Raw genomic sequence first — 56,196 nt, 5'->3', positions numbered from 1 at the left:
CCCGGTGTACAGGTTCGGGTTCGCCTCGAAGTCGATGTGCGGGCGGCTCCCGGCGACGCTCGGATAGATGTTGACCGACAGGTCCTCCACCGGACCGGTGGTCAGCACCCGCATCCGCCCGATCGCGGACCCGAGCCGGATCTCGCTGTGGAACATCATGATGTTGATCGCGGGACCGAAGAACCCCCGGCTGCCCGCCCCGGACCCCAGTCCGCGACGGATGTCCTCGTGCCGGAAGCGCTGGTGGCGCAGGGCACCGGTCAGCTCCACCTGCACCCGGGAGACGAGCTCCGCGACCGTCGTCTCGTTGCCGACCTGGACCCGCAGCGGGATCACGTTGGACACCATGCCGCCGGACCGGCGCATCTGCGCGGTGGTCCGCGCCGACACGGGCAGGCTCAACGCGACGTCGCTCTCGCCGGTGAGCCGGGACAGGAATGCGGCCACCGCCGCGATGGCGATCGGCGTGAACGCGGACTCGTGCACCTCGATGGCGGCCTCGGTCGCCGCCGGCATCGGTCCGCCTGCCACCAGGGAGAACGCACCGACCGCCGCCGTGCTCGCGGCGAGGCTGATCGGCTCGGGCAGGTTCTGGGTCCGTTCCGCCCAGTACTCGCGGTCCTTGGCGAACCGGGTGGACTCGCGGTAGCGCGCTTCGTCCTCGCAGATCTCCCGCACGGGACTGGCCTTGTGCTCGGCTGCCTGCCTGCCCTCGACGGCGGCCGTGTACAGCTCGGCGACGCGGTTCATGTAGGTCATCGCGCCGAACCCGTCGAGCGCGATGTGATGGATCCGGGCGTACCAGTACTGGTGGTCCTCGCCGATCCGCAACACCGCCGACTCGATCAACCGGTCCGTCAGCAGGTCGATCGGGGCGCTGTACTCGGCCCGCATCCAGTTCTCGGCCGCCTGCGCCGGATCGGCCTCCGACCGCAGGTCGACGAGCTTCATCTGGTCGTCGAGGGTCTCGTCGACGACCTGGGCGGGCTCACCGTCGTGTTCGACGATTCGCAGCATCCCGGTGCCCAGTTCCCGTGAGGCCACCGCCCCCGCGGTCCGCAGCGCCTCGAGGTCGAGGTCGCCGACCACCTCCACACACTGCGCAATCGTGATCGGCACGTCCGGGAGGAGATGTTGCGCGAACCAGATACCGCGCTGCGCGGCCGAGAGCGGGAAGGCCTCGGCGCCGTTTTCCGCACTCGCCTGGGGGTGTGCGGGAAGGTGGGCGGACTCACGGACAGAGTCACGTGCAGGAACCACGGGTAGAACCTCTCGAGATTAGTGCTGAGCCCCCAGGAGACTCTGCAGTTGCGCAAGCGTCCAGCTTACGGGGGCAATGTGTGGTTATTCGCAGGCGAACAGTCATGGCCAACGGCGAAGACGGGGCACGCGGATCGGCACGTATCCGTGCGCGACAGTACGAGACCTGACGGCGTTCCGGGCGAAAATCGATCAATTGTCCAGTTCTGGATCATCGGCTCAGGGTTCCCGGATAGTCCCTGGTCACGGTGCCGACATCCGCCGGCCGGGAAACGGTTACCCGATGCCGGCGGGGACGGACGCGAGCGGCACGCTCGGCACCGTCCGCATAGAATCGGAGTCGACCTCGCCCGCCGTCCGTCAGGAGTCAGCCTGTGCCCGTAGCGCCCGATCCCAACCCGTCTTTCGCGGCGTACGCCCATCCGGAACGGCTGGTGACTTCGGACTGGCTCGGTGGCCACCTCGGCTCCCCCAACATCAAGATCGTCGAATCGGACGAGGACGTCCTCCTCTACGACGTCGGGCACATCCCCGGGGCCGTGAAGATCGACTGGCACCTGGACCTCAACGATCCCGTCACCCGTGACTACATCGACGGCGAGGCATTCGCGGCGCTGATGAGCCGCAAGGGCATCCGCCGCGACGACACCGTGGTGATCTACGGCGACAAGAGCAACTGGTGGGCCGCCTACGCACTGTGGGTGTTCACCCTGTTCGGCCACGAGGACGTCCGACTCCTCGACGGCGGTCGGGACGCATGGATCGCGGAGAACCGCGAGACCACTCTCGACGTGCCGGAGAACAAGCCTACCGACTACCCGGTCGTGCAGCGGGTCGACGCCCCGATCCGAGCGTTCAAGGACGAGGTGCTCGGCCACCTCGGCACCGGCCCCCTGATCGACGTGCGTTCCCCGCAGGAATACACGGGTGAGCGCACCCACATGCCGGACTACCCGGAGGAGGGTGCGCTGCGCGGCGGCCACATCCCCAGCGCGGTCTCCATTCCGTGGGCCAAGGCCGCGGCACCGGACAGCAGGTTCCGCTCCCGGGCGGAGCTCGAGGAGATCTACGGCGCCTTCGCCCCGACCGACGACGTCATCGCCTACTGCCGGATCGGCGAGCGGTCGAGTCACACCTGGTTCGTCCTGACCCACCTGCTCGGCTTCGAGAAGGTCCGCAACTACGACGGTTCGTGGACCGAGTGGGGCAATGCGGTGCGAGTGCCGATCGTGCGGGGCGAGGAGCCCGGAGAGGTGCCGGCCACCGTATGAGCCTGCCCGAATCGCTCGCCGAGATCGTCGACGACTTCGCCGCCGTCGGGGCACAGGAGAAGTTGCAGCTGCTGCTCGAGTTCAGCCGGGAGCTGCCCGACCTCCCACCCGAACTCGAGCAGGCCGCGATGGAGCCGGTACCGGAATGCCAGTCGCCGCTGTTCCTCGCGGTCGACGCCGGCGATCGGGAGCACGTGCGGCTGCACTTCAGCGCGCCCCCGGAGGCGCCGACCACCCGGGGCTTCGCGTCGATCCTCCATCAGGGCCTCGACGGGCACAGCGCCGCGACGATCCTGGACGTGCCCGGCGACTTCTATTCCGCGCTCGGCCTGGCGGACGCGGTCAGCCCGCTGCGCCTGCGCGGGATGTCGGCGATGCTCGCCCGCATCAAGCGCCACCTCACCGCACCCTGATCGAGTGAACGGAACCGTTCACTCGATCAGATCGAACGAACGGCACGTTCACTCGGTCGTGCGGGGCCACCGATTCGCTACCGATCGGTAGCCTTCGCGCCTCGTGATCGGACGCGAGGGTGAAACAGCTATCCGATTACATCGGCACGTGAGACGGTGCATACACTCCGAAGCAATGCCCGAACACAACGAGCCGGGTCAGACCCCCGGCAGGGGATCCACCAGCGGCTACCCCTTGCGACCAACAGGAGGCTCAGTGCCCAGTCATGCCAGCGCGCACATCACCAAGGTGCTCGTCGCCAACCGCGGCGAGATCGCTGTGCGGGTCATCCGAGCCGCGAAGGATGCCGGATACGGCAGCGTCGCCGTCTACGCCGAGCCTGATGCGGACGCACAGTTCGTGAAGCTCGCCGACGAGGCCTTCGCCCTCGGTGGCCAGACCTCGGCCGAGTCGTACCTGGTCTTCGACAAGATCCTCGACGCAGCGAAGCGCTCCGGCGCCGACGCCATCCACCCCGGTTACGGCTTCCTGTCGGAGAACGCCGACTTCGCGCAGGCCGTCATCGACGCCGGGCTGATCTGGATCGGCCCCTCCCCGCAGTCGATCCGCGACCTCGGTGACAAGGTGACCGCGCGGCACATCGCCGAGCGCGCCAGCGCGCCGATGGCCGCGGGCACCAAGGATCCGGTCAAGAACGCCGACGAGGTCGTGGCGTTCGCCAAGGAGTACGGCGTCCCGGTCGCGATCAAGGCCGCCTTCGGTGGCGGTGGCCGCGGCATGAAGGTCGCGCACAGCATCGAGGAGATCCCGGAGCTGTTCGAGTCCGCGACCCGTGAGGCCATCGCCGCCTTCGGTCGCGGCGAGTGCTTCGTCGAGCAGTACCTCGACAAGGCCCGCCACGTCGAGGCCCAGGTCATCGCCGACATGCACGGCAACGTCGTCGTCGCGGGCACCCGCGACTGCTCGCTGCAGCGCCGCTTCCAGAAGCTCGTCGAGGAGGCCCCCGCTCCGTTCCTGACCGACGACCAGCGTTCGCGGATCCACAACTCCGCCAAGGCGATCTGCCGCGAGGCCGGCTACTACGGTGCGGGCACCGTCGAGTACCTCGTCCAGGGCGACACCGTCTCCTTCCTCGAGGTCAACACCCGCCTCCAGGTCGAGCACCCCGTCACCGAGGAGACCGCCGGCATCGACCTCGTGCGCCAGCAGTTCCGGATCGCCAACGGCGAGGCGCTCGAGTTCACCGAGGACCCGACCCCGCGCGGCCATTCGTTCGAGTTCCGCATCAACGGCGAGGACGCCGGCCGCGGCTTCCTGCCCGCCCCCGGCCCGATCAGCACCTACCGCGAGCCCACGGGCCCGGGTGTGCGCGTCGACTCCGGCGTCATCCAGGGCGACGTCATCGGCGGCCAGTTCGACTCGATGCTCGCCAAGCTGATCGTCACCGGCGAGAACCGCGAGCAGGCCCTGCAGCGCGCCGCGCGCGCCCTGGCCGAGTTCGAGGTCGACGGCCTGGCGACGGTCATCCCGTTCCACCGCCACATCGTCGAGAACCCAGCCTTCGTGGGCAACGGCGAGTCGTTCGACGTCTACACCAAGTGGATCGAGAACGAGTGGGACAACACCATCGAGCCGTACGCGGGTGTGGGTGCCGCGGCCGACGAGGACGAGGCGCTGCCGCGTCAGTCGGTGGTCGTCGAGGTCGGCGGCCGTCGCGTCGAGGTCTCGCTGCCCGGCCAGTTCTCGCTCGGCAGCGGCGGCGCCGCCAACGGTGCCGCCCGCAAGAAGCCGAAGGCGCGCAAGCGCGGCGGTGCCGGCGGCGGCGCCGCGTCCGGTGACGCCGTCACCGCGCCCATGCAGGGCACCGTCGTCAAGGTCGCCGTCGAGGAGGGTCAGGAGGTCGCCGAAGGCGATCTGATCGCCGTGCTCGAGGCTATGAAGATGGAGAACCCGGTCAACGCGCACAAGGCCGGCATCGTGACCGGTCTGGCCGTCGAGCCCGGCGCCGCCATCACCCAGGGCACGGTGCTCGCCGAGCTCAAGTAGCACAGGCACTTTCGCTGCGCCCCCGGTTGCCCAGGCAGCCGGGGGCGCAGTGCTGTGCGCACACTAGGCTGTGGCCATGGCAGACCTTCCCGAGATCCGGATCGGCACAGCCGAACGCGAGCAGGCGCTCGCGCAGCTGAGCGGCCACTTCAGCGACGGGCGGTTGACGGTGACCGAGTTCGACGAGCGCAGCGGACTGATCGCGTCCGCGACCACGCGCGGCGAACTCGTCCAGGTCTTCGCGGACCTGCCCGCTCAGCCCGGGACCACCGCTCCCACCCCCGAGCTGCCCGCGCCCGAAGAAGGGGACTCCCGACCGGACTGGGCCGGGCGCGTCATGGCCGTCGTCCCACTGATCGCACTGGTGCTGTTCTTCGTCACCCATTCCTGGCTGTGGTTCCTCGCGGTGCCGATCGCCGGTGCGCTGCTGTACGGCGGTGACCGCGAACGACGCAAGCGCGCCCGCAAGCGCGATCGCCGAGGCCGCGACTGATGGAACCGATCGAGGTCAACGCCGGCGCCTGGTACCTGCGAGCCCTGCGCGCCGACGACCGGGTGGACGACCGGCCCGCGCTCGCCGACGGCGGGATCGACGACCCGGACTACGTCGCCACCCGCACCGCGCAGTGGGCGGCCGACGAGCACTACTCGTGGGCGGTGTGCCAGCCGAACACCGGCGAACTGCTCGCCGAGGTCGTCCTGACCCCGGCCGGCTCCGACGCCGCCCTGACCGGTTGGGCACGGACCGGACACGAGGACGCCCTCGACACCGCGCTCGAGGTGGTCACGCGGTTCGCCGAGGGCGCCCTGGGGTTGACCGTCAGTCGCGGGTGAGCAGCCGCTCGCGCAGCGAGGCGAGGGCGGTGTCGGGCAGGCCCAGCCCGGTCGCGAAGTAGTTCTCGATGTCACCGAAATCGGTGTGCACCTGGTCGAGCGCGGCCTCGAGGTACGCCCGCCGCACACCGAGGATCGGCAGCAGGATGTCCGGGTTGCCGCCGGCGGCGCGGAACGAGTCGAAGACCGGCTCGAACGACGGGAGCAACTGTTCGTTGGTGAGCAGGTACTCGGTGAAGACGTCGACCTCGTCGACGCCGAGCAGCAACAGCAGGGACGCCGAGGCCCAGCCGGTCCGGTCCTTGCCGGTGGTGCAGTGGATCAGGGCCGGGGTGGTCGGGCCGTGCGCGAGCTCGGTGAACAGCGCCCGGTAGGACGCGACGGCGCTGGGCATCGTGATGAAGTCGCGGTAGCTGCCGAGCAGGTACTCGTTGGTGTCGCCGGTGCCGAGCAGCCTCTCCGCGAGGGCGGGATCGGTGAGGATCCCCTGCATCATCGCGGGGGCCGCACTGGGGTCGGCGTCGGCGAGCACGTCGAGCGCGATCTCCTTGGCGCCGAGCGGAATCCGGTCGGGTCGCAGCTCACGCTCGGCCGCCGTGCGCAGGTCGAACACGGCGGTGATGCCGAGCGCGTCCAGGGCCGCGACGTCACCGTCCGCGACCCGCCCGAGGTCGGTGGACCGGTACACCACGCCGGAGCGCACCCGGGCGCCGTCGGCGGCAGCGTAGCCGCCGAGGTCGCGCAGGTTCGGGACCGACGAGATGGGGATGGGGGCGCCGACGGGCGTGGTACTCATACCTGCACGGTAAACCACGATCGCGGCCCCCTCTCAGGCCCGCCCACGATTTCGTTCGATACTTGAACGAATCTGCTGGATACCGGCCTTCTCGTCGAGCAGTCGCGCGATCGCCGCGTCCAACTGGCGACTCCGCTCGTCGAGCTTGACCAGTGCAGCCTCGAGTTCGGCCGCCGGCGTGTCCGGCTCGTCACCGCACACGACGTGCAGCATCGAGGAGGCCTCGGCCAGCGACAGCCCCGACGCCAGCAGGCAGCGGATGTCGTCGACGGTTTTGGCGTCCTCGGCTCGGTAGCGCCGGTAGCCGTTGGCGTCGCGGCCGGGCGAGAGGACGCCGGCGTTCTCGTAGTGGCGGAGCATTCGTGCGGTCGCACCGGTGACCGCACTGAGTTCGCTGATCCGCATTCGGGCCTCCACCTTGACATTGACGTTAATGTCATACTTTACCTTGGCCGCATGACGAACGAAGCGAGTCGACCGAACGTAGTTCTCGTGGTGGCGCACCCGGATCCGGAGTCCGCGACCTGGGCCATCGGCCGCGCGATCGAGCAGGGGATCCGAACCGACGGAACCGCGACCGTGACGACACACGACCTGTCGAGATCGGGATTCGATCCCGTGTTCGGCGAGCAGGATCTCGCGCACTACCGCGGTCGCGCGACCGTTCCCGCCGACGTACTGCGCGAGCAGCAACTCCTCGATACCGCGGAGGTGGTCGTCCTCCTCTTCCCGGTGCACTGGTGGGCCATGCCCGCCCTCGCCAAGGGCTGGGTCGACCGGGTCTTCACGCGGGGCTGGGCCTACGACGACGGCCCGGGCGGTGGTCCGAGCGCGATCCGGGCACTGCACTTCGTCGGGGTCGCCGCCGTCGACGAGGCTTCCTACGATCGACGCGGATACAAGGAGTCGATGACGACCCAGATGCAGCACGGCATCGCCGGATACTCGCGAATCGAGGACGCGTCCGTTCAGCTGCTCTACGGCGCGGAGACCGCGGACCCGCTCGTGCACGAGCAGCTGGCCGCCCAGGGACACAAGATCGGCGCGGACATGGCCCGGCGCGCGCAACTCGTGTTCGATCGCGACACCGACGCCTGAGAAGAGCGCGGCCGGTCACTCCCCTGCCACCTGCCGGGTGGCGGCGTTGAGGGGATTCCACGGGTTCACCGTCGCGATCGACAGGATCAACGACGCCAGTTCCTGCTCGTCGTAGTGGCCTGCGGCCTCGTCCCGGGCCTCGCCCGGCACCGCGTCCGCACGGTCGCTGAGCCGGGTGACCGCCCCGCGCCAGCGCGAGGGCCGCACGCTCGGCGTCGGTGAAGTACGGCGTCTCCCGCCAGTCTGCGACGGCGAACATACGCTCGTCCGACTCGCCCGCCTTCTTCAGGTCGCGGGCGTGCATGTCGACGCAGACGCTGCAGCCGTTGATCCGGCCGGCCCGCAGATGAACCAGTGTGTGCGTCGTCGGCGCGACGCTCCCCTTCGCGCTCACCTCGTCGTTGCCGACCGCGCCCGGCCGGTACGGATCGACGCGGCGCTCGCGCGGGACCGAACCCGCCGCGCGGCGGTGGCTACCCTGTCAGCACCCGATCCAGCGCGTCGACGGCGGTGTCGAGTTCCGCGGAGGTCACCGTCAGCGGGGGACGGAATCGCAGCCCCCGCTCCCCGGTCCCGAGCATGAGCACGTGCTCACGCTCGCGAAGCTCCGTGAGCACCGCGTCGCGATGTCCGGCGGCGTCGAGCGTCACCGCACACATCAGTCCGCGGCCGCGCGGATCGGTGACGCACGCGTGCCGTGCCGCGAGGGCCGTCAGTCCGGCGAGCAGTTGCGAGCCGAGCAGCCGCGCGCGATCGATCAGCCGGTCCCGCTCGATCACCTCGAGGATCCGCCGGGCCCGCACCATGTCCGCGAGGTTGCCGCCCCAGGTGGAGTTGATCCGCGAGCTCACCCGAAAGACGTTCTCGGGCACCTCGTCCACCCGGCCGCCGGCCATGATGCCGCACACCTGCGTCTTCTTGCCGAACGCGACCACGTCCGGCTCGAGGCCGAGTTGCCGGTACGCCCAGGCCGATCCGGTCATGCCGACCCCGGTCTGTACCTCGTCGAGCACGAACAGGGCGTCCCGCTCGCGACACAAAGCCGCCATCGCCTGCAGGAATTCCGGCCGGAAGTGGTGGTCGCCGCCCTCACCCTGGATCGGCTCGGCGATGAAGCAGGCGATGTCGTCCGGGTTCTCGTCGAACGCCGCCCGCGCCTGGGCCAGGGCCCGCTCCTCGTCGGCGGCCACGTCTCGCCCGGACTCGAGGAACGGCGCGTCGATCCGCGGCCAGTCGAACTTCGGGAACCGGGCGACCTTGATCGGCTCGGTGTTGGTCAGCGACATGGTGTAGCCGCTGCGGCCGTGGAACGCGTGCGTCAGGTGCAGGACCTTGGTTCCCAGCGCCGGATCGCGGCCGCGCGCCTGGTTGTGCCTGCTCTTCCAGTCGAACGCGACCTTGAGTGCGTTCTCGACGGCCAGCGCGCCGCCGTCGACGAGGAACAGGTGCGGCAGCCGCGGGTCGCCGAGCACTCGGGCGAACGTCTGCACGAACCGCGCCATCGGCACGGTGTAGACGTCGGAGTTGCTCGGCTTGTTCACGGCGGCCTCCGCCAGTTCCGCGATGAACCGAGGGTCTCCGGCCAGGTCCGGGTGGTTCATGCCGAGGGCCGACGAGGCGAAGAAACCGAACATGTCCAGGTACTCGGTGCCGTCCCGCAGGTCCACCAGACACCGGCCGCGCGAGTTCTCGAGGTCGAGGACCAGGTCGAATCCGTCGACGAGCATGCTCGTCGACAACACGTCGAGCACCTGCTCCGGATCCAGGTTCGCGCCGCCGAAGCGGCGTCCGATCGCACCACTCATACGTTCAGGTTATGTCAAACATCCTGAATTAGGCATCTCAAACAGTAACTTTGCCTCTACTGGACTTCCCTGTCGTAAAATGTCTGCAAAACGATGGTGCTGCGAGTCCGGACGTTCGCGGTCGTGCGAATCTCCTGCAGCAACTGCTCGAGTTCGCGCGGCGACGCCACCCGCACCACCAGCACGTAGCTCTCCTCCCCCGCGACCGAGTGGCACGATCGAATCGCCGGGATGTGCGCGAGCCGGGCCGGCGCGTCGTCCGGGCTCGACGGATCGAACGGGGTGATCGCAACAAATGCCGACAACTCCTCCCCCAGTGCCGCCGGGTCGACGCGCGCGGAGTACCCGCGGATCACCCCGCGCGTCTCGAGCCTGCGGACGCGCGTCTGGACCGCGGAGACCGACAGCCCGGCCTTCTGCGCCAGCGTCGCCAGCGTCGCGCGGCCGTCGTCGACCAGTTCACGCACGAGCAGCGTGTCGATCTCGTCCAATGGCTCCGGCATCTGGGCAGGCTAACCCAGCACGCCCCGCCCACGTACCCACGAGGAGTGTTCGATGACCCGTACCGACAGCGCATCATTGCGTACCCGCGCCGACCGCGCGCTGCGCGCCTGCGGCGCCGCCGTCGAGGACTCCGGCGGCGACCTGCCCGCGCCCACCCCGATCGACGGCTCCGTCCTGTACCGGCTCGCGTCGAGTGACACCGCCGAGGTGGCGCAGGCGATCGACGATGCACACCAAGCCTTCTCGCGTTGGCGCGCCGTCCCCGCGCCGCAACGCGGCGCACTGGTCCGCCGGCTCGGGGAACTGCTGACCGAGCACAAGGCCGACCTCGCCGAGCTGGTCACCCTCGAGGCGGGAAAGGTCACCTCCGAGGCGCTCGGCGAGGTGCAGGAGATGATCGACATCTGCGAGTTCGCGGTCGGGTTGTCCCGACAGCTGTACGGGCGGACGATGGCCTCCGAGCGCCCCGGCCACCGGCTGATGGAGACCTGGCATCCGCTCGGCGTGGTCGGGGTGATCTCGGCCTTCAACTTCCCCGTCGCGGTGTGGTCCTGGAACACCGCACTCGCCCTGGTATGCGGAGACACCGTGGTGTGGAAACCGTCCGAGCTGACCCCGTTGACCGCGATCGCGTGTGATGCGTTGCTGCGCAGGGCCGCACGGGAGGTGGGCGCGCCGGACGGCGTGCACCGGCTGGTACTGGGTGCCGGGCAGGTCGGCGAGCAGCTGGTAGACGACCCGCGCGTGGCGCTGGTCAGCGCGACCGGCTCAGTGCGGATGGGCCGGGCGGTCGGGCCTCGGGTGGCGTCCCGATTCGGCCGATGCCTGCTGGAGCTGGGCGGCAACAACGCCGCCGTGGTCGCTCCGTCCGCGGACCTCGACCTCGCCGTGCGTGGAATCGTGTTCTCCGCGGCCGGAACCGCGGGCCAACGATGCACGAGCCTGCGCAGGCTGATCGTGCACGCCTCGATCGTCGACGCCGTCGTCGATCGCATCGCGGACGCGTACCGGCAGCTGCCGGTCGGGGACCCCGGACAGGACGGCGTGCTGGTCGGCCCGCTGATCCGCGAACAGTCCTGGGCCGCCATGGCATCCGCGCTGGACCGAGCGGGCGCCGACGGCGGGACGCTCGTCTGCGGTGGCGAACGACTCCCCCGCGACGGGGTGTACGTCACGCCCGCTCTGGTCCGGATGCCGGCGCAGACCGAGGTCGTGCGGGAGGAGACGTTCGCACCCATCCTGTACGTGCTCAGCTACGACACCCTCGACGAGGCGATCGCCCTGCACAACGACGTGCCGCAGGGGCTGTCCTCGGCCATCTTCACCCTCGACCAGCGCGAGGCCGAGCGGTTCCTGGCCGCCGACGGCTCCGACTGCGGGATCGCGAACGTGAACATCGGCACCTCCGGCGCGGAGATCGGCGGCGCGTTCGGTGGCGAGAAGGAGACCGGCGGGGGACGCGAATCCGGTTCCGACGCGTGGAAGGCGTACATGCGCCGGGCCACGAACACCGTCAACTACTCCGACCAACTGCCGCTCGCGCAGGGCGTCAGGTTCGAGTGATGCGGCTCCGCCGCAGTGGTGCGTTTTCGGAGTCCGGGCCCTCCGTATCCGCACCACTGCGCGTCAGCGCCTGAACCCGATCGTCGTAGTCCGCGCGACCTGCCGGGTCGACGGAGGTGACCGCCCGGTTCCCGCCGACCGCCCGGCGCACCAGGGCGATCAGGGGCTCGGGGGCCAGCGCCAGACCGAGGTCGAGAGCGGCCAGGTAGCCGGGCACCGGGGTCTGCGCCCGGCGAGTGCGGCAGGTGCGTACGACCGCGGCGGCGATGTCCTCCGGGTCCACGGTCGGCAGCCCCTTGCCGAGCGGCAGTCCCGAGGTGAGCGTGGTGCGCACCGCGCTCGGCAGGACGGTGGACACGCTCACCCCGTGCTCGGCGAACTCCAGTCGCGCGGTCGACGAGAGCCCGACGGCGGCGAACTTGCTCGCGTTGTACACGGCCAGGCCCGGGATGGCGATCTTCCCGGCGAGCGAGGCGACGTTGACGACGTGTCCGCGACCGCGCTCGATCATCGCCGGCACGACCGCCCGCATGCCGTGGATCAGGCCCCACACGTTGACGTCGATCGTCGCCTCGCCGATCTCGTCGGACTCGTCGAGGAACGGCGCGACCGGCATCACCCCGGCGTTGCCGACGAGCACGTCGATCGGCCCGAGATCCCCGACCACCGCCGCCACACAGGCGTCCCAGGAGGCTCGGGTGCGTACGTCCAGGGTGTACGCCCGTGCCGCCGAACCGATCTCGGCGGCGACCTCGTCGGCAGCGGTGCGATCGAGGTCGGCGACCGCCACCCGCGCGCCGCGAGCGACCATCGCGAGCGTGGTGGCCCGGCCGATGCCGCGGCCGCCGCCGGTGACGAGGACGACTGCTCCGCGCAGGTCGATCTCCGGGTACTTCATCACACCGTCACCTCGTATGCTCGTTCGTCGAATTCGTTCAGGCGCCGCACCATCCGGTCCGTCGACCAGGGCCAGTTGAAGCTGTTGCGGCCGTTCACATCCAGGAAGTAGCTCTGGCACCCGCCGGCGTTGTAGACGGTGGTGGCCAGCGCCTGCTGCACGTCGGCGTTGAACGCCGCCTGCACCTCGGGCCGGGTCTCCATCCGCGTCCAGCCGCCCGCGCGGGCCGCCGCGATCGCCTGCGCCATGTACTCGAGCTGGGCCTCGAGGATCATGAACGCAGAGGTGTGCCCGGTGCCGAGCGCTGGCCCGAGCAGCACGTAGGCGTTGGGGAACCCGGCGACGGTGGTGCCGAGGTACGCCTGGGGGCTGCCCTTCCAGTGGTCGTCGAGGCTGCTGCCGCCGCCGTCGAAGACCTTGCTGCCGATGGGCATGTCCAGGATGTGGAACCCGGTGCCGAAGATGATGGCGTCGACCTCCCGCTCCGCGCCGTCGGCGCCGATGACGGTGTTCCCGCGTACGGCCGCGACCGCGTTCGCGTGCACCTCGACGTTCGGTCTCGTCAGCGCCGGGTAGTAGGTGTTCGACATCAGCAGGCGTTTGCAGCCCAGGGTGTAGTCGGGGGTGAGTGCCTTGCGCAGTTCGGGGTCGCGGACCTGGGCACGCAACTGCGCCTTGCCGATCTGCTGCACGATCCGCAGGATCCACGGGTGCCGGAACCCGACGCCGAGGGCCTCCATGATCGTGTACTCGGCGGTTCGCAGCGCCCTGTGTGCGCCCGGGATGCGGCGCATCGCCCAGCGCTCGATCCGGGGAACGTAGTGGTCGGGCTTGGGCAGCACCCACTGCGCGGTGCGCTGGTACAGGTGCAGCCGCGCCACCTCGGGCTGGATCGCGGGCACGAATTGCACTGCGGAGGCACCGGTCCCGACCACCGCGACCCGTTTGCCGGTCAGGTCGTAGGCGTGGTTCCACCGGGACGAGTGGAAGACCTCCCCGGTGAACGTGTCCAGGCCGGGAATGTCGGGCGTCAGCGGTTCGTTCCACGGACCCGCGGCGGCGACGACGGAGTTCGCGGTGAACGTGCCCGCCGAGGTCTCCAGGATCCACCGCCTGGTCGGTTCGTCCCATTGGGCGCGGGTCATCTCGGTGCCGAACCGCACGTGCGCGTCGATCCCGTGCTCGGCGGCGGTCCGGTCGATGTACCGGCGGATCTCCTCCTGCCCGGCGAAGAGCCGGGTCCACTCGGGGTTCGGCGCGAACGAGTAGGAGTAGAGGCCGGACGGGACGTCGCACGCGCAGCCGGGATAGCTGTTGTCGCGCCAGGTCCCGCCGAGCGAGTCGCTCTTCTCGAGGATCGCGAAATCGGTGATCCCCATCCTGCGCAGGGTGATCGCCGCGCCGATGCCGGAGATCCCGGCGCCGACGACGAGGAACTCGTGATGCTGTGCTTGCGTCATCGCACGTCTCCCGTTGCGAGTTGGTGGGCCACGGCGGCCCTGGTGGTCCGCAGCGAGGACTCGAGGGTGGCCAGTCGTCTGCGGTCGTCCATGAAATTCGGGCCCATCACGGCCAGGTCCTCGGCGGTGGCGTCGAGCCGGATCACCCGCGTGCCCGCCGCCTCGACGGCGGCGACCTCGGCGTCCAGGCCGGCACTCATCCAGCCGCGCAGGACCAGACGCTCGGCGCGAGCCGCGCCGCGGCCGGGGACCCGTCCACTGGAAGCCATCGGCGCCAACACCACCAGTTCGTCGAGTTCGAGCTGCGCGACCAGGTCCGCCGAGGCGGTCGAGGCCGCGCCGCCGTCGACGAACCGGCGGTCGCCGACCCGCACGGGCGGGAACCAGCCCGGGATCGCCCAGGAGGCACGAAGAGCCTGCGAGAGCGTCGCCTCCGGGGCACCCGGCGAGCCGAAGGCGACGCGCTCCCCGCTGTCGTAGTCCATCGCGACGAGCCAGGTCGCGGGGTGCGACACCCACCCGCCGCCCGGGGCCATGCCGAGCGCGAGCCGGTGCAGCCAGCCGGCGTCGCCACCGCCGGCCGGGAGCAGGCCGCTGAGCGCGGTGACGGGCGCGACCTCGCGGCGCAGGCCGGAACGCGCCAGCCGCGGCGAGCCGAGCCCCAACCGCGGACGCGGCGGGAACCGGCCCGGCGCGTCGGCGAGGTGAGTGCGCAGCACCGGATCGGTGACCTGCTCCCCGAGTTGCATGGCGAGCATTTCGTCGACGCCGACGCCGCCGCCGAGCATGGTGACCAGTTCCGCGCCCGCCGAGGTGCCGACCAGCACCTCGGCCTCGCGCGGGTCCCAGTCCAGCGCGTCGCGGACCGCCGCCAGCGCCGCGACGGTCCACGCCGCACCGAGCGTGCCGCCGCAGCCGACCACCAGGCCCCGACGGAGTTGTCTGTCACTCGAAGTCATATTCAGAAACTAGCAGTATTCGAATACGATGGGTATGCCAAATTCGAAGTTTTCTCGGAACGGAGTTGCGATGGCGCGAATGACCAGGTCGGAGAGTCAGGCCCAGACCAGGGCACACCTGATCTCGACCGCCCGCGACCTGTTCCTCACCGACGGATACGCCGTCACCTCGCTCGAGAAGGTCGCCGAGGAGGCCGGCTACTCCAAGGGCGCGGTGTACTCGAACTTCGGTAGCAAGAAGGAGCTCTGCCTGGAGGTGTTGCAGCTGATCCACGCCACCAAGGGCGCGGAGGTCGCAGCGGTACTGGCGCGGCAGGCGCCGCTGGAGGAGCGGCTCGCCGCGTTCGAGGAGTGGGCGGAGCGGACCCTCGGCGACGTCGGGTGGACGATGCTCGAGTTCGAGGTCATCGTGCTGGCCCGTCACGACCCGGAACTGCGGGCCGCGCTCGGCGCCGGCCTCGGCACGGTGCACGGCATGGTCGCCGCCCTGCTCACCTCGCTCGCGGCGTCCGGTGAGGTCACTCTGCCGATGTCGGTCGAGGACGCGGCGACAAGCATGCTGAGCATGGGCGTGGGCCTGGGCATCCAACGCGCCGTCGACCCGTCGATCTCCATCGGCGTCGTCACCCGGAACCTCCGCGCGCTTCTCACCACTGCACGCCCGACGGATCTACCCTCACAGGCGTGACGAACTGGCCGAAACTCGCGCACGACATCGCGGAGGACGTTCTGTTCCCGGCCGCGGGCAGCGTCGACGCCGACGGTGAGATCCCGGTGAGCCACTTCGAGGCACTGGCCGAGGCCGGCTTCTACGCCCTCGCGGCGCCGCCCGAGTCCGGCGGCCCCACACTCGAACTCGAAGACCTGGTCGCCGTGGTGGAGACGCTGTGCGGCGGATGCCTGGCCACCAGCTTCACCTGGATGCAGCACCACGGCGTGGTCACCGGACTCGCAGGCAGCCCCAATCTGGCACTGCGCGAACGGTACTGGGACGGCCTGCTGGACGGAACGGTCCGCGCCGGGGTCGCCTTCGCCGGGGCGATCCCACAACCACCGCTGCTGTACGCGCGCCGGGTCGACGGCGGCTACGTCCTGGACGGGGTGGCGCCCTTCGTCACCGGCTGGGGCATCGTCGACGTCCTGCAACTGAGCGCGCGTGACGAGTTCGACGACTCGATCGTGCACGCGCTCGTCGACGCCGGCCCGGCCGACGGGATCGCGGTCGAGGACCTGCCGCTGATCGCGGCCCGCGGCAGCAACACCGTGCGCATGCGCTTCGACGGATACGAGGTGTCCGACGACCGAGTCGCGAACGTGGCCTCCCCCGAGCAGTTCCGGGCCGGGCAGACCTTCGGATCGTGGCTCAACGCCTGCATGGCGACTGGCGTGACGCGCCGCTGCCTCGTCGAACTCGCCGAGACGGGTTGTGACACAACCCGACTGGCGGACGAGGTGTCGGGCGTGCGCGCGAACCTCGACGCCGCGCAATCCGGTCGCGGAGACCTCTTCGCCGCGCGCGCTCAGGCCTCCGAGCTAGCGTTGCGCGCCGCCGCCGCGCTAGTGGCGGCCACCGGTAGTGCCGCGGCGCTCAGTGGCAGCACCGCCGAACGGCTCGTGCGGGAGGCGACCCTGACGATGGTCGCCGCGTCCCGGCCACAGATCAGGTCGGCGCTGCTGGACCGGTTCGGCGCGAACGCGGAACACTGACCGAACGACGAGTCGCAGGGGTGTGGGTAGCCCCACCCTCGGCCCTCCAGCCAGCCCCCTCGAACCGACAACACTCTTCGGGAAACATCGCAGTCATGACATTCACCGACTTCCTCCGCGCGCCCGTGGCCGCGAAGACCTGGCGCGAGGCGGGCTATCTGGCGGCCTCGTCGGCGGTCGCCTTCATCGGCTTCACCTACCTGTTCGTGGGCACAATTTTCGGCACCGTGCTCGTCGTCACGCTGATCGGGATCCCACTGCTCGCGGCGATGATCGTGGGCGCGAGGGGATTCGGCCTGCTCCACCGCCGACTCGGTGCGGCGCTGCTGCGCCTCCACGTCGAGGAACCGCCCGCGTTCGCGCCGCGGCCCGGGGTTCTCGGCTTCGTCCGTTCCTGCCTGACCGACCGGACGGGCTGGCGCGCAGTGCTGTTCGTGCTGATCAAGTCCGTCCTGTCGGTGGTGTCGGTGTTCGGCGCACTGCTGTTCACGGCGACGGCCGCGTTCCTGACCGCGTCACCGCTGCTGTGGTGGCTGGTCGACCCCGTCAACGTCGACGGCTCCGGCACGCCCCGGCACTCGATCGCCCAGTTCGGCGACGTCTACTTCGACACCTGGCCGGAGGTGCTGGCGTTGTCGGCCGTCGGCATCGTCGGACTGTTCCTGGCGCCGTGGCCGATCCGCTGGCTGGCCTCGCTCGACCGCACCCTGATCCAGCTCCTGCTCGGCCCGTCCCCGCGCGATCGCCGGGTCGAGGAACTCGAACGCAGCCGCTCCGCGGCGGTCGAGGACTCCGCGACCAGGCTGCGGCGCGTCGAACGCGACCTGCACGACGGCACCCAGGCCCGGCTGGTGGCCATGGCCATGACCCTCGGCCGCGCCGAGGAACGCATCGCGACCGGTCAGGATCCGTCCGACCTGGTGCACGACGCGCACTCGGCGGCAAAGGATGCGCTCGTCGAGCTGCGGGAGATGGTCCGCGGCATCCATCCGCCCGCCCTGGACCTGGGGCTCGGTCCGGCACTCGAGACGCTGTCCGCCCGCAGCGCCGTCCCGGTGGAACTGTCCGTCGCGATCGATCCGCGGCCCTCGCGCGGAACCGAGACCATCGCCTACTTCACCGTCGCGGAACTGTTGACCAACACCGCCCGCCACTCGAGTGCGACGCGGGCCTGGGTGTCCGCCAGGTCGCACGGCGATTCGCTGTCGGTCGTGGTGCGCGACAACGGTGTCGGCGGGGCCGTCGTGGGTGCGGGCAGCGGGCTCGCCGGCCTGGCGGCACGGGCCGGCACCGTGGACGGATCACTGCTCGTGGACAGCCCGGTCGGCGGCCCGACGGTGGTCACCCTCCGCCTGCCGGTCGACGGGAAGCACTGATGCGCATCGTGATCGCCGAGGACAACGCGATCCTCCGGGACGGTCTCGCCCAGTTGCTGATCGAGCGCGGCCACGAGGTGCCCGCCATCGTCGGCGACGCGACCTCGCTCGGCGACGCGGTCGAGGCGCACCGACCGGACGTCGCGGTGGTCGACATCCGGATGCCCCCGACGTTCACCGACGAGGGTCTCGTCGAGGCGGTGGCGCTGCGCCGCAGGTTCCCGGAGGTCGGGGTGCTGGTGTTCTCGCAGTGGGTCGAGACCCGCTACGCCACCGAACTTCTCGGGGGCCGAGCGGCTGGGGTCGGGTACCTGCTCAAGGACCGGGTGGCCGACGTCGCCGAGTTCGTCGGCGCGCTGGAACGGGTCGCGGCGGGCGGCACCGCACTCGACCCGGAGGTGGTGACGCAGTTGATGGGCTCGAGCAGGAGAACCGAGGCGCTGGACCGGCTGACGCCACGCGAACGCGAGGTCCTCGGCCTCATGGCGCAGGGACTGTCGAATTCGGCGCTCGCCGCGTCGCTGCGGGTCACCGAGCGAGCCGTGGAGAAGCACATCGGGAACATCTTCACCAAGCTGGACCTGCCGCCGTCGGACGGGCACCACCGCCGGGTCCTGGCGGTACTGCGCTATCTGGACTGATCGAGCGCCCGACCCGCGCACACCCGCTCGACGTGCCCACGAATGACGTCCGCCACCAACACCGGGTCCTCCAGCATCGGCACGTGTCCGACCCCGGGCAGCACCGTGACGGAGGCCGCGGACGGCAATTCGTCGAGGAACCTGCGCGCGTACCGCTCGACGGGCAACAGCACGTCGTGGTCGCACAGCACCAGTCGGGTGGGCGCCTGCACCGCACCCAGTCCTCGAATCCCGCCGTCCCGCAGCCCCATCCACTCGGTCGGCAGGTAGGCGCTGCAGTGCGTGGCGGCCCGCACGACGGTCCGGAAATCCCGCTCGGTCACCGCGTCCACGTCACGACTGAGCAGCCGCAACGACTGCCTGCGCACCAGCGGGATCCGGGCCGCCGCGTCGCCGAGCGCCCTGCCGAGGCCGATCAGCGGAGCCAGTCCCAAGAAGATCGCGCCCAACCGCAGCTCGTCGCACGACGGGTTCACCCAACCGCCCGCCGGCGCGATCGCGGTCACCGATCTGGCGCGTCCGCGTCGTTCGAGTTCGAAGGCGAGCCATCCGCCGAGCGAGTTCCCGACCAGGTGGCAGGTGTCCCACCCGAGGCCGTCGAGCACCCGTTCCAGTCCGTCGGCGAACGAGCCGATGCTCACGTCCCGGGCCCGTATCGGCTCGCCGCACCAGTGGCCGGGCAACGACGCCGCCAGCACGTCGTACTCGGCCGCGAGCAGGTCGGCGGTCGTGTGCCAGACGTGGTGAGAGAGCGCGAACGGGTGGATCAGCAGCACTGGGTCACCGCTGCCCACCCTGCGATACGGAGTCCCACTCGAGTCCATTTCTCCACGGTAGGACGGCGAACACCCCGATTCTGTGGTTTCCGTCCAACCGCCCTGTCGGAGCGGCTGCTACTCGCCCGCGTCGATGACGGTCCTGAGGGTGGCGAGCTTCTCGGCGGTGAGACCCGGGGGTCGCAGGACTGCATTCCATCCGTCGACGTACTCGCTGGTGTACGTGTGGCCGTGACCACCCGGAACGCCGGTGGAGAACGGTAGGTCGGCGGTGATCTGCCAGAACGTCACGAACGGTATCCAGACCATGTCCTCGAGCACGTCCCGCCCGGGCGCCTGACCGATCCAGTCCGGCTCGGTCAGGATCAGGTTCGGACTCCACCAGACGATGGGGTCGGAGGGATGCATCAGGTACAGCACGCGGCTGCCGTCCCACGGGCTACCGGTGGGAGGAATTCCGCCCTCGGGGTCGTTGCTGAAGCGCACTGTCCGCCCGTCCTTGTAGACCGGCTCGACCTCCGGGCTCCCCGCATCCCGCCGATCGCTGAACTCACGGAACAGGGTGTTGAAATTGGGAGGACCGGCGAACAACGTTCCCGAGGTTCGGTTGCGCAGGTCGTACTCACCGCTGAAGGCGGTCTCGCCGCCGAACGAGCCCAGGCTCTCGCCTGCGACGAACAGTCGGGGCCGGTGGTCCTGCGGCAATTTGGACCACACGTCGTACACCGCGTCGAACAGGTCGCGCCCGGCTTCCCGGGCTTTCGACTGGTCGACCAGGTACGAAATCCACGACGGCAGATACGAGTACTGGATCGCCACGGTCGCCGCGTCGCCGCCGGTGAGGTACTCGAAGGTGTCCACCAGGGCCGGGTCCACCCATCCGCTCCCGGTCGTCGTCACCACGAGCAGGTTGCCGCGCTGGAAACCCCCGGTCCGGGTGAGGTCCTCGACCGCCAACGCCGCGCGGGACTCGGAGTCCGCCGACGACGCCAGACCGGCATAGATGCGAATCGGTTCCACGGCCGGGTGGTCGACGAACTGGCCGATCTGATCGGTCGACGGGCCCGCGCCGATGAAGCTGCGCCCCTGCCACCCGAGCGAATCCCACGGCACCACCGATCCGGGGCCGCCCGAGCGCAGGCCGGTCACCGGCTGCTGCACTCCTTCGGGGGTCTTCGTGTCCCGCAACGAGAAGGCCTCGTTGGCGACACCGACGAGGCCGCCGAGCAGCAGCCCCGACACCACCGCGTAGACGAGTCCGGCAACCAGAAACCAACCGACGACCCTCGCCGCCCGCCGCCCGATCCACCGGTCGAGCAGCCCCGCGCTCCAGCGGTACAGGCCGCGGATGCCGCGCCCGAGCGCCAGGATGAGGCAGAACACCGCCGCCGCGATGACGGGTGCGAGAACCACGAGCGGGATGCTGTGCTCGGTCACACCCATCAGGGCGCGGATCTGGTGCTGCCAGTACTGCCCGATGCCGAACGCGGCGGCGAACAGCACCACCGCGACGACGAGGAAAACGCGCCAGGCGCCGCGTCGTGGACGCCGAGTCCCTCGGTCGGCGAACGCGCGCCAGACGAATGCCGCGAACACCCCCAGCCCGTACCCGATCGCCGCGGTGATCCCACAGACCGCCCCCTGCAGGAGGCCGCCGCGCGGCAGCAGCGACGGCGTGAACGAGAGGCACGCGAACACGAGTGCGCCCCAACACCCCGGAAGGGTGACGTACAGCAGCTTCCGGTGCTCGCCGGACTCGGGCGGTACACCGTCGTCGACTCCGGCGCCCGGCGGACCGCCGGACGAGTCCAGGACCTTCGGCGCCATGGCCACCTCCACTTACCGCTCCGGCTACTCCCAGCCGGAGCTCGGAATCCAGGTCCAGATCGCCCAGATGACCACGACGTCGAGCGCGATGATCAGGCCCGCCCACGCGGGGTCGTACGGCAGCCACAGGAAGTTGACGACGATCGACAGTCCCGCGATGACGATCGCCAACGTCCGCGCCCAGATCCCGGCTCCGAACAGCGCGAGGCCCACCAGCGCGACGACCACACCGAGCACGATGTGGATCCAACCCCAGACGGTCAGATCGAGCTCGTACGTGTAGTCGACGCCGACCGTGAAGACCTCGTCGTTGCCGACCGCGGCGATCCCCTGAAGAACCTGGAGCACACCGACGGTGACGAGGAGGATTGCGGCCCCGATCGACGTGCCGGCCGCGACTTGCTGTTTGTGGCTCAACTGATCGGACACGACGGTTCACCTCTCCGGAGTCGGATGTGCTGCGCCACCCTCAGTGTGCGCCCCGTGTCGGTGGGCCGGGGCACTATGGACTCCATGGACACGGTGCTCGGCAGGTTCTCCGCCCCCACCCGGGAGTGGTTCGCCGGCGCCTTCCCCGGCCCCACCGCCGCCCAGCTGGGCGCGTGGGAGGCGATCGCCGACGGCTCGCACGCGCTGGTCGTCGCACCGACCGGATCCGGCAAGACGCTCTCCGCCTTCCTCTGGGCACTCGATCAGCTCGCCACCCGCCCGCACGACGAGGAACGTCCGCCGGGCACCACGGTCCTGTACATCTCGCCGCTCAAGGCGCTCGCGGTCGACGTCGAGCGGAACCTGCGCGCCCCGCTGGTCGGCATCACCCAGACCGCGAAGCGGCTCGGCCTCACACCGCCGGAGATCACCGTGGGGGTCCGCTCCGGCGACACCACGCCCGCGGACCGGCGGCTGCTGGTGCGGAGGCCGCCGGACATCCTGATCACCACCCCCGAATCGCTGTTCCTCATGCTCACCTCGGCGGCCCGCGAATCGCTCGCGACCGTGCGAACGGTGATCGTCGACGAGGTGCACGCGGTGGCGGCGACCAAGCGCGGTGCGCACCTGGCCCTGTCCCTCGAGCGGCTCGACATGCTCCTGCCGCGGCCGGCCCAGCGGATCGGGCTCTCGGCGACGGTCCGACCGCACGAGGAGGTCGCGCGCTTCCTGGCCGGCGCGTCACCGGTGCACATCGTCTCCCCGCCCTCGCCGAAGACCTTCGACCTGACCGTGCGGGTGCCGGTCGAGGACATGACGGAACTCGGCGTCACCGACCCGGATCCGACGTCGGAATCGCCGGCACCGCAGCAGGGGTCGATCTGGCCGCACGTCGAGGAGCAGATCGTCGACCTGGTGCTCGAGCACTCCTCGTCGATCGTGTTCGCCAACTCGCGCCGGCTCGCCGAACGGCTCACCGCGCGCCTGAACGAGGTGTACGCGGCGCGACTCGGCGATCCGGTCGCGACCGTACACGCACCGGCCTCGCAGATCGGGGCGCCGACGGAGGTTAACCACGGCGCCGACCCGCTGCTGGCGCGGGCCCACCACGGCTCCGTCAGCAAGGACCAGCGCGCCCTCATCGAGGACGATCTGAAGTCCGGTCGGCTGCGGTGCGTGGTCGCCACGTCCAGCCTCGAACTCGGCATCGACATGGGGGCGGTGGACCTGGTCGTCCAGGTGGAGGCACCGCCGTCGGTGGCCAGCGGCCTGCAGCGCGTCGGCCGGGCCGGGCACCAGGTCGGCGAGATCTCCCGAGGCGTGCTGTTCCCCAAGCACCGGACCGACCTGATCCACTGCGCGGTCACCGTCGAGAGGATGACGACCGGGAAGATCGAAGCCCTTGCGGTACCGGCCAATCCGCTCGACATCCTGGCCCAGCACACGGTCGCGGTGTGCGCGCTCGACCCGATCGACGCCGGCGTGTGGTTCGACGCGGTCCGCCGCACCGGGAGCTTCGCGACCCTGCCCCGGTCCGCCTACGACGCGACCCTCGACCTGCTCGCCGGCCGCTATCCGTCCGACGAGTTCGCCGAACTGCGGCCGCGCCTGGTGTGGGACCGCGACGCCGACGTGCTGACCGGCCGGCCGGGGTCGCAGCGCCTCGCCGTCACCTCGGGCGGCGCGATCCCCGACCGCGGGCTGTTCACCGTCTACATGGTGGGTGAACGCAATGCCCGAGTCGGTGAGCTCGACGAGGAGATGGTCTACGAGTCCCGGGTCGGGGACGTGTTCGCGCTCGGCGCCACCAGCTGGCGGATCGAGGAGATCACCCACGACCGGGTGCTGGTCTCCCCCGCATACGGGATGCCGGGCCGGTTGCCGTTCTGGCACGGCGACGGACTCGGCCGCCCCGCCGAACTCGGCGCCGCGCTCGGCGGGTTCCTGCGGGAAACCGCGCTCGGCGACCCGGCGGACCTGCGGCAACGATTGACCGCGCAGGGCCTCGACGAGAACGCGACGAACAACCTGCTGGCCCTGGTCGAGGAGCAGCGGGCCGCGACCGGGCACGTGCCCAGCGACCGCACCCTCGTGCTCGAGCGGTTCCGGGACGAGCTCGGCGACTGGCGGTTGGTGCTGCACTCGCCGTACGGGTTGCCGGTGCACGCGCCGTGGGCGCTGGCGATCGGCGCGCGGCTGCAGGAGCGGTACGGGATCGACTCCGCTCCAACGGCATCCGACGACGGCATCATCGTCCGGCTGCCCGACACCGAGGACGCGGCTCCGGGGGCAGACCTGTTCGTCTTCGACCGCGACGAGATCGAGGACATCGTCACAGAGCAGGTCGGTCACTCGGCGCTGTTCGCGTCCCGGTTCCGCGAGTGCGCGGCCCGCGCCCTGCTGCTGCCGCGCCGCAACCCGGGCCGACGCGCCCCGCTGTGGCAGCAGCGGCAGCGGTCCGCGCAACTGCTGGACGTGGCCCGCAAGTTCCCGACGTTCCCGATCCTGCTCGAGACCGTCCGGGAGTGCCTGCAGGACGTGTACGACCTGCCGTCGCTGACCCGGCTGCTCACGGATGTCGGCCGCCGGCGGATCCGGATCGTCGAGGTGGAGACGCCGTCGCCCTCGCCGTTCGCGACGTCGCTGCTGTTCGACTACGTCGGCGCCTTCATGTACGAGGGCGACAGCCCGCTCGCCGAACGTCGCGCGGCCGCCCTGTCGTTGGACTCGACGCTGCTCGCCGAGCTGCTCGGGCGGGTGGAACTGCGGGAACTACTGGACGAGGCGGTGATCGAGCAGACCGAGCGCGAGCTGCAGCGCCTCGCCGACGACCGCCGCGCGAAGGACGCCGAAGGCGTCGCCGACCTGCTGCGGCTGCTCGGGCCGCTCACCGAAGCCGAGGTCGCCGCCCGCTGTGTCGCCGATCCACGGGAGTGGCTGGGGCAGCTCGAATCCCGCAAGCGGGCCATGCGGGTCGGGTTCGCAGGCGAGACGTGGTGGGTGGCGATCGAGGACGCGGCGCGGATGCGCGACGCGCTCGGGGTGCCGCTGCCGATCGGGACCCCGGCGGCGTTCATCGAGCCCGTCGACGACCCGCTCGGCGACCTGATCGGGCGTTACGCCCGCACCCACGGGCCGTTCACTCTCGCCGACGCCGCGGCCCGGTTCGGCCTTGGCACCTCGGTGGTCCGCGACGTCCTGCACCGGCTCGCCCTGGACAAGCGGGTCGTCGAGGGCGAGTTCCGGCCCGCGGCAACGGGTTCGGAATGGTGCGACACGGAGGTGCTGCGCCGGCTGCGGCGCCGGTCCCTGGCCGCCGCCCGCAAGGAGGTCGAGCCGGTCGACCCCAAGGTGCTGGGCCGGTTCCTGCCGGACTGGCAGCACGTCGGCGGCGGGCTGCGCGGAGTCGACGGCGTCGCCGCCGTGATCGACCAGCTGGCCGGCGTCCCGATCCCGGCCTCGGCGTGGGAGTCGATGGTGCTGCCGTCCCGCGTGCGCGACTACCGGCCCGCGATGCTCGACGAACTCACCACCACCGGCGAGGTGCTGTGGTCGGGGGCCGGGCAGATCTCCGGCAGCGACGGCTGGGTGCGGCTGCACCTCGCCGACACCGCGCCGTTGACGCTGCCGCCAGCGCAGGACGTCGAGCTGTCCGAGGTGCACCGAGCGATCCTCGACGCCCTGGCACCGGGCGGCGCGTTCTTCTTCCGCACCCTGTCCGACCAGATCGGGTCCACCGACGACGCGGCACTGGTCGAGGCGTTGTGGCAGCTGGTGTGGGCCGGGCAGGTGAGCAACGACTCGTTCGCGCCGCTGCGTGCCCTGCTGTCGGGCACCACCCGCGCCACGCCCAGTCACCGGGCGCCGCGCCGGGCACCGCGGACCCGGGCGTACCGGGCCCTGCCACGGCCGGCGCTGCCGACACGGACCGGGCCGCCGTCGGTCGGCGGCCGATGGTCGCTGCTGCCGGAACCGGAACCGGATCCCACCGTCCGCGCGCACGCCCGGGCCGACCTGTTGCTCGACCGCTACGGGGTGCTCACCCGCGGCGCCGTCGTCGCCGAGGACGTGCCCGGCGGATTCGCGTTGATGTACAAGGTGTTACGCGGCTTCGAGGACAGCGGCCGGTGCCGGCGCGGCTACTTCGTGGCCGGGCTCGGCGCCGCGCAGTTCTCGACGTCGGAGGTGGTCGACCGGCTGCGCGGTTGTGCGGAGACGATCGGCGACGGCGCCACCGTTCGCGCCGACCCGACGGGCAGCGCCGTCGTGTTGGCTGCCACCGACCCGGCGAATCCGTACGGCGCAGCGCTGCCGTGGCCGTCGACGGAGGGTGGGCATCGGCCCGGACGCAAGGCAGGCGCGATGGTCGTCCTGGTCGACGGCGAGCTGGTGCTGTACGTCGAACGCGGCGGCAAGACCCTGCTCACCTTCGCCGAGGACGGGGCGGCGCTGCGACTCGCCGCGGGCGCTCTCGTGGGCGTCGTCGACGGCGGCGCGATCGACAAGATCGTGGTCGAGAAGGTGAACGGCGAGTCGGTGCACGGCAGCGCGCTCTCCCCGCTGCTGGTGGAGGCGGGCTTCGCCGCGACACCGCGCGGACTCCGGAAGCGGGCCTCGTATGCCCGGAGTTGACCGTGCCCGAGGGTGACACCGTCTGGCGGACCGCCGGTCGGTTGCGCGACGCACTGGTGGGTGCACCGCTGACGGTGTGCGACATCCGCGTTCCGCGGTTCGCGACGGTGGACCTGACCCCGGCACCCGTCGACGAGGTGCTCAGCCGCGGTAAGCATCTGCTGATCCGGGTGGGCGACCGCACGGTGCACACCCATCTGAAGATGGAGGGCGCCTGGCATGTCTACCCGGCGGGTGCGCGGTGGCGTCGGCCCGCCTGGCAGGCCCGCATCCTGCTCGGCAACGAGCGGCACCTGGCCGTCGGATTCGAACTCGGAACGGTGGAGGTGCTCACTCGCGAGCAGGAAGGTGCGGCGGTCGGCCACCTCGGGCCAGACCTTCTCGGCCCCGACTGGGATCCCGCGCTCGCGACCACGAACCTGTCCGCCGACCTCGACCGTCCGATCGGCGTCGCCCTGCTCGACCAGCGAGTGTTGGCCGGCATCGGCAACGAGTACCGCAGCGAACTGTGCTTCCTGCGCGGGGTGCACCCGGCGACGCCCGTGGGCTCAGTGGGCGAGCTGAGCGGCTGGGTGGACCTGGCCCGTCGCCTGCTGGTCGCGAACCGGGACCGCCCGGTCCGGGTGACCACCGGCGACCGCCGCCGCGGCCGCACCGCCTGGGTGTACGGCCGCGCCGGCCAACCCTGTCTGCGCTGCGGCGCCCTCGTCGAGTCGGGCGCCCTCGGCGACGGCCCCGACATCGAGCGACGGGTCTTCTGGTGTCCGAACTGCCAACCGCCCGCCTGACGCACCCCGAGGAGCACGCACATGGAGATACTGTCCCTGGCCGATACCGAGGATCGTCTGCCCGAACTGATCGACGCGGCATCGGCCCGTCGACAGCGGTTCGAGATAGCCGCGGACGGCACGGATTCCGCTGTCCTGCTGGGTACGAGCGACTTCGAGACGTTGCGCGAGACGATCGCTCTGCTGTCCGACCGAGAGTTGCTCGCGGCGCACGGGTCCGGTGCCGCGGAGATCGCCGACGGAGACGGACTCGATGCCGCAACTCTGGTGAGGGCGATGAGCGATGCGGGTAGGGCAGTCGGCGGTGGACCCGGCCCGAACGTCCCCTCTGCCAGGCGACTGATCGTCGCGCGGACCGCTGCGTCCTTCCTGATCGGCACCGCCCGAATACCCGACGCGGTCGCACTGGTCAGCATTCTCACCGGATCGCTGGTCGCGCACCCTGATGCTGTCGGCACACCCGTCAGGGCGCTGATCCCGTTGCCCGGGTACACCTTCTCGCGCGGCGCGTACCGCGTCGTGTTCGACATCGACGAGGTGCGGAACATCGTCGCGGTGACGGCAATCGGGCAGCGGGTGGACGCTTGTGCGGACTACCTGCAGATCTGACAGTGCCGACTCCAGCCTCTGGACACTCCCTGCCCACTTTGTTACTACTGGGTGATCAGGGGCGAGAGGGGGACTCGGTGCAATCTGTGAACCGAGCTGGATCTGGTGAGCCCGTGCTCCTGCTGCACGGATTCACCCTGTCACATCATGTGTGGCACCGCGTGGTGGACCGACTCTCGAGCGACTACGAGGTCCTGGCGATGACGATGCCCGGGCACTGGGGTGGCCCTCGGCTGCGCCTGCGCGATCTGGGGGTCCGCGGAATCGCCGACGGAATCGAACGCGAACTCGACGCGGTCGGCTGGGACACCTGCCACATCGCGGGAAACTCGCTGGGCGGCCAGGTCGGGTTCGAACTCGAGCGCCGAGGTCGCGCGAGATCCCTCGCTGCGATCAATCCCGGCGGGGGCTGGAAGCGATTCTCCTACACGGAGTTTCGTCTAGGATTTGGGTTCACTGCACAATTCCCCCTCGCTGCCGCTGCCCGCGTGTTCGGTGATCGAGTCGCAACCCGGGAGAGGTTTCAACGCCCGATCATCCGAAACTGCAGCAGGGACACGACTGCCGTCACCCCCGACGACGCGGCGAACGTGCTCCGCGCGGTTTCTCGTTGCCCCGTCTACCTGCCGATCCAGCTGGCATTCCTCCGCGACGGACCGCTCACGCAGCTGCACCGGGTCGTAGCTCCGACATCGTTGATCCTGTCCGAGTTCGACACCTTCCTGACCCGGAACGAATGCATGCAGCGGCTGATCGACGAACTGCCCGACCACGTCGAGGAAGTCGTCCTCCCCGGCGTCGGACACATTCCGATGCTCGAGAACCCCGGAATCGTCTCCGATGCCCTGCGAGCCCACCTGGCCAGGGTCACAGGTCGACAATCCGAGCACACGTCCTGATTCACATGTCCGCCAGGCGCGGCAGCTGCGCTCACGCCCTGCTCGCGCGGTCGAGCAGGCCGAGGCAGTGCCGGATCAGCGTTTCCCGGGGCACTGCGACGGTGCCGTCGAGGACGCCGATGAACAGGCTCGTCAGGGCGCCGACCAGACCGAGTGCCCGCAGGGCTCGTTCGTCGGGATCGGCGACCTCTTGCAGTTGATCCTGTACCAGCACAACGAAACTCGGGGCCAACGCGAGGCCACGGCCACCCAGTGCGGGTTCACGCAACGGCGCCAGCAGCAGGACCCGGCCGGCCTCGGGGTGGTCGAGAACGAGCGCGACGAACGCGCGCACCGCGAGTTCCGCGATCTCCGTCGGGGTCTCGGCGCCGGCGACCGCGGCCACCAGCGCCGTTCGGGCCCGCTCGCCGACCTCCGCGTAGACCTCACGGATGTACGCGTCGCGGTCGGCGAAGCTCTCGTAGAAGTACCGCTCGGTGACCCCGGCCGCGCGGCACGCCGCGCGCACGCTCACCGCCGGCCCGGCGGCACCGCCGAGCAGTTCCACCCCGACCTCGACCAAGCGCGTCCGTCGCTGCAGACGGCGCTGGTCGAGGCCGGGGCGGTCGGTGGTGCTCATCGGCCCCAGTGTATTCGGGCCGAGTCGGTCACATGTGGGTGCCGCCGTCGATCCGAATCTCGGTGCCGGTGACGAACTTTCCGTCGTCGGACGCGAGCATCGCGATGACGCCGGCGACGTCCTCCGGCGGCGCGAAGCCGTTGCCGATCCACGGGTACAGCTTGCCGATCAGCGTCGGGTCCAGGCCCTCCTCCGGGAAGCCCGGGTTGCTGGTCATGCCGGACGCGATGGAGCCGGGCTCGACGGCCACGGCACGCAGGCCCTGCTTCGCGTACTCGAGCGCGATCGCGTGGGTGAAGGACCGGATGCCACCCTTGGTCGCCGCGTAGGCCGCCATGTACGGGTGCGCGAAGTGCGCGGAGGTGGAGCTGAAGTTCACGACCACGCCCTGGCCGTTCTCGAGCAGCGCCGGCAGCGCCTGCCGCGTCACCAGGAAGGTGCCGGTCAGGTTGATGCCGACGACGGTGTTCCAGAACTCGAGCGAGGTCTCGGCCGTGTGCGAGGACCGCAGGATGCCGGCGGCGTTGACCAGCACCTGCAGCCCGCCGAGCTTCTCGATGGCCCCACCGATGTTCTCCCGGACCGAGTCCTCGTTGGAGATGTCGACGGTGGTGATGCTCAGGCGGTCGGCGGTGCCGGCCTCCTCGGCCCGCTGCCGGGTGACCTCGAGCCCGTCGGCGTTGATGTCGGCGGCGACGACGACGCCACCCTCGTCGAGGATCCGGGCCACCGTGGCCTGGCCGATGCCGGATCCCGCGCCGGTGACGATCACCTTGCGTCCGTCGAAGCGATTCATGTTCGGCACTCCTTCTAGTTCACGATGTCGATAATCAAGTTGCACGCTACGCCGGAGTGGCACAACGTGCCATGATGGTGTCCATGGCGGACCCGATTGCGCAAGCCCCCCTCTCGCTGACCGAGCGGCGCAAGGCGCAGACCGAGCTCGAGATCGCGCGACGCGCGGCCGAGCTGTTCTCCGAGCGGGGCGCGAACGCGGTGACCGCGGACGACATCGCGTCCGCCGCGGGCGTCAGCCTGCGCACGTTCTACCGCTACTTCCGAACCAAGGAAGAGTCGATCACCCCACTGCTCTCCGGCGGTGTCGAGGACTGGATCGCGGACCTCGCCGACACCGCCCCCGGGATCCCCGTACCCGTCGCACTCGAGGACTCTGCCCGCCGGGCACTGTCCCGCGAGGACGACTTCGCCATCGCATCCCTGCGGCTCAGCCGTGGGTTGCTGCGCGCCGTGCCCGGCGACCCCGACCTCGAGGCGGTCTGGCTGCGCGTGGTCCAGGACACCGAGGAGGCCCTGGTGGTCGTCCTCGGGAACCTGATGGGCCCGGACGCCGACCCGGTCGACGTCCGACTGATGGCGGTGGCCGGGAACACCGCGATGCGGCTGGCGATCCAGACGTGGGCAGGCACGAGCGGCGACACGACCGGCACACCGGCACCGAGCCCTGCCGACATCGCGGTCCGCTGCATCCGGACCCTCACCGCCGGCCTCGGTTCGACTCCGGGTCCTCCCGCGGGATGACAGCGGGTCCGACTTCCGGACCACTCGACTCTCAGCGAGTTCACACTTCACACCGATGTGCGTCACGGCTTGGCCCGCGAGGATCGAGGGCATGATCATCGCACCGCTCGCCCTCGTCAGCCTCCTCGTCATGGCGTTCTCCGGGATCGCCGCCCGGTCGGTCCCGCGCTCCGTCGCGCGCCTTCACTGACCGATCCACCCGCGGCGCGCCGTGCGAAGCTGTTACGCATGACGCGCGAGCCCCTGTCCCCCGAGGACTACGCAAGCCGAATCAGCGCCTACGTCTACGGCAACATCCTGGTGCTGACGGCCCTCGTCCCGCTGAACAACACCAGCGTCGCGCACGCCGGATACGTCGTCATCGGCACCGGGCTCTCGACGTTCATCGCACACGCCTTCGCCGAATCCGTCGGGCGCAGCACCCGGTCCGGTCGGTCCCTGACCCGGATCGAGAAGCTCGAGGAACTGCGCGACTCGGTGCCCGTGCTCACCTCCGCGCTGATCCCCGCGCTGGTCGTGGGGATGGGCGGGCTCGGCTGGATCGAACTCTCGACCGCCCTCCTGCTCGCCGAGATCTGGGTGATCACCCGCATCGCCGGCATCACCTACGTGATCACGCGACTACGCGGCGAGCGCCCCAACCGGGGCACGCTCGCCGCGTCCATCACGCTGAGTCTCGTCGCGATCGCGATCGTCGCGGTCAAGCTGTTCCTCACGCACTGACCGCCCGGAGACCGGTCGTCAGCGCGAGATCGGCACCGGCTCCAGGATTTCCGCCCGAGCCTCGGGAGCGGCCGCCCGCAACGCGTCCGCGGACGCGTCGTCGGGTTGAGCCTGCGACTCGACCTCCGCCACCACCCGCGCGCGATAGGTCTCGACCTCCCGGTCCACGGTGGCCTGGTCCCAGCCGAGGACCGGTGCCACCAGCTGGGCGACCTGCTCGGCGCAGTTCACGCCGCGGTGCGGGTACTCGATGGCGATCCGGGTGCGGCGCGCGAGGATGTCCTCGAGGTGCAGCGCACCCTCGGCCGCCGCCGCGTACACGGCTTCGACCTGCAGGTAGTCGGGGGCATCGGTGATCGGCTGCAGCAACTCCGGCGACGCCGCACCGAGGTCGAGCACCTCGTGGATCAGCGAGCCGTACCGGTCCAGCAGGTGCTTGACCCGGTACGGGTGCAGGCCGTAGCTCTGGCCCACCTGCACGGCCTGGTTGACGAGCGCGAAGTACCCGTCCGCGCCGACCAGCGGAACCTTCTCGGTGATCGACGGCGCCACCCGGGCCGGAATGTCCTCGGACGCGGCATCGACGGCGTCCTCCGCCATCACCCGGTAGGTGGTGTACTTGCCGCCGGCGATCGCGACCAACCCCGGCGCCACCCGGGCCACCGCGTGTTCGCGCGAGAGTTTCGAGGTCTCGTCGCTCTCCCCCGCCAGCAACGGGCGCAGTCCCGCGTAGACCCCGTCGATGTCGGCGTGGGTGAGCGGGGTGACCAGCACCTTGTTCACCTGGCCGAGGATGTAGTCGATGTCGGCCTTGGTCGCGGCCGGGTGGGCGAGATCGAGATTCCAGTCGGTGTCGGTGGTCCCGATGATCCAGTGACCGCCCCACGGAATGACGAACAGCACCGACTTCTCGGTCCGCAGGATGATGGCGGCCTCGCTGACCACCCGGTCGCGAGGGACCACGATGTGCACGCCCTTGCTGGCGCGGACCCGGAACCGGCCGCGCTGGTGCGAGAGCGCCTGGATCTCGTCGGTCCACACGCCGGTCGCGTTGATCACGACGTGGCCGCGCACCTCCGCGGTGCTGCCGTCCTCCGAATCACGTACGCGCACACCGGAAACACGATCCGCCTCGCGCAGGAACCCCACGACCTGAGTCGACGTGCGCACCACCGCGCCGTAGTGCGCGGCGGTGCGGGCGACCGTCATGGTGTGGCGGGCGTCGTCGACGACGGTGTCGTAGTAGCGGATACCGCCGATCAGCGCACTTCGCTTGAGCCCCGGCGACATTCGCAGCGCACCCGAGCGGGTCAGGTGCTTCTGGTGCGGCACCGACTTCGCCCCGCCCATCTGGTCGTAGAGCAGGAATCCGGCGGCCATGTACGGCCGCTCCCAGACCCGGTGTGTCAGCGGGAACAGGAACTTCAGCGGTTTGACCAGATGCGGGGCCAGCGTCGAGAGCGAGAGCTCCCGCTCGTGCAATGCCTCTCGTACCAGACCGAATTCGAGCTGCTCGAGGTAACGCAGGCCGCCGTGGAACATCTTCGACGACCGGGACGAAGTGCCCGACGCGAAGTCCCTCGCCTCGACCAGCGCCACCCGCAGGCCCCTGGTCGCGGCGTCGAGCGCCACCCCGGCGCCGACGATCCCACCACCGATCACCACCACGTCGAACTGCTCGGATTGCAGGTTGTCCCAGGCCTCTGCCCGCTGCTGCGGGCCGAGAAACTGTGCTTCCTGATGCTTGACCAACGTGGGCTCCCGTGAGTTGTCGACGGATTCTCGTCCAGGCTAGTAGTTTCAAGCCGTGTATGTCGCCGCCATCGATCAGGGCACCACCTCCACCCGCTGCATGATCTTCAACCATGCGGGCGGTGTCGTCGCCGTCGCCCAGCAGGAACACCGGCAGATCTTCCCGCGGGCGGGCTGGGTCGAGCACGACCCGCTCGAGATCTGGAGGGCCGCCCGCGAGGTGACCGCGAGGGCGCTCGCCGGCGAGAACCTGACCGGTCACGACATCGTCGCGGTCGGCATCACCAACCAGCGGGAATCGACCGTGGTCTGGGACCGCCGCACCGGCGAACCCGTCTACAACGCCATCGTCTGGCAGGACACCCGGACCGACGAACTGTGTACCGAACTCGGGGGTGACGAGGGGCCGGACCGGTACCGCGAGAGCACCGGACTGCCCCTGTCGACCTACTTCTCGGGGCCGAAGGTGCGCTGGATCCTCGACAATGTCGAGGGAGTTCGCGCTCGCGCCGAGGCCGGCGAACTGTGTTTCGGCACGATGGACAGCTGGATCGTGTGGAATCTCACCGGCGGCCCGGACGGCGGACTGCACGTCACCGACGTGACGAACGCGTCCCGGACGATGCTGATGAACCTGCGGACCCTCGAATGGGACGAGCAGATCTGCGCCGACATGGCCGTCCCGATGTCGATGCTGCCGCAGATCCGCAGCTCCTCCGAACGGTACGGGCAGGTCGGCGAGGGCACCGGCCTCGCAGGGGTGCCGATCACCGGCATCCTCGGCGACCAGCAGGCCGCCACCTTCGGCCAGGCGTGCCTGAGTCCCGGCGAGGCCAAGAACACCTACGGGACCGGGAACTTCCTGCTGCTCAACACCGGGACGACGCCGGTGCACAGTCGGCACGGCCTGCTCACCACGGTCTGCTATCGCATCGGCGACGCTCCGGCGGTGTACGCGCTGGAGGGGTCGGTCGCGGTCACCGGTTCGCTGGTGCAGTGGCTGCGCGACAACCTCGGCATCATCGGCTCCGCCAAGGAGGTCGAGGCGCTCGCGACCTCGGTCCCGGACAACGGCGGCGCCTACTTCGTGCCGGCCTTCTCCGGACTGTTCGCCCCGCGGTGGCGACCGGACGCGCGCGGCGCGATCGTCGGCCTGACCAGGTTCGTGAACAAGGGGCACCTGGCGCGAGCCGCGCTCGAGGCCACGGCATTTCAGACCCGCGAGGTGATCGAGGCCGCGGCCGCCGATTCCGGGGTGAAGCTGACCTCCCTCAAGGTCGACGGCGGCATGGTGCTCAACCAGACCCTGATGCAGTTCCAGTCCGACATCCTCGACGTCCCGGTGATCCGGCCGGTGGTCAACGAGACCACCGCGCTCGGTGCGGCCTACGCGGCCGGGCTGGCGGTCGGCTTCTGGTCGAGCGAGGAGGACATCCGTGCCAACTGGGAGGTCGGACAGACGTGGACTCCCGACATGACCGCCGCCGAACGCGATCGGCTCTACCGCGAATGGAACAAGGCGGTCGAGCGGACCTACGACTGGGTCGACTGACCCACCTCGCTTCCCGAATGGCCCACTTGTTCACTCCGACCGACCGAATGGGCCATTCGGGAATACAACGGGCGGCGGTCAGGTGGTGAGCGAGCGGTGCGCCTCACCGAGCCGCTCGACCGCCACCTCCAGGGTCTGCGCGGTGTTCGTCGTGAAACAGAGCCGCGCCCCGTGTCGGTGTCCGCCGTCGACCGCGAAGGCCGAGCCGGGCACGAAGGCGACGCGCCGCTCGACCGCCGCACGCAGCAACGCGTCGGTGTCGGTGCCGTCGCGGAACTCCACCCAGCTGAACATGCCGCCCCTGGCCGCGGTCGCGGCCACCGACTCGCCGAACTCGTCGGTGAGCGCGGCGTTCAGCGCCGTCGCCCGCTCCCCGTATACGGCTCGGATCGCGGCCAGGTGAGTATCGAGCCACGATGCGTCGGCGAGCAGTCCGGCCGCGATCTGCTGGGTGAGCGTCGACCCGCACAGGTCCGCGCCCTGCTTGACCAGCTCGACCGCCGCGCACACCTCCCGCGGTCCGCGCAACCAGCCGACCCGCAGTGCCGGCGCCAGGATCTTCGACGCGCTCGACAGCCTGATCACCCGTTCCGATTGTGCGGCAACGGGTTCGGGCGGCAGACCGTCGTAGTACAGCTCGCCGTACGGATCGTCCTCGACGATCCAGAACCCGAAGCGCTCGGCCAGCCCTGCGAGGTGGGCGCGCCGCGCCGTGGTCATGGTGGCACCGCGCGGGTTGTGGAAGTTGCTCACGGTGTGCACCACCACCGGCCGCTCCCCCGCGTCGAGCAACGCCTCGAGCCGGTCGGTGCGCATGCCGTCGACGTCCAGAGGCACCGTCAGCACCCGGGCCTCCGCCGCCCGAAAGACTTGTAGCGCACCGGTGTAGGCGGGTTCCTCGACCACCACACTCGCTCCCGGATCGAGCAGGACCTGGGCGAGCAGGCTCAGTCCCTGCTGGGAGCCGTGGGTGATGACCACCTCGTGCGGACTCACCGCGGCCCCGACCTCGCGCGACGCGACCACCTCCCGCAGGCCGAACCACCCCGCGGTCTCCGTGTACTGCAGCGCACCGGGTGCGCCGAGCACCCGCTCGGACTCCTGCCGAATCCGTTCGCGTGGAACGAGTTCGGGATCCGGCAGACCGCCGGCGAGGCTGACGACGTCGGGGCGCGCGGTGACGGTGAGCAGGTCGCGGATGGCGGAACTGCGCAGCGCGCCCATCCGACGGGCAAGGGTGAGGGACATGAGATCTCCCGGGAGGCAGCGGGACGGACGAGGTGAGGGCACCTGGTCGCCGGCGGGTCCGCTGGGCGGGAGGCGTCGAAGTGGGCCGGGGGTTACCGGCCGACACTCCGACTATCGCACGATTCGCCCACTGAGTGAATCGCACATCTCACATGTCGAGAACGTCAGTCGAGGTCGTCGTGCCGCATCAGCTGGCGCGCTGCCTCCGTGATCGACCCGGTCAGCGACGGGTACACGGAGAAGGTCTGCGCCAGGTCGTTGACCGAGAGGTTGTTCTGCACCGCGATCGCGATCGGCAGGATCAGCTCGGACGCCGTCGGCGCGACCACCACACCGCCGATGACGACACCGGTCGCCGGTCGGCAGAAGATCTTCACGAAGCCGCGCCGCAGGCCCGACATCTTGGCGCGCGGGTTCGTGTTCAACGGCAGCATCACCGTGCGGGCGGGCACCTCGCCCCCGTCGATCGCGGCCTGGCTGACGCCGACGGTCGCGATCTCCGGGCGGGTGAACACCGCGGACGCGACGGTCTTGAGCTTGATCGGGCTCACGCCCTCACCGAGGGCGTGGTACATCGCGATGCGCCCCTGCATCGCCGCGACCGAGGCCAACGGCAGCAGGCCGGTGCAGTCACCGGCCGCGTAGATCCCCGAGACCGCGGTCCGCGAGACCCGGTCCACCCGCAGGTATCCGCCCTTGTCGAGTTCGATGCCGACCTTCTCGAGACCCAGGCCCGAGGTGTTCGGCGTCGACCCCACGGTCATCAACGCGTGGCTGCCGGTCACCGTGCGACCGTCCGCCAACTTGACGAGCACACCGTCGGCGGTGCGCTCGACGACGTCGGCACGCGCGTGCTTGACCAGGTTCACGCCGCGCTCGGAGAGCGCCTCCTCGAGCACCAGGGCCGCGTCCGCGTCCTCGTGCGGCAGCACGCGGTCCCGGCTCGAGACCATGGTCACCTGCACGCCCATCTCCGTGTAGGCCGAGACGAACTCGGCGCCGGTGACGCCCGAGCCGACCACGACCAGGTGCTCGGGCAGCGTCTCGAGGTCGTAGAGCTGGCGCCAGTTCAGGATCCGCTCACCGTCGGGCTGCGCGTCGGGCAGGACACGCGGGGACGCGCCGGTCGCGATGAGCACCACGTCCGCGTCGAGGATCCGCTCGGACCCGTTCGCCAGGTTGGCCCGTACCTGGTGAACGGCCATCCCGATCACGGAATCGATCAGCTCCGCGGTGCCGAAGAGCAGATCCACGCCTGCGCTCTGCAGCTTGTCGCGGATGTCGGCGGACTGCGCCTGCGCGAGGCTCTTGACGCGGGAATTGATCTTCGGCAGGGAGACCGTGGCCTGCGACAGGTCGAAGCTGATCCCGAGATCGCTGGCCTTGCGCATGTCGGTACGCAGCCCGGTGGAGGCGATGAATGTCTTCGACGGCACGCAGTCCCACAGCACGCAGGCACCGCCGACACCGTCCGAATCGACCAACGACACGGTCGCGCCGTGCTGGGCGGCAACCAGGGCGGCCTCGTAGCCGGCCGGTCCGCCACCAATGATCACGATCCGGGTCATTCATCCTCCATGTTTCGGCAGGGTCGCGCATATCTCGGTGTGTCCACGCTATTCCACCGCCGCTCGCGCTCGCACGCTGGCACGAGTTCCATGCGCCGAACGGGTCGGAAAATGCTGTGTGCGGTTCGCGACCCGCCCGGTACGGTTTAGGCTTTCGCCGTGCCGATTTACGCCGCCTACGGATCCAACATGCACCCGGAGCAGATGCTCGAGCGCTGCCCGCACTCCCCCATGTCGGGAACCGGCTGGCTGCACGGCTGGCGACTGACCTTCAGCGGTGGCGACATCGGCTGGGAGGGCGCGCTCGCGACCGTGGTCGAGGACCCCGACTCCCGCGTGTTCGTGGTGCTCTACGACGTCCCCGACGAGGACGAGGTCAGCCTCGACCGCTGGGAGGGGTCCGAGCTCGGGATCCACCGCAAGATCCGGCTGCGGGTGGACACCGACGGCGAGCCCGTCCTGGCCTGGCTGTACGTGCTCGACGCCTACGAGGGCGGACTCCCCTCGGCCCGGTACCTCGGTGTGATGGCCGACGCGGCGGAGATCGCCGGCGCACCCGCCGACTACGTCCGCGACCTGCGCACCCGCAACAGCCGCAACGTCGGCCCCGGCACGTCGGGCTTCTCCGGTTAGGTCGCGGCGCCGCCGAGCACCAGGTTGACCAGCACCCGCACCCCGACCTCGAGCGCCCGCTCGTCCAGGTCGAAGGTCGGCTGGTGGATGTCGAGCTGCTCGCCGATGCCCGACCAGACGCCGAGACGCGCCATCGCGCCCGGCACCTCCTCGAGGTACCAGGAGAAGTCCTCGCCGCCGCCCGACTGCGGGGTGTCCGCCAGCGCGCCGGGACCGAGCGCGGAGATCGCGCGCTCGAACATCCGGGTGGAGACCTCGTCGTTGACCACCGGCGGCACCCCGCGGCGGTAGTTCAGCTCGTAGCGCACCCCCGTCGGCGCGAGCAGTCCGTGCACGATCTCGCGTACCAGCGGTTCGAGCAACGCCCAGGTCTCGTGGTCCCCGGTCCGCACCGTACCGACCAGCCGGCCCGACTGCGGGATCGCGTTCGGCGCCTGGCCCGCGGTGACCGCACCCCAGACCATCACCGTGCTCGTCCGCGGGTCGATCCGGCGGCTGAGCATGCCGGGCAGTCCGGTGATGACGGTGCCGAGCGCGTAGACGAGGTCGGTGGTCAGGTGCGGTCGCGACGTGTGCCCGCCGGGCGAGTCCAGCACCAACTCGACCGTGTCGGCCGCGGACGTGATCGCACCGAGCCGCACGCCGACCTGACCGGCCCCGAGACGCGGATCGCAGTGCAGGGCAAAGATTCTCGTCACGTCCTGCATCGCCCCCGCGGCGACGACGTCCAACGCCCCGCCCGGCATGACCTCCTCGGCCGGCTGGAAGACCAGGCGGACGCCGACCGGCAGGTCCGGCATCTTCGCCAGCGCGAGGCCGGTACCGAGCAGGATCGTGGTGTGGGCGTCGTGCCCGCAGGCGTGCGAGACGCCGGCGACCGTGGACGCGTACGGCGCGCCCGTGTCCTCCTGCAGCGGCAGCGCGTCCATGTCCGCGCGCAGCGCGATCCGCGGACCGTCCGGTCCGATGTCGCAGGTCAGGCCGGTTCCCCCGGGCAGGATTCGCGGTTCGAGCCCGGCCGCGATCAGCCGGGTCGCGACGAACTCGGTGGTGGCGAACTCGCGGCGGGCCAGTTCGGGGTGCGCGTGAATGTGCCGACGCCAGCGCGACAGGTCCTCGGTGTGCTCGGCGATCCAGCGGTCGATCGACGCGGTCACGAGCGGCCCATCCCTCGACGACGCTCCTCGCCGCGTCGCTGCGCGCCGTGGAGGAGGCGCTCGCGCTGCTCGCGATCGGTGGCGGCAGCGATCGCCGTACCCGCCAGCGCACGGGCGCCGTCGAGCACCGCGCGGTCCGCGGACGCGGTGACGCAGGCCGCCGCGAACTCCGGCTGGTGGGTCACCGCGCCCGCCGAGTCGATGCCGATCACCGGATGGATGCCCGGGAGCACGTGCGTGACGTTCCCCATGTCGGTACTGCCCAACGGACGAGATCCTTCCCATTCCGGGGCCAGCGGCCTGCGCCCCGCCTTCTCGATCAGTTCACGGTAGACCTGCACCAGCCAGGGGTCGGGCCGCAGTTCCGTGTAGTTCGGTGACACCGTGCGAATCTCGTGACTGCAACCGGCGGCCAGCGCACCCGCCTCGAAGCACGCCAGTGCCCGCTCGGTCAGGTCCGCGAGCGAATCGGCGGTCCGGGCACGCAGGTAGTACAGCATCTCGGTGCGCGCGGGGACGATGTTCGGCGCGGTCCCGCCGTCGCTGACGATCCCGTGCATCTGCTGCCCCGCGGACAGGTGCTGGCGCAGCAACCCGAGCCCCACCTGAGCGACGGTGGCGGCGTCGGCGGCATTGCGCCCGAGCTGCGGGGCGGCGGACGCGTGCGCCTCCCGCCCGCTGAAGGTGACCGCGAGATCGGCCATCGCGAGCGAGGTGGCGCCGGCGATGTCCTCGGGACCCGGATGCACCATCAGCGCCGCGCCGAGTCCGTCGAACGCACCGCGCTCGAGCATCAGGACCTTGCCGCCGCCGCTCTCCTCGGCCGGGGTGCCGAGCACGCGGATCGTGATGCCGAGCCGATCCGCCAGCGGGGCCAGCGCGAGACCCGCGCCGACCGCCGCGGCGGCAATGATGTTGTGCCCGCAGGCATGACCGATCTCGGGCAGCGCGTCGTACTCCGCACAGATGCCGATCTCGAGTTCACCGCTGCCGTAGGTCGCGCGGAAGGCGGTCGGCAGGTCTGCGATCGGCGCCTCGACCTCGAACCCGTACTGGGAGAGCAGTTCCGCCGTCTTCGCGGCGCTGCGATGCTCCGCGAACGCGAGCTCGGGCTCGGCGTGAATGGAATGGGACAACGCGATCAGGTCGGCCTGCGCCGAGGCGACCGCGTCGTCCACTTCCGAGTTCACGGTGTCAGTCTCTCATCTACCGCCGAGCTCGCCACCTCCACCGACCCGAGGCTTCGCCCGAGGAGCCACCTCCACCGACCCGAGGCTTCGCCCGAGGAGCCACCTCCACCGACCCGCGGCTTCGCGAGCGGACGGGACTCACCCGAAGCTGAGGTTGCTCGCGTCCGTCGCGGTGGCGAGTGCCGCCAGGATCGGGCCGTGGATCCCACGCTTGATGCCCGCGAGGTTCGGACCGCGGAGATTGGTCGTCGCCGCGGCGCGGGCCACCGCAGCAGCCAGCACGCCGTCACCCTCCGCGGTGTCGTTGACGATGCCGGCCGCGAGGGCGTCCGCCCCGCCGTAGCGCCGGCTGGTCGTCATGGCCTCGACCGCGGTCGCGCGCGGCAACTGCAGCGTCATCAGTGCGTTCATGCCGACGGTGAACGGCATGTTCAGCGCGGCCTCGGGGAGGCTGTAGTACCCACGGTCGGACCGCATCACCCGCAGGTCGTGCGAGGTGGCGAGCATCGCGCCGGCACCGAACGCGTGCCCCTGCACGGCCGCGACCGTGGTCATCGGGAGGGTGAGCAGTCGCGCGAACACCGTGTGCACACGGTCGAGGTACCAGTGCGACTTGTCCAGATTTCCGAACAGCCAGTCGGTGTCGAGCCCGTTGGTGAAGAACTTGCCGGTGGCCGCCGTGACGAGCGCGGCGGGACCGTCGTGGGCCTCGACCTCGTCCAGCTTGGCGTGGATCGCGTCGATCCAGTCGGGATGGAAGCGGTTCTCGCTGTCGGTCTGACCCTCGTTGCCGAGGTAGAGGATGAAGACGTCGCCGTCGCGCTCGAGATAAGGCATGGCCGAATACTACCTGCGAGTAACTTCCCTCGTCCTCAGTACTGTGTCCAGCCATGGGCAACCTCGAGCAGCAGGCCGCGCACGTCCTCGGCGAACGCACCGGAGTCCCGAAGCACGACGTCGCGATCGTCCTCGGCTCCGGCTGGCAGGAGGCCGCGGATGCGTTCGGACCGCCGCAGGCGACGGTGCCGATGGCCGACCTGCCGGGATTCGCCGCCCCCACCGCGTCCGGGCACGCCGGCGAACTGCGATCCGTCCGGGTCGGCGACCACGCTGTGCTGTTGCTGCTCGGGCGCACCCACGCCTACGAGGGGCACGACCTGTCCCGGGTCGTACACCCGGTGCGGACCGCCTGCGCCGCGGGCGCGGGCACCGTCGTCCTGACCAACGCGGCGGGCGGGATCCGGGAGGACCTCGACGTCGGTCAACCGGTGCTGATCGCCGACCACCTGAATCTCACGGCTCGCTCGCCGCTCGTGGGTGCCCAGTTCGTCAACCTGGTCGACGCCTACTCCCCCGAACTGCGCGCGCTCGCCAAGCGGATCGAGCCGTCCCTCACGGAGGGCGTGTACGCCGCGCTGCCCGGACCGCACTACGAGACGCCCGCGGAGATCCGGATGCTCCGCACGCTCGGCGCGGACCTGGTCGGGATGTCGACCGTGCACGAGACGATCGCCGCCCGCGCGGTCGGCGCACGGGTGCTCGGACTGTCCCTGGTGACCAACCTCGCCGCCGGGATGACGGGACGGCCGCTCGACCACACCGAGGTGCTCGCCGCGGGCGCCGCCTCCGCGGGCCGCATCGGTGTCCTGCTGCGTGAACTGGTGGCCGCGCTGTGAGCCTGCGCTTCGGCACCGCGGGCCTGCGCGGCCCGCTCGGCGACGGCCCGGACTGCATGAACCTCGCCGTCGTCGTCCGCACCACCGCCGGCCTGGCCGCCTGGCTGCAGGGCCGCTGCCTGGGCGGCTCCACTGTGGTCGTCGGCCGGGACGCCCGACACGGATCCGCCGAGTTCGCCGCGGCAGCCGCCGAAGTTCTTGCCGCGGCGGGCTTCTCCGTGGTCGCGCTGCCCCGGCCGCTACCGACCCCGGTGCTCGCGTTTGCGGTCCGTCGGCTCGGCGCGCAGGCAGGAGTCCAGATCACCGCCTCGCACAACCCGGCCACCGACAACGGCTACAAGGTGTACCTCGACAGTGGCGCACAGCTGGTCTCGCCCTCGGACCGGGAGATCGAGCAGGCCGTCGGAACGGTCGGTCCCGCCGAGGCGGTGCCCCGCACACCGGTCCCACCCACCGACGAGACCCTGGTCGCCGAGTACCTGGCAAGGGTCGCGGCGCTGCCGCGGGGCGCGGAGCGTCGCCTGCGGATCGCACTGACCGCGCTGCACGGGGTGGGCGGCGCGACCGCGGTCGCGGCGCTCACCGCCGCCGGGTTCACCGATGTACACACCGTCGCAGCACAATTCGAGCCCGATCCGGACTTCCCGACCGTCGAGTTCCCGAACCCCGAGGAGCCGGGAGCCACCGACGCGCTGCTCGAACTGGCGGCGCGGGTGGAGGCGGACCTGGCGATCGCGCTCGACCCGGACGCGGACCGCTGCGCGGTCGGAGTGCCCGGTCCCGACGGGTGGCGAATGCTCGGTGGCGACGAACTGGGTGCGGTCCTCGGCGAACACGTCCTCGGCACGTCCGGCCCGGACCCCCTCGTGGCCACCACGATCGTGTCCTCGCAACTGCTGGCGAAGATCGCCGCGGCACGCGAGGCACGGTTCGCGCAGACTCTCACCGGATTCAAATGGCTGGTCCGGTCGGGGCCGGGGCTCGTGTACGCGTACGAGGAGGCGATCGGGTACTGCGTCGACCCGGACGCCGTGCGGGACAAGGACGGTATCGCGACGGCGGTCCTCACGGCGGGACTCGCCGCGACGCTGAAGGCCCGCGGCCGGTCACTGCTCGACGTCCTCGACGACCTCGCGGTCGAGTTCGGCGTGCACGCGACCGCACAGTTCTCGCGGCGGGTCGGGCGCCAGGACGAGCTGGTCGAACTGATGACCCGACTCAGGTCAGACCTGCCCGAGCAGCTGGCCGGCGACGCCGTGACGGCCGAGGACCTGTCGGATCGGCGGGGTCAGGGGCGCACGGACGCGGTGGTGCTGCAGGGCGAGCGCACGCGAATGGTGGTGCGCCCGTCCGGAACCGAACCGAAGCTCAAGTGCTACCTCGAGGTGGTGGAACAGGTCAGCGGCCCCGCCGACCTGGCCCGCGCCCGCGCCGCGGCCACCGCACGACTGGCAGCGGTGGCCGAACACGCACGCCGGCTGTGAGCTGTCCCTAGACTGCGGGGCAATGAACGAGGACCCGTCGCGGTACGCACCGACGCAGCAGCCGGAACCCGATTCGGGTGAGTACCCCCACAATCCCCCCGCCGCAGGCGGATACGCACACCCGCATCACTGGCGACTGCCGATCCTGCTCGGGTCGTTCGCGGTCGGACTGATCGTCGCCACCGCGATCATCGCGACCGCACTGGTCGTGATCCGGGACCCCGGCAAGGACGCTGCGCCCGCCGCACTGCCCGCGCCGAGCACCGTCGTGGTCACGGTGACCCCGACCACCGAACCGCCTGCTCCCCCGGCGCCGCCACCGCCGCCGCCCGCGCCCACCACCGTGGTCGTGGAGGCCGCACCACCGCGCGAGGTGCCCGAGCCCGTCGCCGCGCCCTCCGCGCCCGGCCTGGGCGTCAGCGGCACCGACGCCCAGGGGTTCGTGAACTACTCGGGCGCCCGCTGCGATTCCGTCAATCCCGCCGTGGCCGTGGGCCGGACGTCGCGGTCGCTGGTGTCGATCTGCCAGACCGGCACCGGCGGCCTGTACTACCGCGCGGTGCGGCTGAGCGACGGCGCGACGATCGAACTCGCCGGCCCACTGCGCATCGGCGACCTGTTCGTCGTGACGAACGGGTCGACGTCCTACTCACTCTCGCCCGGTGCGCTCGTCATCACTCGCGGGACGACCCTGCTCGCCCGTGAGCCGATGCTGGAGTTCGCGTCGCGCTAGATGTTGCGAGGACCGAACTGCCGGTCACCCGCATCGCCGAGGCCGGGCACGATGTACGCGTCCTCGTTGAGTCCCTGGTCGACGCTGGCGGTGACGAGGCGGACCGGGAACCCGGACTCCTCGAGCGCGGTGACGCCCTGCGGCGCGGCGACCACGCAGACCGCGGTGATGTCGGTGGCGCCGCGGTCGACGAGCAATTCGATGGTGCGCACCATCGACCCACCGGTCGCGAGCATCGGGTCGAGGACGTAGACCGGGACCGCGGACAGGTCGCTCGGCAGCGATTCGAGATACGGCACCGGCTGATGGGTCTGCTCGTCCCGGGCCATCCCGACGAACCCCACCTGCGACTGCGGGATCAGCGAACTCGCCTGCTCCACCATGCCGAGTCCCGCGCGCAGCACCGGCACCAGCAGCGGCGGATGTGCCAACCGGACGCCGCGGGCGGGCGCCACCGGCGTCCGCACCTCGAACACCTCGACCTCGGCATCCCGGATGGCCTCGTAGATCAGCATCTGGGTCAGCTCGCGCAACGCGGCCCGAAAGGCCGGGTTGTCGCTGCGGACGTCACGCATCGTGGTCAACAGGGAAGCCGCCAACGGATGATCCACCACTCGCGTGTCCATGGCCGACAGAATATGCGCCGGTGACGTCGCGAGGGAACCGGACCGCGGTGGGCTGCGTCCAATCTCGTTGACAGCACGTCCGGCCTCGCGACGGGGGCACTGTCACCGATCCGCAACCTACGACCGGGGGGATTGCCGAGATGACACAGATTTCTGCGGTGACCGACGGTATTCGCGCCTACGGCGTGACCGCCGAGACGATGTCGGCCCAGGTGCGCGCCGCCGCGGTGGGGGCCGCGGCTGCGGGCCCGGCGATGCTCGGGCCGGTGTTCGGTCTGATCGGCGGCGACTTCCTCGCCGCGTTCGCCTCGGCGCACGGCAGCCACGCGGCCGCCCTGAACGACCTCGCGGACGCACTCGGCAGCCTGGGTGCCACCGCCGCCGCCTCCGCCCTGGCCTACGACACCGCCGACCTCGGGGCCGCGAACGGACTCGACGCGTCCGGCGCCGGTCTGGAGGCGTGAGCGTGATCGGCATCGACCTGCTCGCCCGTCCCCTCGTCGAGCTACTGGAGACCTTCGGCACCGGCGTCATGCCCTCCGGTGGCCCCGCGGACGCACTGCGGGTCGCCTCCGTCGCCCTCGACTCCGCCTACTCGGTCGGCAAACTCGGCCTCGCCGAACTCGGCGGTGTGTGGTCCGGCAACGCCGCAGGCACCGCGAGCGCGAAGGCCGAGCAGGCGCAGACCCAGCACGTCGTGCTGTCCGACCGCGGACAGGAGATCGCACGCGTGCTCACCGCCGCGTCACGGGACGTCAACTCCGGCATGGCCGAACTCGAGGCGATCGTGCAGTCGTTCGTCTCGGTCGCTTTCGCCGCGGGGCCCGCTCTCGCGACGCCTGCCGGCCAGATCGCCATCGTGGCGTCGGCCGTCGACCACCTGTCACGCGGCCTTTCCGTGGTGGCCCGGGTGCGGGCCGAGCTGACCACGCACACCGCTGCGATGACCGAGCTCACCGCGCCGGATCCGTCCCTCGACGCCGCCGATCCGGCGCTCGCGCAGGTATCCGTGCGTCCGACCGCCGCCGGGCCGAGCATGTCGCGGGTGTCAGCGCTGCAGGGCGACGACGCGTTCAGCGGTTTCGGCGGCGGTTTCGCGCAGTCGGCGTCCGCGGCGCCGGGCGAGTGCTACCCGGGACTCGGCGGCGGAAGCACGTTCGGACCCGGATCGAGCAGCGAGCCGTCTGCGGGTGGCCGGTCGACGGTGCACCCCCGGGGCGGCAGCGTCGACCCGCTCGGCAGCAGCGGCGGTGTGCTGGTCTCGCTGCCCGATGGCAGCACCGCGGTGGCACCGAACCAGGCTGCCGCCGACGCCGTCCGCAATGCACTGACCCAGCAGGGCGTGCCCTACGCCTGGGGCGGCACCTCCCCCGGCCAGGGGCTGGACTGCTCGGGCCTGACCCAGTGGGCGTACGGGGAGGCGGGGGTGAACCTGCCCCGCCTGGCCGAGCAGCAGGACGTCGGCATCCAGGTCGACCAGTCCGACCTGATGCCCGGCGACCTCGCGGTCTGGGACGGCCACGTCGCGATGGTGATCGGGAACGACAAGATGGTCGAAGCCGGCGATCCGGTCAGCGTCAGCGCGGTCCGAACCGACAACATCGGAATGGGGTTCCGCGGCTTCTACAGGCCGACGGCATGAGCGCGCCGCACGACGCCGATTCACCGGTGGCCGGCGTCCCCGTCACCGCCTCGGCGACGACGAGCAACCGGTCCGGCACGGTCACGGTCACGGCGACAGACCGCGGTCAGCCGTCGGAGGTTCGCATCGACCGGCGCGAGCTGCGCTACGGCAGCGGTCGCCTGGCCGCCGCGATCCTCGAGATCTGCCAGGCGTCCGCGGCCGAGGCCAAGGTCCGTCGGCGTGAGGACCTCGCCCGCGCCGGGGTGCGGGCGGACATACTGGACCGCCTCGGCCTGCCGACCCGCGAGGAGCTGGCCCGCACGCAGCGGACCGACGAACGCGACGAGCCTGCGCCGACGAGTTGGATGCGGCCGCTGTGAGCGAGCGAAACCATGAATCTGTGAGCGAGCGAAACTATGGAACTGTGAGCGAGATCGACGGTGTCGTCGCCCGTGCGTCACACGGCGTCGAGAACCTCGAACAGGCCCTGCACGGGCTCACCACCCTGCGGGCCCGCGCCACCCACGAGTCCGGTCTGGTCCGCGTGGAGGTCGACGAGCAGGGCGGTTTGCGCGACCTGTGGATCGCCGAGGGGCTCGCCCGCGTCGATGCCCGCGACCTCGGGCATGCCGTCGTCGAGGCGGCCGCGGCAGCTGCCGAAATCGTCGCCGGGCGACGGGATCAGATCCTGGCATCGCTTCGGGACGCATTGACCTACTAGGCTTCGCGCCATGGCTGGAGACATCGTCCCGATCCAACTCGGTCTCACCGACGGAGACCTCGTCACCCTGTGGGCCCCGCGGTGGCGTGAGGGGGACGACGAGTGGGAGGCGTTCCTCGGGCACGAGGAGAACCTCTACGCCTTCGAGTCGGTCGCCGACCTGACCGCTTTCATCCGGGTCGAGACCGACCACGACCTGGTCGAGCACCCCTCGTGGCCGACGGTGGCGGCGCTGTCCGCGGACGAGTTCGAGCCGGACGAGGAACACGCCTACGACCTGATCGGGGTGCCCGAACTCGCCGCGGGCGACCCGGACGCGGAGACCCTGAACGAACTCGACGCGACGCTCGAGATGGTGCGCACCATCGGCGAGGTCTGCGAGCTCGACGTGGTCATCCGGTTCTTCAGCTCGCACCCCATCCTGCGGGCGTTGCCGAGCGGGGTCGCGACCTTCGTCGGCCGCGAGGGCGAGGAGCTGTGGGACCAGGTCGGTGCCGCGGTCGCCGCCGGCTGGGACGCCGTGCTCGACGCCATCGACGGAATCGTCGCGGTACCCGAGGTCGACGCGACCGCCGTCGCGATTGCCGAGGCGGAGATCCTCGCCGCGGAAGAGAACGTCGTCGACGCCGACGATGCGGCAGAGGAGTCGGACGAGGACTCCGACGACCTCGAATTCATGACGCTCAACCTCGACGACGAGATCGTCGACCCGACCGCCCTTGCCGCGGAGGACGATTCGTTCTGGACCTCGGTCGGCATCGACCCGGTGAAGATCATCACCTCGTCCACCACCTGGTTCACGCTGCGGTGCTACCTCGACGACGACCCGGTGTTCCTCGGCAAGTCCGGACGCATCCTGGTCTTCACCTCGGAGCGTGCGCTGGCCCGCTACCTCGCCGACAACCACGACCACGACCTCGCGCGGGTGAGCACCTACGGAGACGTCCAGGCCGCGGCGGTCGACGGCTCGCTGGAGATCGAGGTCACCGACGAGAACGTCTACGTGCTACCGGGACTCGCCGACGACCTGGCGGCGGGACCCCGGGCCGTGGACGCCGACCAACTCGACCTGGCGGTCGAACTGTTCACCGACGCCGCCGAGTACGCGCGCGACGAGTCCACCGAGCAGGCGCTCGCGGCGTCCACTCCCCTCGGCTGGTACGTCTCCTACGTCCTCGACCCGGACCCGAACCGGTTGGCGCCGAGCGCGCCGTTCACCGACGAGTCCGAGTCCTGGCGGGCACTCGAGCGCGAGTTCGAGACCCGACTGCGCCCGGAGTAGCGGAGAGCGTTCATCCGATCAGCACCGCGTAGCCCGGCTTGACGACCTCGTCGATCAGCCGCAGTCGGTCCGGGAACGGGATGAACGCCGACTTCATCGCGTTGATCGTGAACCGCTCGAGGTCGCTCCACCCGTAGCCGAAGGTGGTGGCGAGCTTGACCATCTCCTCGCTCATGCTGGTCGCGCTCATCAGCCGATTGTCGGTGTTGACGGTCACCCGGAACCGCAGTCGCGCGAGCAGGTCGAACGGATGCTTCTCGAGGCTGGACACCGCGCCGGTCTGCACGTTCGAACTCGGGCACAGCTCCAGCGGAATGCGCTTGTCCCGCACGTAGTTCGCGAGCCGTCCCAGCTCTGCCGACCCGGCGGAACTCACCGCGATGTCGTCGGTGATCCGCACCCCGTGACCGAGCCGGTCCGCGCCGCAGAACGCGATCGCCTCGTGGATGGACGGTAGGCCGAACGCCTCGCCTGCGTGAATCGTGAAGTGCGCGTTGTTCGCCCGCATGTGTTCGAAGGCGTCCAGGTGCCTGCTCGGTGGGTGCCCGGCCTCGGCGCCCGCGATGTCGAAGCCGACCACCCCGCGGTCCCGGAACCGGACCGCGAGCTCGGCGATCTCGAGCGAGCGGGCGGCATGGCGCATCGCGGTGAGCAGGCAGCCGATCCGGATCTGCTGCCCCTGCTCGCGCGCCAGCTCCACACCCTCCTCGAAACCGCGCAGCGTGTGGTCCACCACCTCGTCGAGGCTCAGTCCGCGCTCGAGGTGCTGTTCCGGCGCGAAGCGGACCTCCGCGTACACCACCGAGTCCGCCGCGAGGTCGAGCGCGCACTCGCGGGCGACCCGGGCCAGCCCCTCGGGCGTCTGCATGACCGCGACGGTGTGCTCGAAGGTCTCGAGATAGCGCTCGAGCGAGCCGCTGCCCGCCGCGTCCGCGAACCAGGCGGCGAGGGCCTCCGCGTCGTCCGCGGGCAGGCGGTCGTATCCGCAGTCGTGGGCCAGTTCGAGCACGGTGGCGGGCCGGAGACCGCCGTCGAGGTGGTCGTGCAGCAGCGCCTTCGGAGCGGTCCGCACGGACGGGAGGTCGAGAGGTGCCGGGCTCATGGGTCGACGCTAGACCCGCACGAGCCCGATGCGATCGATCACGAGCGACTCCTCTGGCGGCGTGTCGCCGACGGACCACGCGCCGTCGAGCGCCGCCCGTGCGGCGGCGAACCTGGCCGGGGTGTCGGTGTGCAGGGTCAGCAGCGGCTGTCCCGCGACGACGGCGTCGCCGGGCCGGGCGTGCCACTGCACGCCGGCGCCGGACTGCACCGGTTGGCCCTGCCGCTCGCGCCCCGCGCCGAGCCGCCAGGCCGCCACCCCTACCGCCATCGCGTCCAGCCGGGTCAGCACACCGGATTCCGTCGCGGTCACCACGTCTCGCTCGCGCGCGGTCGGCAACGGCGCGGCGGGATCGCCGTCCTGCGCGCGCAGCATGGCCCGCCACCGGTCCATCGCCCGGCCGTCGCGCAGCACCTCGGCCGGGTCGTGTCCGTCGAGTCCTGCGGCACAGAGCATTTCGCGAGCGAGGGTCAGCGTCAGTTCCACCACGTCCGCGGGCCCGCCGCCGGCGAGCACCTCGAGGGACTCGGCGACCTCGAGCGCGTTGCCCGCCGAGTAACCGAGCGGGGTGTCCATCGCGGTGAGCAACGCGACGGTGCGCACACCCGCGTCCGCACCCAGTTCGACCATCGTGGTCGCGAGATCGCGGGCGTCGGCGACGTTCTTCATGAACGCACCCGACCCCACCTTCACGTCCAGAACGAGCGCGCCCGCGCCCTCGGCGATCTTCTTGCTCATGATCGAACTGGCGATCAGGGGGATGGACTCGACGGTTCCGGTGACGTCACGCAGCGCGTACAGCTTGCGGTCCGCCGGCGCCAGGTCGGCGCCGGCGGCACACACGACCGCGCCGACCGCCGGGTCCGCGAGAATCGCATCGATCTCCGCGGGTGACAGATCGGCACGCCAGCCGGGCACCGACTCGAGCTTGTCGAGGGTGCCGCCGGTGTGACCGAGTCCCCGACCGGACAACTGGGGAACCACCGCGCCGCAGGCCGCGACCAGCGGCGCCAGCGGCAGGGTGATCTTGTCCCCCACCCCGCCGGTCGAGTGCTTGTCGACGGTCGGCCGGGCCAGCGCACTCAGGTCCATGCGGCGTCCGGTGCGGATCATCGCGTGCGTCCAGGCGGCGGTCTCGGCGCGGGTCATGCCGCGGAAGACGATCGACATGGCCAGCGCGGACATCTGCTCGTCGGCGACCTCGCCGCGGGTGTAGGCGCCGATCAGCCACCCGATCTGTGCGTCCGTCAGCTCGTGACCGTCGCGTTTGGCCGTGATGAGCGAGACCGCGTCGGCGATCACTGCGCCGGCCCCTCGGCGCCGCGCCGCACCCGGGCGAGATCGTCGGGGCCGAAGGCCTGCGGGAGCAGGTCACCCAGCGCAACCGCACCGTCGGCGGCGTCGATCAGCAGCTCCGCGCCGCCGTGTTCGAAAAGCAGTTGCCTGCACCGCCCGCAGGGCATCAGTGCCTGCCCGAGCGCGTCGCGGCAGGAGAACGCCAACAGGCGTCCACCGCCGGTCGCGTGTAAGTTACTGACGAGTCCACATTCGGCGCACAGCCCCAGGCCGTATGAGACATTTTCCACATTGCATCCGATGACAATGCGGCCGTCGTCGACTAGGGCCGCAGCCCCCACCGGGAAGTTCGAGTAGGGCGCGTAGGCCGCCCTCATGACGCTATCTGCTTTGTCTCGCAACGTCTTCCAGTCAATTTCCGACACAGTGCACTATCCAATCACGAGCACTGAATGGATGCAGAAGATCGCCGGGAACACCCCCGGCTGCATTGGGCAGGCAAACCTAAGACCGACCCGCGGCGCTCGTACGAACCGCCCGTCGAATTAGTTCCCAGATTGACCGGGGATTACAGTGCAGGAAGTCGGTTCAGGTTCTCGTCGCGCCAAGGCTGAATACTCCAGGGTCGTCCCCGAAGAAACAGCCGCTCGGGGTGCGACAGTCCACCAAAGACGTTGGAGGCACAGCACTCGATGAGTAGCACGACTGAAGCCGCTCCGGCGAAGGAGCGCACACGGTCGCTATACCGGGGCGACCCCGGAATGTGGTCCTGGGTTCTACACCGGATCACCGGTGTCGCGACATTCTTCTTTCTCTTCGTCCACGTACTCGACACCGCGCTGGTGCGAGTCAATCCGGACACCTACGACCGGGTCATCGAGACCTACAAGAACCCGGTCGTCGGGCTCATGGAGCTCGCCCTGGTCGCGATGGTGCTCTACCACGCACTCAACGGCGTCCGCGTGATGCTCGTGGACTTCTGGTCGAAGGGTCCGCAGTACCAGCGCCCGATGCTCTGGATCATCATCGCGATCTGGTTCGTCGTGATGATTCCCGGCGCGGGCCGCATCTTCTACAACATGTTTGCGGGGCACTGAGATGACTGAAGCGAAGAGCCTGGGAACGTCCTACGACCGTCCCGCCAGCCTGGACAACCCGCGTTCGCCGCGGCGTCAGGCGAAGAACAACTTCGAGCTCTACGCCTGGTTGTTCATGCGCCTGTCCGGCCTCGCGCTGATCGTGCTGGTGCTCGGCCACCTGTTCATCATGCTGATGATGGACGACGGCGTGCACCGCATCAATTTCGGCTTCGTCGCCGGCCGCTGGGCCAGCCCGTTCTGGCAGTTCTGGGACCTGACCATGCTCTGGCTCGCCCAGCTGCACGGCGGCAACGGCCTGCGCACGGTGATTGCGGACTACTCGCGCAAGGACTCCACGCGGTTCTGGCTGAACGCGATTCTCGTGGTGTCGATGATCCTGATCATGGGCCTCGGCACGTATGTCATCTTCACCTTCGACCCCAACATCTCGGCCTAGGGGAGCAGAAACTTCATGCTGGAACATCGTTATGACGTGGTCATCGTCGGCGCAGGCGGCGCCGGGATGCGCGCAGCCATCGAGGCCGGTCCGCGCGCACGCACCGCGGTCCTGACCAAGCTCTACCCCACCCGCAGCCACACCGGTGCGGCGCAGGGCGGCATGTGTGCCGCGCTGGCGAACGTGGAGGAAGACAACTGGGAGTGGCACACCTTCGACACCGTCAAGGGCGGCGACTACCTCGCCGACCAGGACGCCGTCGAGATCATGGCCAAGGAGGCCATCGACGCGGTGCTCGACCTGGAGAAGATGGGTCTGCCCTTCAACCGCACCCCCGAGGGCAAGATCGACCAGCGTCGTTTCGGCGGCCACACTCGTGACCACGGCAAGGCCCCGGTTCGCCGGGCCTGCTACGCCGCGGACCGCACCGGCCACATGATCCTGCAGACGCTGTACCAGAACTGCGTCAAGCACGACGTCGAGTTCTTCAACGAGTACTACGCACTCGACATCGCCCTCACCGAGACCGACAACGGCCCGGTCGCGACCGGCGTCATCGCCTACGAGCTCTCCACCGGCGAGATCCACGTCTTCCACGCGAAGTCCATCGTGTTCGCCACCGGCGGCTCGGGACGCATGTACAAGACGACGTCCAACGCACACACCCTCACCGGTGACGGCATGGGCATCATCTTCCGCAAGGGTCTTCCCTTGGAGGACATGGAGTTCCACCAGTTCCACCCGACAGGACTGGCCGGGCTCGGCATCCTCATCTCGGAGGCCGTGCGCGGCGAGGGCGGCATCCTCCGCAACGCCGACGGCGAGCGGTTCATGGAGCGCTACGCGCCGACCATCAAGGACCTCGCGCCCCGCGACATCGTCGCCCGCTCGATGGTGCTCGAGGTGCTCGAGGGTCGCGGCGCCGGCCCGAACAAGGACTACGTCTACATCGACGTGACCCACCTCGGCGAGGAGGTGCTCGAGGAGAAGCTCCCCGACATCACGGAGTTCGCCCGCACCTACCTGGGCGTGGACCCGGTCACCGAGCTGGTGCCCGTGTACCCGACCTGTCACTACGTGATGGGCGGCATCCCCACCAAGATCAACGGTGAGGTGCTCCGCAACAACGAGGACCACGTCCCCGGCCTGTACGCCGCCGGCGAGTGCGCCTGTGTCTCGGTGCACGGCGCCAACCGCCTCGGCACCAACTCGCTGCTCGACATCAACGTGTTCGGCCGCCGGGCCGGCATCGCCGCCGCCGAGCACGCGAACAACTCCGAGTTCGTGCCGCTGCCCGACGAGCCGGCCAAGATGGTCGAGGAGTGGCTCGCGGTCATCCTCTCCGACCACGGTCACGAGCGCGTCGCGGACATCCGCACGGAACTGCAGGTGACCATGGACAACAACGCTTCGGTGTTCCGCACCGACGCCACGCTGACCCAGGCACTGAACGACGTGCGCGCGCTCAAGGAGCGCTACAACCACATCACCGTGCAGGACAAGGGCAAGCGCTACAACAGCGATCTGCTCGAGGCCGTCGAGCTCGGATTCCTGCTCGAAATGGCCGAGGTCACCGTCGTCGGCGCGCTCAACCGGAAGGAGTCGCGCGGCGGCCACGCCCGCGAGGACTTCCCGGATCGCAACGACGCCGAGTACATGAAGCACACCATGGCCTACAAGGTGGGCGACGGTCTGCTCTCCGACATCCGTCTCGACTACAAGCCGGTAGTCCAGACCCGCTACGAGCCGATGGAGCGTAAGTACTGATGTCCGCACCCGTTGTAGACAAGGACGCACCCGCGCTGCCGCCGGTGCCCGAGGGCGCGACGATGGTCACCCTCAAGATCGCCCGGTTCAACCCCGAGGACGGCGAGGGTCAGCGCTGGGAGAGCTTCCAGGTTCCGGCGCTGCCGTCGGACCGGATGCTGAACCTGCTGCTGTACGTGAAGGGCTACCTGGACGGCACGCTCACCTTCCGTCGTTCCTGCGCACACGGCGTGTGCGGCTCGGACGCCATGCGGATCAACGGCGTCAACCGTCTGGCCTGCAAGATCCTGATGAAGGACCTGCTGCCCAAGGACGGCAAGTCGGTCACCATCACCGTCGAGCCCATCAAGGGCCTGCCGGTGGAGAAGGACCTCGTGGTCGACATGGAACCGTTCTTCGACGCGTTCCGTGCGGTCAAGCCGTTCCTGATGACCTCGGGCAACGAGCCGACCCGCGAGCGCATCCAGTCGCAGGCCGACCGCGCTCGCTTCGACGACACCACCAAGTGCATCCTGTGCGCGTGCTGCACCACCTCGTGCCCGGTGTACTGGAGCGACGGAAGCTACTTCGGCCCGGCCGCGATCGTGAACGCACACCGGTTCATCTTCGACAGCCGTGACGAGGGTGCCGCCGAGCGCCTCGACATCCTCAACGACAAGGACGGCGTGTGGCGCTGCCGCACGACGTTCAACTGCACCGACGCGTGCCCCCGTGGCATCCAGGTGACGAAGGCGATCCAGGAGGTCAAGCGCGCGCTGCTATTCGCTCGCTAACCCGCAACAAGAGACGAATGGCGCGGACTCTTTCGAGTCCGCGCCATTCGCCGTGCGATCGTCCGTAATTATGAAATTCATTATATTCGGTAGTCAAACTTCTACCCGGTCGGTTATCCATCGGTTACCATGAGTCGCGCAGGGGGGCAGTCCTCGCTCGACGAGGGTCAGACAAACACGAAGGGATCGGGACCTACGTCAATGGAGTCAGACTTCGCTTCTCGGCTGAACAAGCTCTTCGAGACTGTTCACCCCGCCGGCCGGAAGCCCCACACGAACACCGAGGTCGCCGAAGCCCTCAACTCCGCAGGCCATCGGATCTCGAAGCCGTACATCTCGCAGTTGCGCAACGGTCAGCGCACCAATCCGTCCCCGGAAACCGTTGCGGCACTTGCCCAGTTCTTCAAGGTCAAGTCCGACTACTTTTTCGACGACATCTACGCCGCTCGCATCGACCACGACCTGGAACTGCTTGCCCAGCTGCGCGGGTACGGGCTGCGGCGACTGTCTGCGCGAGCCTTCGACCTCTCCACGGAATCGCAGGAGTTGCTCACTGCGATGGCCGAGAAGCTCCGTCGCAGTGAGGGATTGCCCGCAACGCCCCCCGATTCGACCGAGTAGCACTGGTGGGGGGAACTCGGCAACGACCCGGGCGCTGGCGGATTCTGGCCGTCGGCGCCTTTCTCGGGTCAATGGCACTGACACCGGGAATCGCTGCCGCACACCCAGATTCGGCCGACCAACGCTCGGTCGAGTCGAACGAGCGCTGGCACCGGGATCGCGATCGTCACGGCTGGCACTGCGGCCACGACGATCGCGATCGTCACGATCATCACGATTGCGGTCATCCGACGACGACGGTCACCCCCACCACCACAGCGGTTCCCACCACCACGGCCGTCCCGACGACCACAGCGGTTCCCACCACCACGGCCGTCCCGACCACCACAGCGGTCCCCACCACCACAGCCGTCCCCACCACCACGACCGTCCCGACCACCAC

Annotated in this window: 55 protein-coding genes and 1 pseudogene (1 of these 56 running past the window's edge); 32 read left to right on the top strand and 24 right to left on the bottom strand. The window is 70.1% G+C overall.

Annotated features, from left to right (window positions below):
- On the bottom strand, positions 1–1,260 hold the 5' portion of the coding sequence (locus tag ACFVH2_RS03850) for a non-ribosomal peptide synthase/polyketide synthase (protein WP_378422428.1). The gene continues 26,280 nt to the left of window position 1, outside the view; only the first 1,260 of its 27,540 coding nucleotides appear in the window; it begins with the start codon at positions 1,258–1,260; the stop codon falls past the left edge of the window.
- Positions 1,261–1,634: 374 nt separating this feature from the next.
- Between ACFVH2_RS03850 and ACFVH2_RS03845 the strand changes: the two genes are divergently transcribed.
- From ACFVH2_RS03845 to ACFVH2_RS03825, 5 genes are all read left to right on the top strand, one after another.
- Positions 1,635–2,531, top strand: coding sequence for a sulfurtransferase (locus ACFVH2_RS03845; RefSeq protein ID WP_378422426.1), 897 nt, complete (start codon positions 1,635–1,637; stop codon positions 2,529–2,531).
- Entirely contained in the window at positions 2,528–2,944 is a 417-nt protein-coding gene (locus ACFVH2_RS03840) for a SufE family protein (RefSeq protein ID WP_378422424.1), read from the top strand. Before ACFVH2_RS03845 ends, ACFVH2_RS03840 begins: the two co-directional genes overlap by 4 nt.
- Before the next feature lie 256 nt (positions 2,945–3,200).
- Positions 3,201–4,991 (top strand): acetyl/propionyl/methylcrotonyl-CoA carboxylase subunit alpha, encoded by a 1,791-nt coding sequence (locus tag ACFVH2_RS03835; RefSeq protein ID WP_378422422.1) that lies wholly within the window; start codon positions 3,201–3,203, stop codon positions 4,989–4,991.
- 76 nt (positions 4,992–5,067) lie between these two features.
- Positions 5,068–5,484, top strand: coding sequence for a DUF1707 domain-containing protein (locus ACFVH2_RS03830; protein WP_378422420.1), 417 nt, complete (start codon positions 5,068–5,070; stop codon positions 5,482–5,484).
- Complete coding sequence (locus ACFVH2_RS03825; protein ID WP_378422418.1) at positions 5,484–5,825, top strand: hypothetical protein; 342 nt, start codon at positions 5,484–5,486, stop codon at positions 5,823–5,825. Before ACFVH2_RS03830 ends, ACFVH2_RS03825 begins: the two co-directional genes overlap by 1 nt.
- On the opposite strand, the gene ACFVH2_RS03820 is transcribed toward ACFVH2_RS03825, so the two are convergent.
- Both ACFVH2_RS03820 and ACFVH2_RS03815 read right to left on the bottom strand, forming a co-directional pair.
- Positions 5,812–6,621: a tyrosine-protein phosphatase gene (locus ACFVH2_RS03820; RefSeq protein ID WP_378422416.1), complete on the bottom strand. Its 810-nt coding sequence runs from the start codon at positions 6,619–6,621 to the stop codon at positions 5,812–5,814. The genes ACFVH2_RS03825 and ACFVH2_RS03820 overlap by 14 nt on opposite strands.
- A gap of 33 nt (positions 6,622–6,654) precedes the next feature.
- Positions 6,655–7,026, bottom strand: coding sequence for a MerR family transcriptional regulator (locus tag ACFVH2_RS03815; RefSeq protein WP_378422415.1), 372 nt, complete (start codon positions 7,024–7,026; stop codon positions 6,655–6,657).
- Positions 7,027–7,077: 51 nt separating this feature from the next.
- Between ACFVH2_RS03815 and ACFVH2_RS03810 the strand changes: the two genes are divergently transcribed.
- Positions 7,078–7,719, top strand: coding sequence for an NAD(P)H-dependent oxidoreductase (locus ACFVH2_RS03810; protein WP_378422413.1), 642 nt, complete (start codon positions 7,078–7,080; stop codon positions 7,717–7,719).
- Positions 7,720–7,734: 15 nt separating this feature from the next.
- On the opposite strand, the pseudogene ACFVH2_RS03805 reads toward ACFVH2_RS03810, so the two are convergent.
- From ACFVH2_RS03805 to ACFVH2_RS03795, 3 genes and pseudogenes are all read right to left on the bottom strand, one after another.
- Positions 7,735–8,098: pseudogene (locus ACFVH2_RS03805) on the bottom strand (carboxymuconolactone decarboxylase family protein); the annotation flags it as partial.
- A 94-nt stretch (positions 8,099–8,192) separates the two neighbouring features.
- Complete coding sequence (lat, locus tag ACFVH2_RS03800; protein ID WP_378422411.1) at positions 8,193–9,524, bottom strand: L-lysine 6-transaminase; 1,332 nt, start codon at positions 9,522–9,524, stop codon at positions 8,193–8,195.
- Between the two features lie 56 nt (positions 9,525–9,580).
- Positions 9,581–10,027, bottom strand: a complete 447-nt coding sequence (locus ACFVH2_RS03795; RefSeq protein WP_378422408.1) for an Lrp/AsnC family transcriptional regulator — start codon at positions 10,025–10,027, stop codon at positions 9,581–9,583.
- A gap of 52 nt (positions 10,028–10,079) precedes the next feature.
- On the opposite strand from ACFVH2_RS03795, the gene ACFVH2_RS03790 reads away from it, so the two are divergent.
- Positions 10,080–11,591 carry an aldehyde dehydrogenase family protein gene (locus ACFVH2_RS03790; RefSeq protein ID WP_378422406.1) on the top strand — a complete coding sequence of 504 codons (1,512 nt, stop codon included), beginning with the start codon at positions 10,080–10,082 and terminating at the stop codon, positions 11,589–11,591.
- On the opposite strand, the gene ACFVH2_RS03785 is transcribed toward ACFVH2_RS03790, so the two are convergent.
- The 3 genes from ACFVH2_RS03785 to ACFVH2_RS03775 are packed head-to-tail and all read right to left on the bottom strand — an operon-like array spanning position 11,578 to position 14,908.
- Positions 11,578–12,489 carry an SDR family oxidoreductase gene (locus ACFVH2_RS03785; RefSeq protein WP_378422405.1) on the bottom strand — a complete coding sequence of 304 codons (912 nt, stop codon included), beginning with the start codon at positions 12,487–12,489 and terminating at the stop codon, positions 11,578–11,580. The genes ACFVH2_RS03790 and ACFVH2_RS03785 overlap by 14 nt on opposite strands.
- Positions 12,489–13,949 (bottom strand): flavin-containing monooxygenase, encoded by a 1,461-nt coding sequence (locus tag ACFVH2_RS03780; protein ID WP_378422403.1) that lies wholly within the window; start codon positions 13,947–13,949, stop codon positions 12,489–12,491. Before ACFVH2_RS03780 ends, ACFVH2_RS03785 begins: the two co-directional genes overlap by 1 nt.
- Positions 13,946–14,908 carry a patatin-like phospholipase family protein gene (locus ACFVH2_RS03775; RefSeq protein WP_378422401.1) on the bottom strand — a complete coding sequence of 321 codons (963 nt, stop codon included), beginning with the start codon at positions 14,906–14,908 and terminating at the stop codon, positions 13,946–13,948. The genes ACFVH2_RS03780 and ACFVH2_RS03775 overlap by 4 nt, the downstream gene beginning before the upstream one ends.
- 70 nt (positions 14,909–14,978) lie before the next feature.
- Between ACFVH2_RS03775 and ACFVH2_RS03770 the strand changes: the two genes are divergently transcribed.
- From ACFVH2_RS03770 to ACFVH2_RS03755, 4 genes are all read left to right on the top strand, one after another.
- On the top strand, positions 14,979–15,596 hold the full coding sequence (locus tag ACFVH2_RS03770) for a TetR/AcrR family transcriptional regulator (protein ID WP_378422399.1): 618 nt from the start codon (positions 14,979–14,981) through the stop codon (positions 15,594–15,596).
- The gene (locus ACFVH2_RS03765) at positions 15,593–16,615 is read left to right on the top strand and encodes an acyl-CoA dehydrogenase family protein (protein WP_378422398.1); all 1,023 of its coding nucleotides are present in this window, start codon (positions 15,593–15,595) and stop codon (positions 16,613–16,615) included. Before ACFVH2_RS03770 ends, ACFVH2_RS03765 begins: the two co-directional genes overlap by 4 nt.
- A gap of 95 nt (positions 16,616–16,710) precedes the next feature.
- Positions 16,711–17,991 carry a sensor histidine kinase gene (locus ACFVH2_RS03760; protein WP_378422396.1) on the top strand — a complete coding sequence of 427 codons (1,281 nt, stop codon included), beginning with the start codon at positions 16,711–16,713 and terminating at the stop codon, positions 17,989–17,991.
- Positions 17,991–18,632, top strand: coding sequence for a LuxR C-terminal-related transcriptional regulator (locus ACFVH2_RS03755; RefSeq protein ID WP_378422394.1), 642 nt, complete (start codon positions 17,991–17,993; stop codon positions 18,630–18,632). The genes ACFVH2_RS03760 and ACFVH2_RS03755 overlap by 1 nt, the downstream gene beginning before the upstream one ends.
- Here ACFVH2_RS03755 and ACFVH2_RS03750 read toward each other — a convergent pair.
- From ACFVH2_RS03750 to ACFVH2_RS03740, 3 genes are all read right to left on the bottom strand, one after another.
- Positions 18,620–19,456 carry an alpha/beta fold hydrolase gene (locus ACFVH2_RS03750; protein WP_378422392.1) on the bottom strand — a complete coding sequence of 279 codons (837 nt, stop codon included), beginning with the start codon at positions 19,454–19,456 and terminating at the stop codon, positions 18,620–18,622. The two genes, ACFVH2_RS03755 and ACFVH2_RS03750, sit on opposite strands and share 13 nt — an antisense overlap.
- Positions 19,457–19,525: 69 nt before the next feature.
- Positions 19,526–21,235 (bottom strand): alpha/beta hydrolase, encoded by a 1,710-nt coding sequence (locus ACFVH2_RS03745; RefSeq protein ID WP_378422391.1) that lies wholly within the window; start codon positions 21,233–21,235, stop codon positions 19,526–19,528.
- Between the two features lie 24 nt (positions 21,236–21,259).
- Complete coding sequence (locus tag ACFVH2_RS03740; RefSeq protein WP_378422389.1) at positions 21,260–21,664, bottom strand: hypothetical protein; 405 nt, start codon at positions 21,662–21,664, stop codon at positions 21,260–21,262.
- Positions 21,665–21,748: 84 nt separating this feature from the next.
- On the opposite strand from ACFVH2_RS03740, the gene ACFVH2_RS03735 reads away from it, so the two are divergent.
- The 4 genes from ACFVH2_RS03735 (at position 21,749) to ACFVH2_RS03720 (ending at position 28,592) form a co-directional block, all read left to right on the top strand.
- The gene (locus tag ACFVH2_RS03735) at positions 21,749–26,296 is read left to right on the top strand and encodes an ATP-dependent helicase (RefSeq protein WP_378422387.1); all 4,548 of its coding nucleotides are present in this window, start codon (positions 21,749–21,751) and stop codon (positions 26,294–26,296) included.
- A gap of 2 nt (positions 26,297–26,298) precedes the next feature.
- On the top strand, positions 26,299–27,084 hold the full coding sequence (locus ACFVH2_RS03730; RefSeq protein ID WP_378422385.1) for a DNA-formamidopyrimidine glycosylase family protein: 786 nt from the start codon (positions 26,299–26,301) through the stop codon (positions 27,082–27,084).
- Between the two features lie 21 nt (positions 27,085–27,105).
- A complete protein-coding gene (locus tag ACFVH2_RS03725) occupies positions 27,106–27,693 on the top strand; it encodes a hypothetical protein (protein WP_378422383.1) in 588 nt (195 codons plus the stop codon).
- Between the two features lie 113 nt (positions 27,694–27,806).
- Entirely contained in the window at positions 27,807–28,592 is a 786-nt protein-coding gene (locus ACFVH2_RS03720; protein ID WP_378422381.1) for an alpha/beta fold hydrolase, read from the top strand.
- A 31-nt stretch (positions 28,593–28,623) separates the two neighbouring features.
- On the opposite strand, the gene ACFVH2_RS03715 is transcribed toward ACFVH2_RS03720, so the two are convergent.
- The gene (locus ACFVH2_RS03715; RefSeq protein ID WP_378422379.1) at positions 28,624–29,211 is read right to left on the bottom strand and encodes a TetR/AcrR family transcriptional regulator; all 588 of its coding nucleotides are present in this window, start codon (positions 29,209–29,211) and stop codon (positions 28,624–28,626) included.
- Positions 29,212–29,239: 28 nt separating this feature from the next.
- Positions 29,240–30,007, bottom strand: coding sequence for an SDR family NAD(P)-dependent oxidoreductase (locus tag ACFVH2_RS03710; RefSeq protein WP_378422378.1), 768 nt, complete (start codon positions 30,005–30,007; stop codon positions 29,240–29,242).
- Between the two features lie 83 nt (positions 30,008–30,090).
- On the opposite strand from ACFVH2_RS03710, the gene ACFVH2_RS03705 reads away from it, so the two are divergent.
- The gene (locus ACFVH2_RS03705) at positions 30,091–30,750 is read left to right on the top strand and encodes a TetR/AcrR family transcriptional regulator (RefSeq protein WP_378422376.1); all 660 of its coding nucleotides are present in this window, start codon (positions 30,091–30,093) and stop codon (positions 30,748–30,750) included.
- Positions 30,751–30,978: 228 nt separating this feature from the next.
- Positions 30,979–31,473, top strand: coding sequence for a hypothetical protein (locus ACFVH2_RS03700; protein WP_378422374.1), 495 nt, complete (start codon positions 30,979–30,981; stop codon positions 31,471–31,473).
- An 18-nt stretch (positions 31,474–31,491) separates the two neighbouring features.
- Here the strand turns inward: ACFVH2_RS03700 and ACFVH2_RS03695 are convergent, their stop codons facing one another.
- Positions 31,492–33,225, bottom strand: coding sequence for a glycerol-3-phosphate dehydrogenase/oxidase (locus tag ACFVH2_RS03695; protein ID WP_378422372.1), 1,734 nt, complete (start codon positions 33,223–33,225; stop codon positions 31,492–31,494).
- A gap of 55 nt (positions 33,226–33,280) precedes the next feature.
- Between ACFVH2_RS03695 and glpK the strand changes: the two genes are divergently transcribed.
- Complete coding sequence (gene glpK, locus ACFVH2_RS03690; RefSeq protein WP_378422370.1) at positions 33,281–34,777, top strand: glycerol kinase GlpK; 1,497 nt, start codon at positions 33,281–33,283, stop codon at positions 34,775–34,777.
- 78 nt (positions 34,778–34,855) lie between these two features.
- Here glpK and ACFVH2_RS03685 read toward each other — a convergent pair whose 3' ends face one another.
- Entirely contained in the window at positions 34,856–36,025 is a 1,170-nt protein-coding gene (locus ACFVH2_RS03685) for a PLP-dependent aminotransferase family protein (RefSeq protein ID WP_378422368.1), read from the bottom strand.
- 164 nt (positions 36,026–36,189) lie between these two features.
- Positions 36,190–37,593, bottom strand: coding sequence for an NAD(P)H-quinone dehydrogenase (locus tag ACFVH2_RS03680; protein WP_378422366.1), 1,404 nt, complete (start codon positions 37,591–37,593; stop codon positions 36,190–36,192).
- 159 nt (positions 37,594–37,752) lie between these two features.
- Here ACFVH2_RS03680 and ACFVH2_RS03675 point away from each other — a divergent pair, with 159 nt between their 5' ends.
- Positions 37,753–38,226, top strand: coding sequence for a gamma-glutamylcyclotransferase (locus ACFVH2_RS03675; protein WP_378422364.1), 474 nt, complete (start codon positions 37,753–37,755; stop codon positions 38,224–38,226).
- Here the strand turns inward: ACFVH2_RS03675 and ACFVH2_RS03670 are convergent.
- The 3 genes from ACFVH2_RS03670 to ACFVH2_RS03660 all read right to left on the bottom strand — a co-directional run bounded on the left by ACFVH2_RS03670 (position 38,223) and on the right by ACFVH2_RS03660 (position 41,410).
- Positions 38,223–39,383 (bottom strand): M20 family metallopeptidase, encoded by a 1,161-nt coding sequence (locus tag ACFVH2_RS03670; protein WP_378422363.1) that lies wholly within the window; start codon positions 39,381–39,383, stop codon positions 38,223–38,225. The two genes, ACFVH2_RS03675 and ACFVH2_RS03670, sit on opposite strands and share 4 nt — an antisense overlap.
- Positions 39,380–40,573 carry a M20 family metallopeptidase gene (locus tag ACFVH2_RS03665; RefSeq protein WP_378422361.1) on the bottom strand — a complete coding sequence of 398 codons (1,194 nt, stop codon included), beginning with the start codon at positions 40,571–40,573 and terminating at the stop codon, positions 39,380–39,382. The genes ACFVH2_RS03670 and ACFVH2_RS03665 overlap by 4 nt, the downstream gene beginning before the upstream one ends.
- Before the next feature lie 138 nt (positions 40,574–40,711).
- Positions 40,712–41,410: an enoyl-CoA hydratase/isomerase family protein gene (locus tag ACFVH2_RS03660; protein WP_378422359.1), complete on the bottom strand. Its 699-nt coding sequence runs from the start codon at positions 41,408–41,410 to the stop codon at positions 40,712–40,714.
- A 53-nt stretch (positions 41,411–41,463) separates the two neighbouring features.
- Between ACFVH2_RS03660 and ACFVH2_RS03655 the strand changes: the two genes are divergently transcribed.
- Genes ACFVH2_RS03655 through ACFVH2_RS03645 form a run of 3 tightly spaced genes read left to right on the top strand, consistent with a single transcriptional unit; the run spans position 41,464 to position 44,466 of the window.
- Positions 41,464–42,249 (top strand): purine-nucleoside phosphorylase, encoded by a 786-nt coding sequence (locus ACFVH2_RS03655; RefSeq protein ID WP_378422357.1) that lies wholly within the window; start codon positions 41,464–41,466, stop codon positions 42,247–42,249.
- Entirely contained in the window at positions 42,246–43,733 is a 1,488-nt protein-coding gene (locus ACFVH2_RS03650) for a phospho-sugar mutase (protein ID WP_378422355.1), read from the top strand. Before ACFVH2_RS03655 ends, ACFVH2_RS03650 begins: the two co-directional genes overlap by 4 nt.
- A gap of 22 nt (positions 43,734–43,755) precedes the next feature.
- A complete protein-coding gene (locus ACFVH2_RS03645) occupies positions 43,756–44,466 on the top strand; it encodes a hypothetical protein (protein WP_378422353.1) in 711 nt (236 codons plus the stop codon).
- Here ACFVH2_RS03645 and upp read toward each other — a convergent pair.
- A complete protein-coding gene (gene upp / locus ACFVH2_RS03640) occupies positions 44,463–45,092 on the bottom strand; it encodes a uracil phosphoribosyltransferase (RefSeq protein WP_378422351.1) in 630 nt (209 codons plus the stop codon). The two genes, ACFVH2_RS03645 and upp, sit on opposite strands and share 4 nt — an antisense overlap.
- A 140-nt stretch (positions 45,093–45,232) precedes the next feature.
- Between upp and ACFVH2_RS03635 the strand changes: the two genes are divergently transcribed.
- From ACFVH2_RS03635 to ACFVH2_RS03615, 5 genes are read left to right on the top strand one after another with little or no spacing between them, the layout of a single operon-like run.
- Positions 45,233–45,556 (top strand): type VII secretion target, encoded by a 324-nt coding sequence (locus ACFVH2_RS03635; RefSeq protein ID WP_378422349.1) that lies wholly within the window; start codon positions 45,233–45,235, stop codon positions 45,554–45,556.
- A gap of 2 nt (positions 45,557–45,558) precedes the next feature.
- Positions 45,559–46,734, top strand: coding sequence for a C40 family peptidase (locus ACFVH2_RS03630; protein ID WP_378422655.1), 1,176 nt, complete (start codon positions 45,559–45,561; stop codon positions 46,732–46,734).
- Positions 46,731–47,096: a hypothetical protein gene (locus tag ACFVH2_RS03625; RefSeq protein WP_378422347.1), complete on the top strand. Its 366-nt coding sequence runs from the start codon at positions 46,731–46,733 to the stop codon at positions 47,094–47,096. The genes ACFVH2_RS03630 and ACFVH2_RS03625 overlap by 4 nt, the downstream gene beginning before the upstream one ends.
- 44 nt (positions 47,097–47,140) lie before the next feature.
- Positions 47,141–47,437: a YbaB/EbfC family nucleoid-associated protein gene (locus ACFVH2_RS03620; RefSeq protein ID WP_378422345.1), complete on the top strand. Its 297-nt coding sequence runs from the start codon at positions 47,141–47,143 to the stop codon at positions 47,435–47,437.
- Between the two features lie 10 nt (positions 47,438–47,447).
- Positions 47,448–48,719 (top strand): primosomal protein, encoded by a 1,272-nt coding sequence (locus tag ACFVH2_RS03615; RefSeq protein ID WP_378422343.1) that lies wholly within the window; start codon positions 47,448–47,450, stop codon positions 48,717–48,719.
- A 10-nt stretch (positions 48,720–48,729) separates the two neighbouring features.
- Here ACFVH2_RS03615 and ACFVH2_RS03610 read toward each other — a convergent pair whose 3' ends face one another.
- From ACFVH2_RS03610 to ACFVH2_RS03600, 3 genes are read right to left on the bottom strand one after another with little or no spacing between them, the layout of a single operon-like run.
- Positions 48,730–49,821, bottom strand: coding sequence for an adenosine deaminase (locus tag ACFVH2_RS03610; protein WP_378422341.1), 1,092 nt, complete (start codon positions 49,819–49,821; stop codon positions 48,730–48,732).
- 9 nt (positions 49,822–49,830) lie between these two features.
- Positions 49,831–51,120, bottom strand: a complete 1,290-nt coding sequence (locus ACFVH2_RS03605) for a thymidine phosphorylase (RefSeq protein ID WP_378422653.1) — start codon at positions 51,118–51,120, stop codon at positions 49,831–49,833.
- Positions 51,120–51,542, bottom strand: coding sequence for a cytidine deaminase (locus tag ACFVH2_RS03600; RefSeq protein WP_378422339.1), 423 nt, complete (start codon positions 51,540–51,542; stop codon positions 51,120–51,122). Before ACFVH2_RS03600 ends, ACFVH2_RS03605 begins: the two co-directional genes overlap by 1 nt.
- Before the next feature lie 267 nt (positions 51,543–51,809).
- Between ACFVH2_RS03600 and sdhC the strand changes: the two genes are divergently transcribed.
- The 5 genes from sdhC to ACFVH2_RS03575 all read left to right on the top strand — a co-directional run bounded on the left by sdhC (position 51,810) and on the right by ACFVH2_RS03575 (position 55,814).
- Complete coding sequence (gene sdhC, locus ACFVH2_RS03595; protein ID WP_378422338.1) at positions 51,810–52,214, top strand: succinate dehydrogenase, cytochrome b556 subunit; 405 nt, start codon at positions 51,810–51,812, stop codon at positions 52,212–52,214.
- 1 nt (position 52,215) lies between these two features.
- Positions 52,216–52,653, top strand: coding sequence for a succinate dehydrogenase hydrophobic membrane anchor subunit (locus ACFVH2_RS03590; protein WP_378422336.1), 438 nt, complete (start codon positions 52,216–52,218; stop codon positions 52,651–52,653).
- Positions 52,654–52,668: 15 nt separating this feature from the next.
- Entirely contained in the window at positions 52,669–54,420 is a 1,752-nt protein-coding gene (sdhA, locus tag ACFVH2_RS03585) for a succinate dehydrogenase flavoprotein subunit (RefSeq protein ID WP_378422334.1), read from the top strand.
- Positions 54,420–55,193 (top strand): succinate dehydrogenase iron-sulfur subunit, encoded by a 774-nt coding sequence (locus ACFVH2_RS03580; RefSeq protein WP_378422333.1) that lies wholly within the window; start codon positions 54,420–54,422, stop codon positions 55,191–55,193. Before sdhA ends, ACFVH2_RS03580 begins: the two co-directional genes overlap by 1 nt.
- Positions 55,194–55,394: 201 nt before the next feature.
- The gene (locus ACFVH2_RS03575; protein ID WP_378422331.1) at positions 55,395–55,814 is read left to right on the top strand and encodes a helix-turn-helix domain-containing protein; all 420 of its coding nucleotides are present in this window, start codon (positions 55,395–55,397) and stop codon (positions 55,812–55,814) included.
- The last annotated feature ends 382 nt before the right edge of the window (positions 55,815–56,196 follow it).

Origin of the sequence: Rhodococcus sp. NPDC127527 (assembly GCF_042672245.1) — a bacterium.
Classification (GTDB): domain Bacteria; phylum Actinomycetota; class Actinomycetes; order Mycobacteriales; family Mycobacteriaceae; genus Rhodococcus_G.
This window is presented reverse-complemented; position numbering and strand designations above follow the sequence as displayed.

Coding starts and splice junctions, on each gene's coding strand:
- ACFVH2_RS03840 (WP_378422424.1), top strand. CDS start 2,528: ATGAGCCTGCCCGAATCGCTCGCCGAGATCGTCGACGACTTCGCCGCC.
- ACFVH2_RS03830 (WP_378422420.1), top strand. CDS start 5,068: ATGGCAGACCTTCCCGAGATCCGGATCGGCACAGCCGAACGCGAGCAG.
- ACFVH2_RS03825 (WP_378422418.1), top strand. CDS start 5,484: ATGGAACCGATCGAGGTCAACGCCGGCGCCTGGTACCTGCGAGCCCTG.
- ACFVH2_RS03820 (WP_378422416.1), bottom strand. CDS start 6,621: ATGAGTACCACGCCCGTCGGCGCCCCCATCCCCATCTCGTCGGTCCCG.
- ACFVH2_RS03815 (WP_378422415.1), bottom strand. CDS start 7,026: ATGCGGATCAGCGAACTCAGTGCGGTCACCGGTGCGACCGCACGAATG.
- ACFVH2_RS03810 (WP_378422413.1), top strand. CDS start 7,078: ATGACGAACGAAGCGAGTCGACCGAACGTAGTTCTCGTGGTGGCGCAC.
- lat (WP_378422411.1), bottom strand. CDS start 9,524: ATGAGTGGTGCGATCGGACGCCGCTTCGGCGGCGCGAACCTGGATCCG.
- ACFVH2_RS03795 (WP_378422408.1), bottom strand. CDS start 10,027: ATGCCGGAGCCATTGGACGAGATCGACACGCTGCTCGTGCGTGAACTG.
- ACFVH2_RS03790 (WP_378422406.1), top strand. CDS start 10,080: ATGACCCGTACCGACAGCGCATCATTGCGTACCCGCGCCGACCGCGCG.
- ACFVH2_RS03785 (WP_378422405.1), bottom strand. CDS start 12,489: ATGAAGTACCCGGAGATCGACCTGCGCGGAGCAGTCGTCCTCGTCACC.
- ACFVH2_RS03780 (WP_378422403.1), bottom strand. CDS start 13,949: ATGACGCAAGCACAGCATCACGAGTTCCTCGTCGTCGGCGCCGGGATC.
- ACFVH2_RS03775 (WP_378422401.1), bottom strand. CDS start 14,908: ATGACTTCGAGTGACAGACAACTCCGTCGGGGCCTGGTGGTCGGCTGC.
- ACFVH2_RS03770 (WP_378422399.1), top strand. CDS start 14,979: ATGGCGCGAATGACCAGGTCGGAGAGTCAGGCCCAGACCAGGGCACAC.
- ACFVH2_RS03760 (WP_378422396.1), top strand. CDS start 16,711: ATGACATTCACCGACTTCCTCCGCGCGCCCGTGGCCGCGAAGACCTGG.
- ACFVH2_RS03755 (WP_378422394.1), top strand. CDS start 17,991: ATGCGCATCGTGATCGCCGAGGACAACGCGATCCTCCGGGACGGTCTC.
- ACFVH2_RS03750 (WP_378422392.1), bottom strand. CDS start 19,456: ATGGACTCGAGTGGGACTCCGTATCGCAGGGTGGGCAGCGGTGACCCA.
- ACFVH2_RS03745 (WP_378422391.1), bottom strand. CDS start 21,235: ATGGCGCCGAAGGTCCTGGACTCGTCCGGCGGTCCGCCGGGCGCCGGA.
- ACFVH2_RS03735 (WP_378422387.1), top strand. CDS start 21,749: ATGGACACGGTGCTCGGCAGGTTCTCCGCCCCCACCCGGGAGTGGTTC.
- ACFVH2_RS03725 (WP_378422383.1), top strand. CDS start 27,106: ATGGAGATACTGTCCCTGGCCGATACCGAGGATCGTCTGCCCGAACTG.
- ACFVH2_RS03715 (WP_378422379.1), bottom strand. CDS start 29,211: ATGAGCACCACCGACCGCCCCGGCCTCGACCAGCGCCGTCTGCAGCGA.
- ACFVH2_RS03710 (WP_378422378.1), bottom strand. CDS start 30,007: ATGAATCGCTTCGACGGACGCAAGGTGATCGTCACCGGCGCGGGATCC.
- ACFVH2_RS03705 (WP_378422376.1), top strand. CDS start 30,091: ATGGCGGACCCGATTGCGCAAGCCCCCCTCTCGCTGACCGAGCGGCGC.
- ACFVH2_RS03700 (WP_378422374.1), top strand. CDS start 30,979: ATGACGCGCGAGCCCCTGTCCCCCGAGGACTACGCAAGCCGAATCAGC.
- ACFVH2_RS03685 (WP_378422368.1), bottom strand. CDS start 36,025: ATGTCCCTCACCCTTGCCCGTCGGATGGGCGCGCTGCGCAGTTCCGCC.
- ACFVH2_RS03680 (WP_378422366.1), bottom strand. CDS start 37,593: ATGACCCGGATCGTGATCATTGGTGGCGGACCGGCCGGCTACGAGGCC.
- ACFVH2_RS03660 (WP_378422359.1), bottom strand. CDS start 41,410: ATGCCTTATCTCGAGCGCGACGGCGACGTCTTCATCCTCTACCTCGGC.
- ACFVH2_RS03655 (WP_378422357.1), top strand. CDS start 41,464: ATGGGCAACCTCGAGCAGCAGGCCGCGCACGTCCTCGGCGAACGCACC.
- ACFVH2_RS03645 (WP_378422353.1), top strand. CDS start 43,756: ATGAACGAGGACCCGTCGCGGTACGCACCGACGCAGCAGCCGGAACCC.
- upp (WP_378422351.1), bottom strand. CDS start 45,092: ATGGACACGCGAGTGGTGGATCATCCGTTGGCGGCTTCCCTGTTGACC.
- ACFVH2_RS03635 (WP_378422349.1), top strand. CDS start 45,233: ATGACACAGATTTCTGCGGTGACCGACGGTATTCGCGCCTACGGCGTG.
- ACFVH2_RS03625 (WP_378422347.1), top strand. CDS start 46,731: ATGAGCGCGCCGCACGACGCCGATTCACCGGTGGCCGGCGTCCCCGTC.
- ACFVH2_RS03615 (WP_378422343.1), top strand. CDS start 47,448: ATGGCTGGAGACATCGTCCCGATCCAACTCGGTCTCACCGACGGAGAC.
- ACFVH2_RS03610 (WP_378422341.1), bottom strand. CDS start 49,821: ATGAGCCCGGCACCTCTCGACCTCCCGTCCGTGCGGACCGCTCCGAAG.
- sdhC (WP_378422338.1), top strand. CDS start 51,810: ATGAGTAGCACGACTGAAGCCGCTCCGGCGAAGGAGCGCACACGGTCG.
- ACFVH2_RS03590 (WP_378422336.1), top strand. CDS start 52,216: ATGACTGAAGCGAAGAGCCTGGGAACGTCCTACGACCGTCCCGCCAGC.
- sdhA (WP_378422334.1), top strand. CDS start 52,669: ATGCTGGAACATCGTTATGACGTGGTCATCGTCGGCGCAGGCGGCGCC.
- ACFVH2_RS03580 (WP_378422333.1), top strand. CDS start 54,420: ATGTCCGCACCCGTTGTAGACAAGGACGCACCCGCGCTGCCGCCGGTG.
- ACFVH2_RS03575 (WP_378422331.1), top strand. CDS start 55,395: ATGGAGTCAGACTTCGCTTCTCGGCTGAACAAGCTCTTCGAGACTGTT.